The sequence below is a fragment of the Flavobacterium branchiarum genome (assembly GCF_030409845.1).
GTDB classification, from domain to species: Bacteria; Bacteroidota; Bacteroidia; order Flavobacteriales; family Flavobacteriaceae; genus Flavobacterium; species Flavobacterium branchiarum.
Genome location: NZ_JAUFQQ010000003.1, coordinates 115,344 through 173,014 on the forward strand (window position 1 = coordinate 115,344; position 57,671 = coordinate 173,014).

The 57,671-nt window shown below is 32.6% G+C and carries 52 protein-coding genes (2 of these 52 cut by a window edge); 22 read left to right on the forward strand and 30 right to left on the reverse strand.

Annotated features, from left to right (window positions below):
• A protein-coding gene (locus QWY99_RS00835) for a peptidylprolyl isomerase (protein ID WP_290259865.1) crosses the window boundary here: on the forward strand, window positions 1-856 show its final stretch. It extends 1,244 nt beyond the left edge of the window; the window shows 856 of its 2,100 coding nt (coding positions 1,245-2,100); its start codon lies off the left edge, out of view; it ends in the stop codon at window positions 854-856.
• Window positions 857-1,453: 597 nt separating this feature from the next.
• On the opposite strand, the gene QWY99_RS00840 is transcribed toward QWY99_RS00835, so the two are convergent.
• Entirely contained in the window at window positions 1,454-1,741 is a 288-nt protein-coding gene (locus tag QWY99_RS00840; protein ID WP_290259866.1) for a hypothetical protein, read from the reverse strand.
• Between the two features lie 170 nt (window positions 1,742-1,911).
• Here QWY99_RS00840 and QWY99_RS00845 point away from each other — a divergent pair, with 170 nt between their 5' ends.
• Both QWY99_RS00845 and QWY99_RS00850 read left to right on the forward strand, forming a co-directional pair.
• Window positions 1,912-2,295, forward strand: a complete 384-nt coding sequence (locus QWY99_RS00845; RefSeq protein WP_290259868.1) for a helix-turn-helix domain-containing protein — start codon at window positions 1,912-1,914, stop codon at window positions 2,293-2,295.
• Window positions 2,296-2,369: 74 nt separating this feature from the next.
• Entirely contained in the window at window positions 2,370-2,765 is a 396-nt protein-coding gene (locus QWY99_RS00850) for a helix-turn-helix domain-containing protein (RefSeq protein WP_290259870.1), read from the forward strand.
• A 67-nt stretch (window positions 2,766-2,832) separates the two neighbouring features.
• Here QWY99_RS00850 and QWY99_RS00855 read toward each other — a convergent pair whose 3' ends face one another.
• Both QWY99_RS00855 and QWY99_RS00860 read right to left on the reverse strand, forming a co-directional pair.
• Window positions 2,833-3,750, reverse strand: coding sequence for a GYDIA family GHMP kinase (locus QWY99_RS00855; RefSeq protein WP_290259872.1), 918 nt, complete (start codon window positions 3,748-3,750; stop codon window positions 2,833-2,835).
• A 91-nt stretch (window positions 3,751-3,841) separates the two neighbouring features.
• Entirely contained in the window at window positions 3,842-5,158 is a 1,317-nt protein-coding gene (locus tag QWY99_RS00860) for a hydroxymethylglutaryl-CoA reductase, degradative (RefSeq protein WP_290259874.1), read from the reverse strand.
• Between the two features lie 181 nt (window positions 5,159-5,339).
• Between QWY99_RS00860 and QWY99_RS00865 the strand changes: the two genes are divergently transcribed.
• The 6 genes from QWY99_RS00865 to QWY99_RS00890 all read left to right on the forward strand — a co-directional run bounded on the left by QWY99_RS00865 (window position 5,340) and on the right by QWY99_RS00890 (window position 13,991).
• Complete coding sequence (locus QWY99_RS00865; protein ID WP_290259879.1) at window positions 5,340-7,508, forward strand: S9 family peptidase; 2,169 nt, start codon at window positions 5,340-5,342, stop codon at window positions 7,506-7,508.
• 37 nt (window positions 7,509-7,545) lie between these two features.
• A complete protein-coding gene (locus QWY99_RS00870) occupies window positions 7,546-9,237 on the forward strand; it encodes a peptide MFS transporter (RefSeq protein WP_290259881.1) in 1,692 nt (563 codons plus the stop codon).
• Between the two features lie 76 nt (window positions 9,238-9,313).
• Window positions 9,314-10,972 carry a peptide MFS transporter gene (locus QWY99_RS00875; RefSeq protein WP_290259882.1) on the forward strand — a complete coding sequence of 553 codons (1,659 nt, stop codon included), beginning with the start codon at window positions 9,314-9,316 and terminating at the stop codon, window positions 10,970-10,972.
• A 13-nt stretch (window positions 10,973-10,985) separates the two neighbouring features.
• The gene (locus QWY99_RS00880) at window positions 10,986-12,788 is read left to right on the forward strand and encodes a peptide MFS transporter (RefSeq protein ID WP_290259886.1); all 1,803 of its coding nucleotides are present in this window, start codon (window positions 10,986-10,988) and stop codon (window positions 12,786-12,788) included.
• A 52-nt stretch (window positions 12,789-12,840) separates the two neighbouring features.
• A complete protein-coding gene (locus QWY99_RS00885) occupies window positions 12,841-13,308 on the forward strand; it encodes a thioredoxin family protein (RefSeq protein ID WP_290259888.1) in 468 nt (155 codons plus the stop codon).
• A 245-nt stretch (window positions 13,309-13,553) separates the two neighbouring features.
• On the forward strand, window positions 13,554-13,991 hold the full coding sequence (locus QWY99_RS00890; protein ID WP_290259889.1) for a thioredoxin family protein: 438 nt from the start codon (window positions 13,554-13,556) through the stop codon (window positions 13,989-13,991).
• An 81-nt stretch (window positions 13,992-14,072) separates the two neighbouring features.
• Here the strand turns inward: QWY99_RS00890 and QWY99_RS00895 are convergent, their stop codons facing one another.
• The 8 genes from QWY99_RS00895 to surE all read right to left on the reverse strand — a co-directional run bounded on the left by QWY99_RS00895 (window position 14,073) and on the right by surE (window position 21,503).
• Window positions 14,073-16,109, reverse strand: coding sequence for a ComEC/Rec2 family competence protein (locus tag QWY99_RS00895; RefSeq protein ID WP_290259891.1), 2,037 nt, complete (start codon window positions 16,107-16,109; stop codon window positions 14,073-14,075).
• 160 nt (window positions 16,110-16,269) lie between these two features.
• Entirely contained in the window at window positions 16,270-16,983 is a 714-nt protein-coding gene (locus QWY99_RS00900) for a DUF1266 domain-containing protein (RefSeq protein ID WP_290259893.1), read from the reverse strand.
• Window positions 16,984-16,987: 4 nt separating this feature from the next.
• Window positions 16,988-17,686 carry a Z-ring associated ZapG family protein gene (locus QWY99_RS00905; RefSeq protein ID WP_290259895.1) on the reverse strand — a complete coding sequence of 233 codons (699 nt, stop codon included), beginning with the start codon at window positions 17,684-17,686 and terminating at the stop codon, window positions 16,988-16,990.
• A gap of 13 nt (window positions 17,687-17,699) precedes the next feature.
• A complete protein-coding gene (locus tag QWY99_RS00910; protein WP_290259896.1) occupies window positions 17,700-18,152 on the reverse strand; it encodes a hypothetical protein in 453 nt (150 codons plus the stop codon).
• Between the two features lie 581 nt (window positions 18,153-18,733).
• A complete protein-coding gene (locus QWY99_RS00915) occupies window positions 18,734-19,216 on the reverse strand; it encodes a C40 family peptidase (protein ID WP_290259898.1) in 483 nt (160 codons plus the stop codon).
• A 28-nt stretch (window positions 19,217-19,244) separates the two neighbouring features.
• Window positions 19,245-20,357 carry a lipid-A-disaccharide synthase gene (lpxB, locus tag QWY99_RS00920; protein WP_290259900.1) on the reverse strand — a complete coding sequence of 371 codons (1,113 nt, stop codon included), beginning with the start codon at window positions 20,355-20,357 and terminating at the stop codon, window positions 19,245-19,247.
• A gap of 80 nt (window positions 20,358-20,437) precedes the next feature.
• The gene (locus tag QWY99_RS00925) at window positions 20,438-20,731 is read right to left on the reverse strand and encodes a hypothetical protein (RefSeq protein WP_290259902.1); all 294 of its coding nucleotides are present in this window, start codon (window positions 20,729-20,731) and stop codon (window positions 20,438-20,440) included.
• A complete protein-coding gene (gene surE, locus QWY99_RS00930) occupies window positions 20,724-21,503 on the reverse strand; it encodes a 5'/3'-nucleotidase SurE (protein ID WP_290259904.1) in 780 nt (259 codons plus the stop codon). The genes QWY99_RS00925 and surE overlap by 8 nt, the downstream gene beginning before the upstream one ends.
• Window positions 21,504-21,715: 212 nt before the next feature.
• Here surE and QWY99_RS00935 point away from each other — a divergent pair, with 212 nt between their 5' ends.
• On the forward strand, window positions 21,716-23,905 hold the full coding sequence (locus tag QWY99_RS00935) for a carboxy terminal-processing peptidase (protein WP_290259907.1): 2,190 nt from the start codon (window positions 21,716-21,718) through the stop codon (window positions 23,903-23,905).
• A 147-nt stretch (window positions 23,906-24,052) separates the two neighbouring features.
• Entirely contained in the window at window positions 24,053-24,877 is an 825-nt protein-coding gene (locus QWY99_RS00940; RefSeq protein ID WP_290265275.1) for a DNA/RNA non-specific endonuclease, read from the forward strand.
• 15 nt (window positions 24,878-24,892) lie between these two features.
• On the opposite strand, the gene rodA is transcribed toward QWY99_RS00940, so the two are convergent.
• The 6 genes from rodA to purH all read right to left on the reverse strand — a co-directional run bounded on the left by rodA (window position 24,893) and on the right by purH (window position 32,126).
• A complete protein-coding gene (gene rodA / locus QWY99_RS00945; protein ID WP_290259909.1) occupies window positions 24,893-26,128 on the reverse strand; it encodes a rod shape-determining protein RodA in 1,236 nt (411 codons plus the stop codon).
• 15 nt (window positions 26,129-26,143) lie between these two features.
• Window positions 26,144-28,093: a penicillin-binding protein 2 gene (gene mrdA / locus QWY99_RS00950; protein ID WP_290259912.1), complete on the reverse strand. Its 1,950-nt coding sequence runs from the start codon at window positions 28,091-28,093 to the stop codon at window positions 26,144-26,146.
• Entirely contained in the window at window positions 28,090-28,596 is a 507-nt protein-coding gene (locus tag QWY99_RS00955; RefSeq protein WP_290259914.1) for a rod shape-determining protein MreD, read from the reverse strand. The genes mrdA and QWY99_RS00955 overlap by 4 nt, the downstream gene beginning before the upstream one ends.
• A complete protein-coding gene (mreC, locus tag QWY99_RS00960) occupies window positions 28,589-29,413 on the reverse strand; it encodes a rod shape-determining protein MreC (protein WP_290259916.1) in 825 nt (274 codons plus the stop codon). The genes QWY99_RS00955 and mreC overlap by 8 nt, the downstream gene beginning before the upstream one ends.
• Window positions 29,414-29,516: 103 nt before the next feature.
• Window positions 29,517-30,545 (reverse strand): rod shape-determining protein, encoded by a 1,029-nt coding sequence (locus tag QWY99_RS00965; protein ID WP_290259919.1) that lies wholly within the window; start codon window positions 30,543-30,545, stop codon window positions 29,517-29,519.
• 54 nt (window positions 30,546-30,599) lie between these two features.
• Window positions 30,600-32,126 carry a bifunctional phosphoribosylaminoimidazolecarboxamide formyltransferase/IMP cyclohydrolase gene (purH, locus tag QWY99_RS00970; protein WP_290259921.1) on the reverse strand — a complete coding sequence of 509 codons (1,527 nt, stop codon included), beginning with the start codon at window positions 32,124-32,126 and terminating at the stop codon, window positions 30,600-30,602.
• Window positions 32,127-32,291: 165 nt separating this feature from the next.
• Between purH and QWY99_RS00975 the strand changes: the two genes are divergently transcribed.
• Complete coding sequence (locus QWY99_RS00975; protein ID WP_290259923.1) at window positions 32,292-33,542, forward strand: ABC transporter permease; 1,251 nt, start codon at window positions 32,292-32,294, stop codon at window positions 33,540-33,542.
• Window positions 33,543-33,651: 109 nt separating this feature from the next.
• On the opposite strand, the gene QWY99_RS00980 is transcribed toward QWY99_RS00975, so the two are convergent.
• The 4 genes from QWY99_RS00980 to tamL all read right to left on the reverse strand — a co-directional run bounded on the left by QWY99_RS00980 (window position 33,652) and on the right by tamL (window position 39,093).
• A complete protein-coding gene (locus QWY99_RS00980) occupies window positions 33,652-34,053 on the reverse strand; it encodes a helix-turn-helix domain-containing protein (RefSeq protein WP_290259925.1) in 402 nt (133 codons plus the stop codon).
• 385 nt (window positions 34,054-34,438) lie between these two features.
• Window positions 34,439-35,293: an acetyl-CoA carboxylase, carboxyltransferase subunit beta gene (accD, locus tag QWY99_RS00985; protein ID WP_290259927.1), complete on the reverse strand. Its 855-nt coding sequence runs from the start codon at window positions 35,291-35,293 to the stop codon at window positions 34,439-34,441.
• A gap of 117 nt (window positions 35,294-35,410) precedes the next feature.
• A complete protein-coding gene (fbaA, locus tag QWY99_RS00990) occupies window positions 35,411-36,478 on the reverse strand; it encodes a class II fructose-bisphosphate aldolase (RefSeq protein WP_129539929.1) in 1,068 nt (355 codons plus the stop codon).
• A gap of 59 nt (window positions 36,479-36,537) precedes the next feature.
• On the reverse strand, window positions 36,538-39,093 hold the full coding sequence (gene tamL / locus QWY99_RS00995) for a translocation and assembly module lipoprotein TamL (protein ID WP_290259932.1): 2,556 nt from the start codon (window positions 39,091-39,093) through the stop codon (window positions 36,538-36,540).
• 37 nt (window positions 39,094-39,130) lie between these two features.
• On the opposite strand from tamL, the gene QWY99_RS01000 reads away from it, so the two are divergent.
• On the forward strand, window positions 39,131-39,859 hold the full coding sequence (locus QWY99_RS01000) for an RNA methyltransferase (RefSeq protein WP_290259934.1): 729 nt from the start codon (window positions 39,131-39,133) through the stop codon (window positions 39,857-39,859).
• Window positions 39,860-39,870: 11 nt separating this feature from the next.
• Here the strand turns inward: QWY99_RS01000 and porT are convergent, their stop codons facing one another.
• From porT to QWY99_RS01040, 8 genes are all read right to left on the reverse strand, one after another.
• Window positions 39,871-40,581 (reverse strand): type IX secretion/gliding motility protein PorT/SprT, encoded by a 711-nt coding sequence (gene porT / locus QWY99_RS01005; RefSeq protein ID WP_290259936.1) that lies wholly within the window; start codon window positions 40,579-40,581, stop codon window positions 39,871-39,873.
• Between the two features lies 1 nt (window position 40,582).
• Window positions 40,583-41,314: a bifunctional demethylmenaquinone methyltransferase/2-methoxy-6-polyprenyl-1,4-benzoquinol methylase UbiE gene (gene ubiE, locus QWY99_RS01010; RefSeq protein ID WP_290259938.1), complete on the reverse strand. Its 732-nt coding sequence runs from the start codon at window positions 41,312-41,314 to the stop codon at window positions 40,583-40,585.
• A gap of 588 nt (window positions 41,315-41,902) precedes the next feature.
• Window positions 41,903-42,385: a dihydrofolate reductase gene (locus QWY99_RS01015; RefSeq protein ID WP_290259939.1), complete on the reverse strand. Its 483-nt coding sequence runs from the start codon at window positions 42,383-42,385 to the stop codon at window positions 41,903-41,905.
• Window positions 42,386-42,396: 11 nt separating this feature from the next.
• Window positions 42,397-42,735 (reverse strand): 2TM domain-containing protein, encoded by a 339-nt coding sequence (locus QWY99_RS01020; RefSeq protein WP_290259942.1) that lies wholly within the window; start codon window positions 42,733-42,735, stop codon window positions 42,397-42,399.
• Window positions 42,736-42,895: 160 nt separating this feature from the next.
• Window positions 42,896-43,747, reverse strand: a complete 852-nt coding sequence (locus QWY99_RS01025; RefSeq protein ID WP_290259944.1) for a thymidylate synthase — start codon at window positions 43,745-43,747, stop codon at window positions 42,896-42,898.
• A 12-nt stretch (window positions 43,748-43,759) separates the two neighbouring features.
• The gene (locus QWY99_RS01030) at window positions 43,760-44,389 is read right to left on the reverse strand and encodes a bifunctional nuclease family protein (RefSeq protein WP_290259946.1); all 630 of its coding nucleotides are present in this window, start codon (window positions 44,387-44,389) and stop codon (window positions 43,760-43,762) included.
• 164 nt (window positions 44,390-44,553) lie between these two features.
• The gene (locus QWY99_RS01035; protein ID WP_290259948.1) at window positions 44,554-45,522 is read right to left on the reverse strand and encodes an electron transfer flavoprotein subunit alpha/FixB family protein; all 969 of its coding nucleotides are present in this window, start codon (window positions 45,520-45,522) and stop codon (window positions 44,554-44,556) included.
• A 76-nt stretch (window positions 45,523-45,598) separates the two neighbouring features.
• Entirely contained in the window at window positions 45,599-46,345 is a 747-nt protein-coding gene (locus tag QWY99_RS01040) for an electron transfer flavoprotein subunit beta/FixA family protein (protein ID WP_129539918.1), read from the reverse strand.
• 473 nt (window positions 46,346-46,818) lie between these two features.
• Here QWY99_RS01040 and QWY99_RS01045 point away from each other — a divergent pair, with 473 nt between their 5' ends.
• The 7 genes from QWY99_RS01045 to QWY99_RS01075 all read left to right on the forward strand — a co-directional run bounded on the left by QWY99_RS01045 (window position 46,819) and on the right by QWY99_RS01075 (window position 55,410).
• Complete coding sequence (locus tag QWY99_RS01045; RefSeq protein ID WP_290259951.1) at window positions 46,819-47,799, forward strand: pyruvate dehydrogenase complex E1 component subunit beta; 981 nt, start codon at window positions 46,819-46,821, stop codon at window positions 47,797-47,799.
• Between the two features lie 62 nt (window positions 47,800-47,861).
• Complete coding sequence (locus QWY99_RS01050; protein WP_290259953.1) at window positions 47,862-50,363, forward strand: DUF5686 and carboxypeptidase-like regulatory domain-containing protein; 2,502 nt, start codon at window positions 47,862-47,864, stop codon at window positions 50,361-50,363.
• Between the two features lie 218 nt (window positions 50,364-50,581).
• Window positions 50,582-51,181 carry a DNA-3-methyladenine glycosylase family protein gene (locus QWY99_RS01055; protein WP_290259955.1) on the forward strand — a complete coding sequence of 200 codons (600 nt, stop codon included), beginning with the start codon at window positions 50,582-50,584 and terminating at the stop codon, window positions 51,179-51,181.
• 144 nt (window positions 51,182-51,325) lie between these two features.
• Window positions 51,326-51,463 carry a hypothetical protein gene (locus QWY99_RS01060; RefSeq protein WP_290259957.1) on the forward strand — a complete coding sequence of 46 codons (138 nt, stop codon included), beginning with the start codon at window positions 51,326-51,328 and terminating at the stop codon, window positions 51,461-51,463.
• A gap of 74 nt (window positions 51,464-51,537) precedes the next feature.
• On the forward strand, window positions 51,538-51,942 hold the full coding sequence (locus QWY99_RS01065) for a hypothetical protein (RefSeq protein ID WP_290259959.1): 405 nt from the start codon (window positions 51,538-51,540) through the stop codon (window positions 51,940-51,942).
• Between the two features lie 267 nt (window positions 51,943-52,209).
• A complete protein-coding gene (locus tag QWY99_RS01070; RefSeq protein ID WP_129539914.1) occupies window positions 52,210-52,740 on the forward strand; it encodes an inorganic diphosphatase in 531 nt (176 codons plus the stop codon).
• Between the two features lie 111 nt (window positions 52,741-52,851).
• Window positions 52,852-55,410 carry a sodium-translocating pyrophosphatase gene (locus tag QWY99_RS01075; protein ID WP_290259961.1) on the forward strand — a complete coding sequence of 853 codons (2,559 nt, stop codon included), beginning with the start codon at window positions 52,852-52,854 and terminating at the stop codon, window positions 55,408-55,410.
• A gap of 545 nt (window positions 55,411-55,955) precedes the next feature.
• Here the strand turns inward: QWY99_RS01075 and QWY99_RS01080 are convergent.
• Window positions 55,956-56,753 (reverse strand): S24 family peptidase, encoded by a 798-nt coding sequence (locus QWY99_RS01080; RefSeq protein ID WP_290259963.1) that lies wholly within the window; start codon window positions 56,751-56,753, stop codon window positions 55,956-55,958.
• A 116-nt stretch (window positions 56,754-56,869) separates the two neighbouring features.
• Between QWY99_RS01080 and QWY99_RS01085 the strand changes: the two genes are divergently transcribed.
• Both QWY99_RS01085 and QWY99_RS01090 read left to right on the forward strand, forming a co-directional pair.
• Complete coding sequence (locus QWY99_RS01085) at window positions 56,870-57,067, forward strand: hypothetical protein (protein WP_290259965.1); 198 nt, start codon at window positions 56,870-56,872, stop codon at window positions 57,065-57,067.
• Between the two features lie 24 nt (window positions 57,068-57,091).
• A protein-coding gene (locus QWY99_RS01090) for a hypothetical protein (RefSeq protein ID WP_290259967.1) crosses the window boundary here: on the forward strand, window positions 57,092-57,671 show its start. 1,415 nt of this gene lie beyond the right edge of the window; the window shows 580 of its 1,995 coding nt (coding positions 1-580); it begins with the start codon at window positions 57,092-57,094; its stop codon lies beyond the right edge, outside the window.

The following is a 57,671-nucleotide window of genomic DNA, read 5'->3' on the forward strand; positions in this document are numbered from 1 at the left end:
GGTAAAACCATTTAATGATTTTGTTTTCAATAATCCAATTGGAAAAGTAGGATTGGTAGAAACTCCATTCGGTTTTCATATTATCAAAATTACAGACAAACAAGACGGTATTCGTTTAGCTACAATAGCTCAAAAAATAGAAGCTTCAGAAGCAACTTCTGATAGAGTATTTACTCAAGCTACTAAGTTTGAAATGGAAGCAGCTGATAAAGATTTTAATAAACTTGCTGCTGAAATGAAATTAACAGTTTCTCCTGCAGTAACAGTTAAAGCAATGGATGAAAACTTTGGTCCATTAGGAAAACAAAGAACTATCGTAAGATGGGCTTTTGAAAAAGGTACAAACAAAGGAGATGTTAAACGTTTTGAGGTAGCTAATGTTGGTCACGTAATTGCACAACTTAAGAGCATTAACAAAACAGGATTAGTATCTGTAGATGTTGCAAGACCTTATGTTGAGCCAATTCTTAAAAACAAGAAAAAAGCTGAAATGCTTAAAGCTAAAATGAATGGTACAACTATCGAGGCAATTGCTAAAAGCGCTGGTGTAGCTGTACAACAAGCAACAGATGTTACTATGGTTAACCCAACTTTACCAGGTGGTGTTGGACAAGAGCCTAAAGTTGTTGGAAATGCATTTGCTTTAGCAACTGGAAAACTTTCTGCACCAATTGAAGGAAACACTGGAGTTTATGTTGTTAAAAACATAAGTACTGTAAAAGCACCAGCTTTGAAAAACCATGCTCCTTATGTTGAGAGAGTAAAAGCTCAAAGTGCACAGGATGTAAACAGAATACTTCCTACATTAAAAGACAATGCTAAGATCGTTGATAATAGAGCTCACTTTAGCTACTAGTTTATCAAGATTTAGATAAAACATAAATTTAGAAAATCCCGAAGTATTTATATTTCGGGATTTTTTTTTGTTCAATTGTTGCCCCAGTCTTGTTTTTTTGAGGAACGTGGAATCTCCTTATGTAATAACACAACGTAATTTTAGATTGTCGAGCTACTAGCGAAGTCTCTTCGTTCCTCAGAGTGATAAGTTTGTGATTGTTTGATGTATAAAATAAGTGCTGTTAAGAAACTAACACAAAGCTTTTTTTATACTCTATCCTTACCCTAGTCTTGTCTTTCTGAGGAACGAAGAGTCTCCGTAACTAATAACACAACGTGTCTTTAGATTGTCGAGCTACAAATGAAGTCTCTTCGTTCCTCAGAGTGACAAGTTTGTGTTTGTTTGATGTGTAAAATAAGTGCTGTTAAGAAACTAACACAAAGTGTTTTTTATGCTCTATCCTTACCCAGTGTTGTCTTTTTGAGGAACGAGGAATCTCCGCAAGAAACTAACGCAAAGTGTTTTAGATTATCGAGCTACAAGCGAAGTCTCTTCGTTCCTCAGAGTGACAAGTTTGCGGTTGTTTGATGCGTAAAATAGTAGGCTCTAAAAGCGCTATTCAATTTCGATGATTTCTGTGCAGGCTCTTTGAATTTGTTGGTCTGTGAATTGTTCTAATGCATTTGCTAACATCTTACTTGTTTTGATACAGCCTATCATTTTAGTTCGCATATCGAGGTCATCACCAATTTCTGTTTTGAGGATATCTTCAAATATTTCAGATAAATAATCGGGCTGGTCTCTATATTCTCCTTCTAAACAAAGAGCTGAAAGGAATTTGGCTGTAGCCAACATTACATTGGTCTGGTGTTGTGAATCATGATTTTCTTCTTGTGTTTTCATAATTTTGGTTTTTTATAGTTATTTGTGCGAAAAATTGTATTTTTGTTTAACATGTCGCAATTAAACAATAGATTACGTTATACCGAAAGATTTGAATTTGTAAAACACAAATACAAGCTTGTGTTTCACAACGGACGTAATTTCTCAAAATTTTTAAATATCTTTGAACTATGAACACAGCAACAAAGCCAAAACATATTGGAAGAAACATAAGCCGAATTAGAGAGCTTAGAGGGATGAAACAAGAAGCGCTTGCAATTGCAATTGGCACAACGCAACAATCTGTTTCAAATATTGAAGCAAGCGAGGTTGTAGATGATGAAAAACTACAAGCAATTGCTGAAGCATTGGGTGTATCTGCGGAAGCAATTAAAAACTATAGTGATGAAACTGTATTGAATGTTATTTCTAGTCACGATAGCTCAACAATCAATACAATCAACATTCAACCTAATTTTAATGCGCTTGATAAAGTAGTGGAACTTTACGAACGCTTGGTTTTGGCTGAAAAGGAAAAAGTTGAATATTTGGAAAAACTATTAAAAGGGAAGTGATTTTTTTTTGATTGAATTGAAGCTTGTTAATTACAAGGGTCGTCATTTCTCAAAATAAATAAATATTTTTAACTATGAATACAGCAACAAAGCCAAAACATATTGGAAGAAACATAAGCCGAATTAGAGAGCTTAGAGGAATGAAGCAAGAAGCGCTTGCAATTGCAATTGGTACAACGCAACAATCTGTTTCTAATATTGAAGCAAGCGAGGTTGTAGATGATGAAAAACTACAAACAATTGCTGAAGCTTTAGGTGTTTCTGCAGAAGCAATTAAAAACTACAGTGATGAAGCTGTGTTGAACGTTGTTAATAATAATTTTACTAGTCATGATAACTCAATTGTCAATACAATCAATACTCAGTCTAATTTTAACCCGCTTGATAAAGTAGTGGAACTTTACGAACGCTTGGTTTTGGCTGAAAAAGATAAAGTAGAATACTTGGAAAAACTTTTAAAAGGGAAGTAACCAAGAAAAGGAACACAAAAGACTATCATGAAAATGATAGTCTTTTGTTTTATAGTAACTTTTTTGATTAAGCCAAAATCATTTCGTTGTAAGGAATTATTGTTTTGTATCCTTTGGCTGTGAAATATTCGGTTGGATTGTCTTTTGATACTACCATTACAAAATCGCCTCCCCATGCACCAAGACTTTTAATTACGCCTTCAAAATCTGGAAAGAGTCTTTCTTTGATGGTTTGCATTTCTAGGATGTTGCTCATTTCGGCTTCGTGAATTGCTAATGCTTTGGCAAATTCTTTTCCTGTTTTGGCTTGTAAAACGGTTTGTGTTATTTTATCGTTATTAGCAATTATCTTCGAGAGATGACTGTTTTTGTTGTTGTAATATGCGCTTATTGCGGCTTTACTGCTTTGTTTTTTGTTTAAGTATACAAAGTGTAGGTTTTGGTTGAATTCGGGTTTAAAGTCTATTGTTTCTACAATTGGTAAATCTTGTTGTAGATGATACAATATAGGAGTGTTATTTTGAGCACAAGCAATATCGTAACCACTACCTCCAAAACTGTTTTTAAGAAGTATAAAAGCATCAACTTTTGCCCATTGAGCTATATTGTTTAATAAAGTTGATGATGTGCCTAAGCCCCAATTTTTAGGAAATGTAAGTTGTGTACTTACTAGATATCCTTCGGATTGGGATATAAATGCGGGATTTAATAAGTAAGCTTCGTGAAGAATATTTATTAATGTAGTTTTTACTGTTTCGGTTTCGGGTTCAGGATTGTCTATTATTTCGGTAAAAGTTATTGTGTCTTCAAACCAAACGCTAGTATCGGCATCATAACTTTTCCATTGTATTTCTTGGTTTTCTCCTTTGGAAACAACTAAGTTTTGTCCAAATTTTGTTGGTAATGCAAATGCTTTTGCGCCATCTAATACTAAATATTCTCCGGTTATTAAAAGTTTTCCGTTACTGTAAAAAGTTGTTTTCATGCATTTATTTTTAGCCCCGATGGAAGCGACATCCTTTGTGTTTTTTCTTTAAAAACATAAAGATATAGCGTACAGCGGGAATAGCTTCGTATTATTTTCTTAAGTTTTCGATAAATTCAACTACTGCACTATGCGATATTGTGTTGTTCTTAAAATGATTTTTGATTAAATGACGTTCGTCGTCGTTGGCGGCAAATTGATTAATGATGTTGTTGATGTGCATTTTCATGTGTCCTTCTTGGATTCCTGTTGTTGTTAAAGAACGCAATGCAGCAAAGTTTTGAGCTAAACCAGCAACAGCAACAATTTGCATTAACTCTCGAGCAGATGGATTCTCTAACATTTGTAGAGAAAATTTCACCAATGGATGTAAAGATGTTAGTCCGCCAACGGTTCCTAATGCAAGGGGCATATCTAACCAGAAAGTGAAAATTCCGTTTTCTATTTTGGCATGAGATAAACTTGAATATTGACCGTTTCTAGCAGCATAGGCATGAACTCCTGCTTCGACAGCACGGAAATCATTTCCTGTGGCAAGTATTACAGCATCGGATCCGTTCATGATTCCTTTGTTGTGTGTTACTGCACGAAATGGCTCTACTTCGGCAATTTGAACTGCTTGTACAAAGCGTTCGGCAAACTCTTGTGGATTTGGAATGTGTTTTTCGGCTAATTCATTTACTGGGCATGAAACTTCGGCTCTTACAACGCAGTTTGGTACATAGTTGGAGAGTATACTCATGATGACTTTTACTTCATCATTTGTATCTGTGAATAATTCGTATTCCTGAGAAGCTTCTTTTAATGTTTTTGCAAATTGTTCTAAACAAGAATTTATGAAATTTGCCCCCATGCTGTCTTTGGTTTCAAAGGTGGCATGCAGCTGAAAGTAATTTGGTATTAAATCGGTTTTGTCTTTTAGTACAATATCTAGAATTCCGCCACCACGCTGTTGCATGTTTTTGGTAATGCTTTCGGTATCGCTAAAGAATTTGCTTTTAGTTTGTGCGAAAAATAAGTTAAGTTTTGAAACGTCACCTGTAAAGGTAAAATGAACTTGACCTATTTTTTCGGTATTGATAACTGTTGCTTTAAAACCACCACGAGTAGACCAAAATTTAGCTGCTTTTGAAGCGGCTGCAACAACCGAACTCTCTTCGATTGCCATTGGTATCGTGGTATATTTGTCGTTTATGAGGAAGTTTGGAGCTACTCCAAGCGGAATATAAAAATTGGTTATTGTGTTTTCAATGAATTCATCATGTAATTTCTGTAGTTTTTCATCGGTATTCCAATAGCTTTTAAGTAAAAAAACTGCTTTATCTGGTGTCGAAAAGTATTTATTTGCAATCCAGTTTATTTTTTCTTCTTTGGATAATTTAGAAAATCCAGCAACGGCGTTGTTCATTCTCAATTGATTAAATGGTACTATAGTTGCAAAGATACCATTTTAAGGGTTTTGTTTGTAATGTAATTCTATGCTTTAGTTAATATGAAAAACCAATTTCTTAACATTTAACACTTGGAATGTATATTATGTGTATTTTTTTCACTAAAATTGGGCTCTTTTTTATATTTAAATCATTTCTATGAATACAAACAGACTTACCGTATTATTTTTATTTATTTGTTTTACTGTTTTTGGTCAACAAAAAATCACTGTAGATGACGTTTTTAGTGGAGTTTTTCGAACTAAGGAAATGTTTAGACTGCAATCTCTACAAAATGCAAATCAGTACACTGTTCTTAATTTTGATAAGGCGAGTAGAAGTATGCAAATAGATTTGTACGATTATGCTACGTTAAAAAAAGTGACAACTCTAATTGATACTAAAAATCATAAAGAGTTACCAATGATTAATAGTTATGCTTTTGATGCGGCTGAAAAAAATATTTTGATAGCTTGTAATTCTGCCAAAATTTTCCGCCATTCATTTACAGCAGATTATTATTTATATAATGTAGATACAAAAGAGTTAACTAAGCTGTTTGATTTTAAGGTTCAAGAGCCAACTTTTTCACCTGATGGTAAAAAAATAGCTTATGCAAAAGAGAATAATTTGTTTGTTTATGATTTAGCTTCTAAAAAATCGACTCAGATTACAACTGATGGAAAGAAAAATTCGATTATCAACGGTATTACTGACTGGGTTTATGAAGAAGAATTTGCTTTTGTTCGTGCTTTTGATTGGAGTAAGGACAGTAAGAAAGTAGCTTACATTCGTTTTGACGAAAGTATGGTTCCAGAATTCTCTATGTCTATGTATAAAACAGATTTATATCCTAGTGTTGAGACTTTTAAATATCCTAAAGCTGGAGAAAAAAATGCACTAGTTTCATTACATATATATGATGCCACAGCAAATGCTACTAAAGAAGTTAAGCTAGGTAATTATAACGATTTTTATATTGCAAGATTACAGTGGACTAATGATAATAATACTTTGTCTGCGCAGGTATTAAACCGTCACCAAAATAATTTAGATTTATTGTTTGTGGATGGTACTACAGGAACTTCAAAAGTGGTTCTTAATGAAAAAGATAAAGCTTATGTTGATGTTACTGATAACTTAACGTTCTTAAAAGATAATAGTTTTATCTGGACAAGCGAAAAAGATGGTTTTAATCATATCTATTTATATGATAAAGCAGGGAAACTTAAAAATCAAGTTACTAAAGGAAACTGGGAAGTAACTTCTTATTACGGATTTGACGAAAAAACGAAAACTGTTTTTTATCAGTCTACAGAAAATGGGTCAATCAATCGTGATATTTACCGAATTGCACTTGACGGAAAAAATAAAGTACGTTTGTCTAAAAACGTAGGTACTAGTAAGGCAACTTTTAGCCCGAATTTTCAATATTACATCAATACATTCTCAAGCGCTACGCAACCTACAACTTTTACGCTTAACGACGCTAAGGCTGGAAAGGAGCTACAAGTAATAGAAAATAATGAAGCTCTTGCGTCTAGTCTTAAAGCATATAATCTGGCTACTAAAGAATTTTTTGTTTTAAAAACGGCTAAAGGGAATGAATTAAATGCGTGGATCTTAAAACCAAAAGATTTTGATCCTGCAAAAAAATACCCTGTTTTTATGTTTCAATACTCAGGACCAGGTTCTCAGCAAGTTGCAAATCAATGGAACAACTCAAATGATTATTGGTTCGAAATGTTAACGCAACAAGGATATATCGTTGCTTGTGTTGACGGTAGAGGAACTGGATTTAAAGGTGCTGATTTTAAGAAAGTAACACAATTGCAATTAGGGAAATACGAAGTAGAAGATCAAATTGATGCTGCTAAAGTTATTGGTAATTATCCTTATGTTGATGCTTCGAGAATTGGAATTTTTGGATGGAGTTATGGTGGATTCATGGCTTCGAACTGCGTTTTTCAAGGAAACGATGTTTTCAAAATGGCAATAGCGGTTGCGCCTGTTACAAACTGGAGATTTTATGATTCGGTTTACACAGAAAGATACATGCAAACTCCTCAAGAGAATGCAAGTGGTTATGATAATAACTCTCCTATTAATCATGTTGATAAATTAAAAGGGAAATTCCTTTTGATTCACGGATCTGCTGATGATAATGTGCATGTGCAAAATACAATGCAAATGATGGAGGCTTTAATACAAGCTAATAAACAATTTGATTCGCAAATTTATCCAGATAAAGATCATGGTATTTATGGCGGAAAAACAAGAGTGCAGCTTTATACTAAAATGACTAACTTTATCAAGGAAAATCTTTAATTAAAATCTAATTAACCTAAATATAATAATAAACAACATGAAAGAAACAGAAGTAAAAACTGCGCATCCAAAAGGACTTTGGGTTTTGTTTGGAACAGAAATGTGGGAGCGGTTTAATTTTTACGGAATGCGAGCAATTCTTACCTTATTCCTGGTAAACTCATTATTAATGAAAGAATCAGATGCTGCATTAATTTATGGTGGCTTCTTGGGACTTTGTTATTTAACACCAATGTTAGGTGGATTTATTGCCGATCGTTTCTTTGGTAACAGAAATTGTATTTTATTAGGTGGACTTATGATGGCCATTGGTCAGCTTTTCTTGTTCTTTAGTGCTAGTATTTTTGGTTCTAATATGAGTTTGGCAAATATCTTAATGTGGTCTGCATTAGGAATTATCATTTTTGGAAATGGATTCTTTAAACCAAACATTTCGAGTATGGTTGGGAGTTTGTATCCAAAACAAGAAAAAACAAAATTAGATACTGCTTTTACGATTTTCTATATGGGAATCAACTTAGGTGCTTTCTTAGGGCAAACAATTTGTCCTTATTTAGGTGACGAAGTAGTAAGTGGTGTTCAGAATATACACGCTTTTAAATGGGGATTCTTAGCAGCATCGATTGCAATGTTAATCGGTACTGGTGTTTTCTTTGTATTGAAAAATAAATATGTGGTTACTCCTGAGGGAAAACCATTAGGAGGTTTGCCTTCTAAAAATGACGTTACAGATTATGAAGAAGGAGAAGCTCAAAAAGCAGTTTTCTCTACAAAAGCTTTAGTTGGTGCAGTAGTTGCTTTCGTGATTTTGTTTTTTGCTTTCCGTTACCTTTTAGATGGTGATAACTTCATTAAAACATTAATTTACCCAATTATTTATGCTAGTGGATTAACATTGGCTGGATTGATTATTTCTGATAGTTCATTAACTAAAATTGAAAGAGATAGAATTTTTGTTATCTATATTGTAGCATTCTTTATTATATTTTTCTGGGCAGCCTTTGAGCAAGCAGGATCTTCATTGACATTTATTGCAGCAAATCAAACAGATAGAACGTTTATGTTCGGATGGCAGATGCCAGCTTCAATGGTTCAGGTGTTTAATGGTATTTTCGTTTTCGCTTTTGCTTTGCCTTTTAGTATTTTATGGGACAAATTAAGAGAAAATGGTAAAGAGCCAATTTCTCCTATGAAACAAGCAATTGGTTTAGCATTAATCGCATTGAGTTATTTTATCATTGCTTACAATGTGAAAGATCTTGGTAACACTGGTCTTTTAGCGATCAAATGGTTAATCCTTTTATATTTAATTCAAACTTTTGCTGAGTTGTGTTTATCACCAATCGGATTATCATTGGTGGGTAAATTATCACCAAAACGTTTTTCATCATTACTTTTCGGAGTATTCTTCTTGTCTAATGCAGCAGGATACGCTTTATCAGGAACTTTGGGATCTATCATGCCTGCAACAGGTGAGAAGTTTGTAAAAGCTAAAGATTTGGGAATCGAGTTGCAACCTATTTTAGATAAAACTGTTGTTGCAACTCCTGAACAATTACAGATCTTAGAAGCAAATCAAATTAGTGCAACAAATCCAGTTTTTGCTGGTTTTGAAATTCATAATCTTTTTGAGTTTTTCATGGTTTTCGTAATCTTAACAGGAATCGCCGCAGTAATCTTATTTGCATTGACTCCTTTATTAAAGAAAATGATGCACGGTATTCGTTAATTAATAAAACCCTAATAGCTATTACCTATCCGATTTATTTGGGTAGGTAATTTTTTAATTTTGAACCTATTTTATTATGTGGAAAAATCACCCAAAAGCTTTACCTTTTTTATTTTTATCTGAAATGTGGGAACGTTTCGGTTATTATTTAATGATTGGAATTTTTACTTTATATCTAAAAGATGTAGAGGCAGGGTTTGCAATGACCGAGAAAGAAGCTTCTGATTTGTACGGAACTTTTATTGCACTTGTTTTTTTAACACCTTTTATTGGTGGTTTGATTGCAGATAGATATTTGGGTTATAAAAACTCAATTATCCTTGGTGGATTGATGATGGGTGTTGGTTATTTTATGATGGGAATTCATAGTTTAACAATGTTATATGTGGCGATGACGCTGGTTATTATTGGTAACGGTTTTTTTAAACCAAATATTTCTACGCTTCTTGGAAACTTCTATGATGAAGAGAAATACAAGGATAAGAAAGATGAAGGATACAATATTTTCTATATGGGAATTAACGTTGGTGCTTTCATTTGTAATTTCTTTGGAGCAGCTTTACAAATACTTCTAGGATGGCATTATGCTTTTATGGCGGCAGGATTAGGAATGTTTATTGGTGTGATTGTTTTTATGTTAGGTACTAAACATTATGGTAACAAAACAGAGAAAAAAGGAATTCAAGAAGGGGATATGCCATTTTCAAAAATTGTATTGTACATCCTTGTTCCTTCTATCGTATTTGGTGTTATAGGTTGGATGCTAAAAGGGGTACAGTCTGATCTGAATTTAGATAGCTCAATTTTTGGCTCAGATAGTACAGATGCCTTTATTTTTGCTTGTATTCCTGTAATCTATTTTTATGGAAGTTTGTATTTTAAAGCCAAAGCAGAAGATAAACGTCAAATAGGAGCGTTACTTTCTATTTTTGCTGTGGTAATTTTATTTTGGGCCGTTTTTAAATTAAATGGATCTGCACTGACTACTTGGGCAGACCGTTACACGGATAGAGAAATTACTGGAACGACACAAACTGTTTTCAATAAATTGAAATTGGCAAAAGAGGTTAAGTACGCAAAAGACTCAACCGAATTATACGATGCTAGTTTTAGACTTCAAAAAGAAAATGGGGAAGTTGTAAAAACGGTAGATCATCCTGTCTATTTCAGAAACGTAGCCGAGGATAAAAAACCAACTGAAGGATCAACTGTCTCTATTTGGGCGACCAATTTAAGTCAGTCAATAAATCCTGGTTGGGTAATTATTTTGACTCCTTTGGTGGTTGCATTTTTTACTTTTCTTCGTAGCAGAAAAAAAGAACCAAGTACGCCAACAAAAATTGCATTTGGATTATTGATTTCGGCATTATCTGTTTTGGTAATGATTGCAGCTGTTCATATAGGTGGCAATGGGGCCGAAAAAGTATCTGTTTGGTGGTTGGTTGCTAATTATGGAATTATTACAATAGGAGAACTATTTTTGAGTCCTATGGGATTGTCAATTGTATCCAAGCTATCTCCCAAAAATATTACCGCTTTAATGATGGGTGGTTGGTTCTTATCAACATCAATTGGAAATAAGTTAAGTGGCGTTTTGGCTAGTATGTGGGATCAATATGATAACAAAATGAATTTTTTCTGGGTGAACTTTGCTTTATTAATGTTTGCTACAATATTAATGTTCGCTTTGGTGAAAAATTTAAATAAAGTGATGAAAGATCACGGGATTAATTAATTATTACAAATAAATGGAGCAGAATATTAGTTTAGAACAGATACAAAACTTTAAAGGGAAATACCCTAAACAATTGTGGTATTTGTTTTTTAGCGAAATGTGGGAACGTTTTTGTTTCTACGGAATGAGAGGGATGTTGGTTGTATTTATGGTTGGCCAACTAGGAATGAATGAGAGAGTTGCTAATTTACAATACGGTGCTACACAAGCTTTTGTTTATGCATTTACTTTTATTGGAGGAATGTTTGCAGACAAAATATTAGGCTATCGAAAGTCTCTTTTTTGGGGAGGTTTATTGATGATAGTTGGAAGTGTAATTTTGGCTATTGATCCTAAACAGTTTTTCTTTTTTGGAATTAGTTTTACTATCATTGGAACTGGTTTTTTTAAGCCAAATATATCTACAATGGTTGGACAACTTTACAAAGAAGGAGATACGAGAGTAGATGCTGGATTTTCGCTGTTCTATGCAGGAGTTAATTTAGGAGCTTTAATTGGAGGATACATTTGTATTGCTGTTGCCAATGGGTCTCTGTGGGAGTCATTTGTTCCAGTTGCGTATCGTTGGAATTATGCCTTCGGTTTTGCTTCAATAGTTATGGTTATAAGTTTGTTAACTTTTACACAAACGCAAAAAAGTTTAGGAGAAATTGGACTTTCCCCTTTGCGACATTTAGAGAAGCCGAAAAGACGAATATTAGAGATTGTAACCTATGCTAGTTCATTGGTTGTAATTCCAATCATTATGAAGATGGTTTCTAATACTGAGTATACAGATGTATTCATGTTTATAATTGGACCATTTGCATTAATGTATTTGTTCTATGAAATGGCATCGTTAAGTAATAATGATGATTCGAATATGTTCTCTTTTAACGGAAAAATATCTAGAATTTATTATTTCTTATGTTTCAGTTGTATTGCTTTACCATTGTTTTTCTTAAGACATTATTTTGTAGATAACATTGTTTTTGTATTGTTAACACTTCCTTTATTATGGTTGTTGTTTTCTTTGGGAGCAAAAAGATGTAATGATATAGGAATAAGCAGATTTATTATTTTAATTCCTTTTTCAAGTATTTATTTTTTCTTCAAAAAAGGCACAGCTGATTTAGAAGGGGGTAAAAACCTAAAAAGTTCAGAGATAAAGAAACTGATAGCAGCTTTAGTATTTATATTGTTTTCTATTTTCTTCTGGGCTTTCTTTGAACAAAGCGGAGGCTCATTAAGTTTATTTGCTTTAAACAACTTAGATAATACTGTTTTAGGTGTTACACTTGATCCAAATGGCGTTAACAATTCAGCTAATTCACTTTTTGTAATTATTTTTGCAGCTTTGGTAGGTTTAGTTTGGTTATGGATGTCTAAACGTAAAATCGAACCGAATACAGTCATTAAATTTGGACTGGCATTTTTGTTTCTTGCTGGTGGTTTCTGGGTGTTTTATTATACTAAATTCTTCGCTGGACCTGATGGGAGAACCTCTTTAGGGTTGTTTACTTTTGGTTGGTTTATAATTACTTTTGGTGAACTTTGTTTATCTCCTATTGGTATGTCGGCAATGACTAAACTATCTCCTTTAAAAACCCAAGCTGTTATAATGGGAATGTGGTTTTTGGCTAGTGCTTATGGTCAGTATTTTGCTGGATTACTTGGTGCTAACATTGCAGAAGCTTCGGAAAATGCAACTAATCTAGAAAAACTAAATGTATACGCAGACGGATATAAACAGTTAGGTATTTACGCTTTGATTGCAGGAGTTGTTCTAATTCTGATTTCTCCACTTATTAAAAAATTAATGCAAGAAGTTAAATAGGAAATATTTCAGGTTTAATTTTATTAAATTTGCTGAATAAAATAAAAAGTAGATGAGAAAGATATTTATTACATTAATGCTAGTATTAGGCTCCTTTGCGGTACAAGCACAAGAACTTAAATGGTACACCGATGTAAATGAAGCTATAGCTGTAAGTAATAAGAATAAAAAACCGATGTTATTATTTTTTACAGGAAGTGATTGGTGCGGATGGTGTATTCGTTTACAAAGCGAAGTTTTAAAAACTGCTGAGTTTAATAAATGGGCAAAAGATAACGTTGTCTTAGTAGAACTTGATTTCCCTAGAAGAACAGCTCAAACACCAGAACTAAAAGCTCAAAATAATCAATTACAACAGGTTTTTGGTATCCAAGGCTTTCCAACAGTTTATTTTACTAATGCTGAGAGTAAGGACGGAAAGGTTAATTTTCAAGGATTGGGTACTACAGGTTATGTAGCAGGTGGTCCTTCGGCATGGCTTGCAGTTGCTAATGGGATTGTTAATCCAGTAAAAAAGTAATTAAATAGTTCGAGTAACTATTATAATAAATAAGTGAAGCTCTTTTCGGTTAATCCGAAAAGAGCTTTTTTTTATTACGATAATGTCTTCTGTTTCTTTCTAGTAGGGATTTAAATGTGTAAATAGTAATGTGTTGTTTATAATTTATGTTTAGTCTTAAATAAATTTGGATAATTGAAATTTAATGTTAATTTCGTTTAACCTAACTAACCATATCCAAATTTACTATGATTAAAAAATTACTTATGTTCGCATTCTTTTTAGGCTTTTTTACTGCTCAATCTCAAAATCTAGTTTGGAAAACTTCTATTGCTGATGGTATTGAAGCTAGTAATAAATTAAAAAAGCCGATGTTGATTTTATTTACAGCAGAAAATTATTCTCATAATTTAGAGAACGAAATAATGAAAACTTTAGATTTTGCGCTTTGGTCAAGAGATAATGTTGTTTTAGTAAAATTAGATTTATCCGACAATAATGCTTCTGATAGTGATAAAGAGCAAAATATTAAGTTGAAGAATGCTTTTGGAATTCAAGAGTATCCAGAAGTATGTTTTGCCAATGCTGTTATTAGAAAAACCAAAACTACATTTGGGTCATTGGGTAAGATGACTTATACGTCGGGAGGAGTAAAGGTTTGGATCTCTGAAGCAAATACACTTTTACATTCAAGCGAATTTTAACTTTGTGTAATTGAGATTTAACAACTTTATTTGATCTTTTATGAAAGCCACTTTATGTTTTATTTTAATTGTGTTATTTTATTAATTCAATTTATAGAATCCCTTTTCATTGGTAGAATGAAAAGGGATTTTTTCATTCCTGCATGTCTTCCTCCAGTATTCCTGTACTGATTTGTAGTTTGTACCGTCGGCAATAACCATTTTTGGTTGGATTGTTTTTAGTAATCTTTCAAAATTTATTTTAGGTGATTGTATAATTAATATGATATCTGGTTTTATTTTATTAGAATATATTCCGCTACTATCAATAATTAAGATTTTATTACCTTTAAAATAAGCTATGTTTTGTAGCTGTTCTATACTTGTTAGATTTCCAAAATTACCTACTAAATAGGATTTTAAGGCGTAATTATTATCAGTAGTATTCGTTGCGGTATCTGTTGTGAATAGCGTCACAGATCTCCCAGTTTTTTCTGTTATTTGAGAATTTTTAGTTAGATTGTAAATGATCCATTCTTTTTGTGTTTCAGTTTTTTTTTGATTTATAATACACGTAATTTGTAGTAATATTATTGAAGTTAGTGTTAGTATTAATTTTGTAAAATTGGGTTTCTTGAGCCAAATAACTCCGGTTATAATTAAGAGATAAGACGAAATTAGTAAGTAGGTATTAAATGGAATATCACGTATTACGAAACTTTCGAAGGAAGCAACGATGTTTATTATTTTATTTAAATAAAAGATACTTTTTTCTAGTAGTTGTACTAGTAATGAAGGTGCACTATTAAAAGCAGCTAAAATCATTACTATAATTCCTAAAATCATAATAACACTTAAAAAAGGCATAATTACGATATTGGCAACAAAAAACAGACCTGGAAACTGATGAAAATAATATAGGCATATCGGTAATGTGCCTATTTGTGCTGCAAAAGAGACTGTAAGTGCATTCCAAATTGTAGTCGTGAATTTGTGTTTTGGTGACCATATTTTTTTTAATATTGGCTGAAACCAAACAATAAAAAACAAGGCTAAGTAACTTAACTGAAATCCTACGTCAAATATAAAGGCAGGTTTAAATAGGAGTAGAAAGAATATCGAAACCAATAAGGTATGGTAAATGTTTACACTTCTTCTTAAATGCATTCCCAGTGCTACAAACGAAAACATTACTACTGATCGTAACACTGAAGGTGAAAATCCCGAAATTACTGCAAAAGCGAATAACAAAACAATGATGGAGATGAGCTTTATTAATGATCCTTTTTTGGTATTAGGAATTGGTTTGAAGACATAAGTTATGAAAATCAATATATAGCCTACATGAAGTCCCGAAACAGATAATATATGGGTGACACCAGCATATTGATAATCTTTTATTATTTCAGGAGTTATATCTTGTTGTTGGCCTAAAATAAGTGCAAGTGCCACATTCATTTCGGTCTTGTTGAAACCATTGTCCTCAAGATTAGCAATGATTTTTTTTCGTATACCAGCCGCGTAGTACCAAATGTTTTTCTCCGTTTTTGTGCTTAGAGCTATGTCACTTTTTTGGATATATAATTGGGCGTAGATATTTTTATTATTTAAGTAGTTACTGTAATCAAATTGATTTGGGTTTTTGAGAACGCTGTTTTTAGATAATTGTCCTTTAACCCTAATACAATTCCCTATATCTAAATTTAATTGAGTACTATCTTTTTTGATGTTCACTACAATTTTACCCGAAATTGGATTTCGATTGATTTGTTTTATTGTAGCTATGTATCGATCACTGTAATTATTGCTTTTTAATTTTTCATTAATAATAAAATCTATCAAATGAGGTTGGTCGTAGATGTCTTTATAATTAGTATAGTTGCTTTTTCTAAATGATTCGTTATGTAGCGTTTGAGTTAATAGTCCGATGCAAAAAGATAAGAGGTATGTTGTAATTGCAAAGTAAGTAACTCTATTTTTTTTATTAGTTGTGTAATAGTAAGAAGTATAAAATAGTACTACCGCAACAGCAAGGATTATTAATGTATAAACTACGGTAAGTTTCATGTAGTTGGTTAGTAAAATACCTAAGATAAAGTTCAATGTTATTCGAGCTAAAGGAAAATCTAATACTTTCATGTAGCAAAAATACTATTTTAATGTAAGAAATAACTCTAATTAAAATAAAAACCTGACAAGCTTTTACTTGTCAGGTTTTTATTTTAATCGGTAGAATGCTACTATTGCATGTATTTAATCTGGTAACTACTAAATTCTGAATTTGAACCAAAATAATTTTCTATAAGTACTTTTTATTTTTTAATGGACTTTTTTCATTGTTAAGCAAATCAGCTGCTATTTGAATCATTCCGCTGTTATTAGCGCCACCCCAAATTGCTCTACCAAAAATATAACTATTGGTATATTCTTGCCAAGTACTGCAATATTTTTTTAATTCTGCGTAGGATTTAGCAATGTATTCTTTAAGTTCTTTTTCTGAAAGATAACCTAATTCAAAACAGCAGCGGGATAAAAAAACACCTCTCCCATAGTTCCAAGCACTGTCCTTCGCTTTTTTAAGTTGCGAAAAATCAGTAATAAGATTTTGTTCTATAAGTTCAGGTACAATATTGTTCATCTTTCGATACAAATCTAAGTAATAATCAAAAGTAGCTTTGTCATTTGATAAACCTGACTTCAAAATTTCTACATAATTTTGTTTGTCTTCAACTGCTTTGTACACAATTTCGATGTAATCATCTTGATTTTTATAGTGTAAATCGTGTAGTACTTCTAAAGCATCTTTTTGGTTATAAATTCCCCAATAGGTTTCTATTAATTTCGTTATGTCAGATTTATTTAAACCCGTTTCATAAGAGTTTAAGTAGGCTGATTGTTGTTCTGCATACATGGAGCCCACGAGTAAAAAATCTAACTCCTGACCTGTTACAGGATTTTTATCATTTAATCGAATGCTTTTAAAAGTGTTTAGTAATTTTGAAAAAATTCCCATATCATTAAGCTACTTTTAAATTCGGAAATTTACTTTGCAAAACCGGAATAAATCTTTCGCCTACTACTTGGTATTTTGCTCTTGTTGTAAATTGTTTTTTTACATTCAAAAGATCTGTTGGATCCGGTGTGTAATTTAACCTATCGTGAATTTCAAGCGACAAAGGATTGCCATCTATATTAAATGTAATGATATGCGTTTTTGGTAGGTATTCTTCTGAAGCTTTTGAATAAACTGCAACTTCTGATTTTAGAATGCCTCCATATTTTAATTGTGCTTCCTCTATACGAAAATTATCAAATACAATATGTTCGTCTAATTCTCCAACAGTATCTGTGCTAAAAAAATGTAGATCATTTCCGCTCAAGACCCAAAAACAATCGGTTTCTATTGTTTTTAGTTTTACACCTATTGCAGATAAAGCAATGTTTTTTATACCATCAGTAGCAATTTCTTGAAGTTTATTAGATGTAGATTGTGGTACAGATGCCGAAGTATAGGCATCTATAGATTTTCCTTTCATCCATTGTTTTAATTGAGAGAAATCTTTAGCTAAAAGTTCTTGATTGTAAACGTCGTACTTATTTCTTTCTGCATCTAAGTCGATTTCTGATTTTACTGCTTTATGTTTTTTATTCATATAAATCATAAAACAGATACCAGCAATTACTATAACAACTGGAATTAAATATAATGTATTCATAAGGTCGACTAATTTAGATATTTGTTGGAGTTACTTGTTTTGCTTTATTTTTTGAAGGGATATATGTCCAAATGATTAAAGCGATTATAGCGAATAATACCAGTTTTCCTCCAATTTTCTTCCAGAATGTCAAAGGGCTTTCAGCTGTTTGGATGTCAAAATTATGTTTCTCTTTTAATATTTTTGCTAGTTGCTCATCAATTTCAATGTAAGTATTGTTAGAGATGTCACTAAGAACATATTTATTATCTGTATTCCAAACAGGCAACCAAAGCGCTCCATATTCATTATTAAGATAAGCTAGGTTTACTTTTTGACCTACTATTTTTTGAATTTCTGAATCTGTAGGTAATTCTTGAACTGTTTCTATTGTTTCACAAGGAAAACAAACTGGAATTTTTGCTTTTGCATTAGAACTAATTATTGCGCAAAAAGTAAAGATTAGGGATAAAATAATTTTAGACATTTAATTAAGGGGTTAGTTAGTTAATTTAATATTTATTTAAAAACAGGCGGTTTTGTGTCTAAAAGTAAGATAAGATCTTTGCGATAAAAAGATTGTAGCTTAAATTTTAACCAACTAATACTGCCTTTTTTTTAATTTGCTAAACTAGATAATTAAAATGAATATTTAATGTTATAAAATAATATATTTTTTATGACTTGTAAATGAGGTATTTATGGTTTTTTTTAAGAAATAGTGGTGTTTTTATTCCTTTTTAATTGAAATTATTGAAGAATAGTTTTGTGTATAGCAAAAAGGACAATGAATTTTTATCTTACAAAACTTAAAGTTGTTTGATAGTAAACAGTGTTGTTTTTAAAACAGGAATTATCTTTAATAATAGACACATTTAAACTTAATTACGTGAATAAAATGAAGAGGAAAGAAATGTGAAAATCTATTAATTTTTTTGTGTTACTGTTTTTAGAATTGATGAATTCTGAAGTGATTCAGAAGCTGAAAATGCTCTGACAACTATATTTTCCTTTCCTAAGAGTCAGTCTTGGAAAGGAATGATTTATAGCTTTTGATTAGGAAGTACTTTACTCAAGTATGCGGTTAACTTGAACGTAAGAATCACGATAATAAGGCTCTTTGGTAGAAGAAATTATTACCCCTTTTGAAGTAGAGGAATGTATGAACTTAATCTCCTCACTATTAATTTCTACAATTAATCCAACATGGTTTATTTGTGAGCTTCTGTTGGTTTTAAAAAATATTAAATCGCCTTTTTTTGCTTTATTTCGATTTATAACTTCACCGATTTTAGATTGTTCCAAAGAGGTTCTAGGCAATTTTATATTCTCAGAATTGAACGTTGTAAATACCAATCCAGAACAATCATAGCCTTTATTTGATGTACCACCAGCTTTATAACGAACACCAATACTCTCTGATGCTGTATAAATTAAATCTTTTACAATTGTTTTGGTGTTGTCTTCTTTCTTATTATTCGTAACAGACGATGCCGACTTGCATGACGCAAATAATAGGACTAAAGCGAGTATGGATAATATGTTTTTCAAGGCAATATTTTTCAAGGCTAAGGAATCTTTATTTTAAATCGGCTACAATTAATTTAGCAGTTTTTTCGCTCGCACCAATTCCGCCGAGTTTTTCTTCTAATACATCGTAGTTATGTAAAAGCGCTTTACGATAATTAGGTTCTAATAACTTAGTTAGTTCCTCTTTAATTCGCTTAGGAGAGCAATCATCTTGAATAAGTTCGGTAACCACTTCTTTGTCCATGATTAGATTTACTAACGAAATATACTTTAAGGTAATAATACGTTTTGCAATTTGGTATGACGCCCAACTACCTTTATAACAAACAACTTCTGGTACTTTAAAAAGAGCTGTTTCCAGTGTTGCTGTTCCTGATGTTACCAGAGCAGCTGTTGACGATTGCAATAAAGCATATGTTTTGTTTGATACAAATTTTATGTTTTCATTAGTCACGAAATGTTGATAAAAAGAATAGTCTTGGCTAGGAGCACCAGCAATTACAAATTGATATTCTTTAAAATCATTTACAACACTTAGCATAACCGAAAGCATTTTTGTGATTTCTTGTTTACGGCTTCCTGGTAAAATAGCAATAATAGGTTTCTCACTTAAATTGTTTTCTTTTCTAAATGTTGCTTCATCAAAAGTGGGTTGGTTATGAATGGCATCGATTAAAGGATGACCAACAAATTCTACTGGAAAATTATGCTTGTCTTCATAGAAACTTTTTTCGAAAGGTAAAATTACAAACATCTTATCAATATCATGTTTAATATCGGTAATTCGACTTTCTTTCCAAGCCCATATTTGTGGAGAAATATAATAGTGTGTTTTATAATTTAATGCTTTTGCCCATTTTGCAATACGCATGTTAAAACCAGGATAATCAATAAAGATTAATACATCTGGTTTAAATTGAGCGATGTCTTTTTTGCAAAAAGAGATATTGCTGAGAATGGTTTTTAAATTAAATATAACTTCTATAAATCCCATGAAGGCAAGCTCGCGGTAATGTTTTACTAATGTTCCGCCAGTTTGTTGCATTAAATCTCCTCCCCAAAAACGAATTTCGGCGTTAGGATCTTCTTTATATAAAGCTTTCATCAAATTTGAACCATGTAAATCGCCTGAGGCTTCTCCAGCAATAATGTAGTATTTCATGTTTTTGTTTTAGAGAATGGAAGTTATTTAAGCTATCGCTAAATCAAAAGCGACAACTTAGTTTTAAATGCAAAGATAAATTAAATAAATAAAGTGAGCAGTGCCAAAGTTATAACTGCTAACACAACACCTCTTGCTCTAAACTCTTTGTTTTGTTTTAAAAATACACCAAATGCAACTAATGCTAAAATAGATCCCAAAGTGATTATTTTTCCTAGATAGCCATAATTCTTAATTATTTTAATGCTTTGCATTCCATTAGAGACATCGAAATCGGTCAATAAAGTAACAAAGAGAAAACTTCCTAGTATTGAAGCCATTAATCCTATTACAAAACCAATAAGTAAATCTTTTCTATTTCTTGTATTATTCATTCCAATTCCAGTTGTTAATTTGTTGCATGGTATGGTGCGCTGTTAAGTCAAATTGTACAGGAACTACAGATATGTAACCATTTTCCAGTGCCCATTCGTCAGTATCTTCCCCTTTATCTTGGTTTACAAATTCGCCCGAAAGCCAATAGTAATCCTTTCCAGAAGGTGTTTTTCTTTTATCAAATTTCTCTACCCATTGTGCTTTCGCTTGACGACAAATTTTTATTCCCTTAATTTCATTTTCCTTTAATTTTGGAAAGTTTACATTTAAAACCACTCCTTCAGGTAATTTGTTCTGTAGCGTCTCAAGGGTGATTTTTTTGATGAAAGATTTAATACTTTCAAAATCTGCATTCCAATCAAAATCTAGTAATGAGAAACCTATTGCAGGAATTCCTTCAATACCCGCTTCGACAGCTGCACTCATAGTTCCTGAGTAAATTACGTTTATAGAAGAATTTGATCCATGGTTTACTCCCGAAACACATAAATCAGGCTTTCGTTTTAAGATCTCATTTACAGCAAGTTTTACACAATCGACAGGAGTGCCAGAACAACTGTATTCAGTTATTGGGTCACCATCTTTAGATAATTTGTTAAGATACAAAGTACTGTTTATGGTAATGGCATGTCCCATTGCGCTCTGAGGCTTGTCTGGTGCTACAACAACCACTTCACCAATTTGTGACATTACACTAATTAAAGCTCTAATTCCAGGTGCCGAAACACCATCATCATTGGTTACTAAGATCAAAGGTTTTTTTGAATTCATTTTTTAAATTATAGTGAAAAAATAGGGGTGTAGGGTTTTTATTAGCAAATGTAGTAACTGAATTTCTTAAAATTGTAACAAAAAGTCTTAAATTTACTAAGTTGGTACTTTTAATCAATTGAATGAAAAAGTATATTTATATCTTTAACAAAAAATTATGCGGTCCATATTTTGTTGGCATAGTTTTTACCGTAAATTAGATTAAAAAATTGATGAATGCTATTATTAAATTTATGAAACGAAATTATAAAATAATCCTAGCCGTTATTTGTTTATCTGCTACACTGTTTGCATTTAAAATTAATAGCGATAGAGGGATTGACCCAGACCCAAATAAAGATAAGATGCTTTTGGAATTACTTGCTTTTGTAATCGAAAAAGGTCATTATAGTCCGCCTCCAATGAATGATGAATTCTCAAAAGGAGTATATAAAGATTATATTGAAGCATTGGATCCATCTAAACGATTTTTCTTGCAATCAGATATCGATGAATTTTCGATATATGAACTGCAATTAGACGATCAATTTGTAAATAAAGATTTGACTTTCTTTAATCTTACTTATGCGCGTTTGATGAAAAGAATGGAAGAAGGTAAAAAGAGATATAAACTCATTTTAGCTAATCCGTTTAACTATAAAGTAGATGAAACTTTCAGTACAGATTATGAGAAATCACCTTATGCAAAAACTCCTGCTGAACTGGTTGAAAAATGGAGAAAACAAATCAAGTTATCTACATTATCTTCTTTAGTTACTAAAGAGAATATCGAAGCTGAAAAGAAAGTAAAAGATCCTGAGTATAAAGAGAAATCTTTTGATGTTTTAGAAAAGGAAACTAGAGAGAATTCATTAAAATCATTAGATGAGTATTTTGGATTTATTAAAGATTTAGAGAGAAGTGATTGGTTTTCAGTTTACGTAAACTCAATCATGGCTCGTTTTGATCCGCACACTAGCTATTTCGCACCAGAAGAGAAAGAACGTTTTGATGTTAATATCAGTGGAAAACTGGAAGGGATTGGAGCAAAACTGCAAAAGAAAAATGACTTTACAGAAATTTCAGAACTTATTTCAGGTGGACCAGCTTGGAGAGGTAAAGAATTGGAAGCAGGCGATTTAATTATAAAAGTAGGACAAGGAGCTGATGAGCCTGTTGATGTTGTAGGTATGCGTCTTGACGATGTTGTTAAGAAAATTAAAGGGCACAAAGGAACAGAAGTTCGTCTTACAGTTAAAAAAGTTGACGGAACGATAAAGGTGATATCTATTATTAGAGATATTGTTGAAATCGAAGAAACGTATGCTAAATCTAGTATTGTTGATAAAAACGGATTGAAATACGGGGTTATTTATTTGCCTAAATTTTATATCGATTTTGAAAACAAAGACGGTAGAGATGCTGGAAAAGATATTGCACTTGAAGTTGAAAGACTTAAAAAGGAGAAAGTAAACGGTATCATTTTAGATGTACGTGATGATGGTGGAGGTTCTTTATCTACTGTTGTTGATATTGCAGGTTTGTTTATCGAACAAGGTCCAATTGTGCAGATTAAATCTGCAGGAAGAAAAAAAGAAGTTCTTTATGATCGTGATAAAAAAATTGAGTGGGATGGTCCATTAGTGATCATGGTTAATGGTTTCTCTGCTTCGGCTTCAGAAATCCTTGCTGCTGCGATTCAAGATTATAAAAGAGGTGTTATTATTGGTAGTAAACAAACTTATGGTAAAGGAACAGTTCAAAATGTTATTGATTTAAATCAGTTTGTTCGTAGTAGTGATTTTGGAGACTTAGGAGCTCTGAAAATTACAACTCAAAAGTTCTATAGAATTAACGGTGGGTCTACGCAATTAGAAGGTGTACGTAGTGATATTGTTGCGCCAGATCGTTATGCCTATTTAAAAATGGGAGAACGTGATATTGATAACGCAATGCCATGGGATAAAATCGATCCAGCGGAATATAGTACTTGGAATCATAATTCTAATTTTGGACAAGCTATAGCAAATAGTAAAGCACGTATTGCGCTTAATCCGCAGTTTAAATTAATTGAAGAAAATGCAAAATGGATTGATACTAAAAGCAAAGAGAATAGTTATAGTTTGAATATAGCTGATTTCAAAAAAGCACAAACTGAAGTTGAAGCTGAAGCTAAAAAGTATAAACCAATTACTGATTATAAAAATAATCTACAGTTTAATTCTTTACCATATGAAATAGCTGAGATGGCAAAAGATCCAAGTTTGAAAGAAAAAAGAGAAAGCTGGCATCAAGCGTTAGCAAAAGATATTTATGTTGAAGAAGCTATAAATGTTTTAGATGATTTACAGTCACAATCGGGAAGTAGACAAAATTCAATTCCTGTTAAAACAAAAAAAGATAAACTAGCTTCTAAATTATAAGAGGTATAAAAGTAATTAGCTTTTAAATAATAAAAATGCTCCATTAATCGTCATGATTATTGGAGCATTTTTTTTGAACTCATTTAGTTAACTTTGATTTTTGTTTTAATGAAAATTAATTGTTTAAGATTTAAATAAGACTTTATGATGATTATAAAGAGAGGGGTATTGGTTGCTTTTTTTTTGATTTTTCTTTTTTCTTGTAAAAAGAACTCGGAAAGCAGCAGTGTTAATTCTGATTTAGAATTTAAAGACAGTTTGAAGACTGAAACCACGTTGTATAGTGAAGACAATGTAGATTTCGACTACTTGCCTAGTTCGACAACAAATCAAGTCGTAAAACATGATTATTATACGCTTTCTTATAATGAAAAATTTGAACAGGCAGAATGGGTTGCTTACGAATTAAAGAAAAGCTATATTAAAAATAATGATTTCAAGAGACCCTATTTTAATGAAGATCCCAAAGTAACTTCTGGGTCTGCGGATTGGCGTAATTATAAACAATCAGGATACGATAAAGGGCACCTTTGTCCAGCTGGAGATATGGAGTTTGATAAAAAAGCATATGAAGATACTTTCTTAACTTCAAATATATCTCCTCAGATGCGTGAATTTAATAATGGTATTTGGAATAGATTAGAGCAAAAAGTACGTTATTGGGCTGTTAAATACGATGGTATTTATGTAGTTACTGGTGGAGTGCTTACTGATTCAGATACTACAATTGGTAAAGAAAAAGTGCTAGTGCCTAACTATTTTTATAAAGTACTATTAGATGAATCTAATGGCAAATATAAGATGATTGCTTTTCTTGTGCCAAATGAAAAAAGCGAAAGACCTTTATATGAGTTTGTAGTTTCGGTAGATGCTATCGAAAAATTAACAGGCATAGATTTCTTTCCTCAATTAGATGATAAAATTGAGGATGCTTTAGAGAAAAACACAGATTATAAATCTTGGATTTTTTAGTTTAAAGGGCAGAAACTACCACTCGTTAACTTTATTGGCATCCATTTTAAGGAAAATAAAAAGCAAAATGGTGAATCCCCATAGTCCTGAACCTCCATATGAGAAGAAAGGAAGTGGGACTCCAATAGTAGGGAAAATACCAATTACCATTGCAATATTTACAAAAAAGTGAGTAAATAAAATACCCGCAACACAATAACCATAGACTCTACTAAATTTAGTCTTTTGTCTTTCGGCTAAATATATTATTCTTAAGAATAGTCCAACAAACAAACCTATAACTACAACAGATCCCGCAAATCCCCATTCTTCACCTACAGTAGTAAAGATGTAATCGGTATGTTGTTCAGGAACAAACCCCCCTTTAGTCTGAGTGCCTTCTAGAAAACCTTTTCCTATCCATCCACCAGATCCAATCGCAATTTCAGATTGATTGGTATTGTATCCAATCCCTTTCATGTCGACCGTTTTTCCTAGTAAAATATTAAAACGATCTCGGTGATGTTGCTTAAAAACATTATCAAAAACGTAATCAACAGATAGTACGAACCCAGATATTAGCGCTAATAATATACCGCTTAAAATTAGGTTTCGATCAACTGTCCTTCCTTTAAAATGTATAATCGCGAGTATAATTACGGATATAAGTATTACATATTCGGGTTCTAATACTAGCGTTAAAACAAACAATACGATAGCTATAAATCCTGTCCAGATGTACCAAGAAGGAAGTCCTTCACGATATAAAACAAGTAGAAATATACTGTATATTAAGGCACTTCCAGGGTCTGGTTGAGGCAGAATTAAGATTACAGGTAAAAACACAATAGCAAGCGCCTGTATTTGTCTGTTAACGTCTTTTAGGTTTACCTGTGTGTCGCTTAGATATTTTGCTAACGCAAGGGCTGTAGCTGCTTTAGTGAACTCAGAGGGTTGTAATGTAAAACTTCCTATTGCATACCAACAGCGTTGTCCGGCAATAGTTTTCCCAAAGAAAAATAATCCGACCAAGGACAGTAAGGCGACACCAAAAATGATGCTGGCATACTTTTCATAGAATTTACCATCAACAAATAGAACGATAAAAATTAGTGGAATCGTTAGTAAAATAAAAATGAACTGTTTCTCATAAGTACCATCTGTAGAGGATAGGGAAGAAGAATATATGTTTAACCATCCCATGATTACTAATGCGGTATAGATGATTATACTTATCCAGTCAATATTGCTTTTTACACTTTGATTTTTCATTTGAAATGAATCTCTTTATTGTTTCTTTTGAGTAGTGTCTACTTTTGTTGTTTTAATTTCCTTAGGTTTTATCATCTTCGCTTTCATAATTGAATCTCTAGGAGTGGTTTCAATTAAACTAGCTTCTGTCATTCCTCCTAATTTTGCGTATTGATCTCTTAAGCTTGTGTTTAAAACACGAATTTCTAGATCATTTCTTGTGATTTTTTTACGCAGATATTTTTCAATCATCAAACTCGCGATAGGACCTGCAATTGCAGCTCCAAATCCACCATTTTCAATCATTACTGCTATGGCAATCTTCGGATTGTCTTTTGGTGCAAATGCTACGAATATGGAGTGATCTTTAAGTTGTGTTCTCTTACCGTTAATTTTAGCAAAATTCTCGGCTGTACCTGTCTTTCCACAAATATCGATACCTTCAACGCGTAATCTACTAGCTGTTCCTCTGTTGTAAACATCAAATAATCCACTAATTATTGGTGGGAAATATTTTTTGTCGATAGTCGTTTCGTGCTTAACCTCAAATTTAGGGTCGATTTTTTCTCCTTCAATTTTTTTAATGATGTGAGGCGTGAAATAATGTCCTTGATTGGCAATTGTAGCCATCATATTTGCTAATTGAATTGGAGTCATTAAAACCTCTCCCTGTCCAATAGAGTTGGATACAATTGTTGTGCTTCTCCAGCCTCCATTAGGATAAATTTTCTTATATGTTTTAGAGGTTGGTATGTTCCCTTTTTTACCTGTTGGTAAATCATATCCCATGTACTGACCCAGACCAAAACTTTTTACGTGGTTACTCCATATATCAACTGCATAAGCAGGATTGTTGTATTTGTTTATAGTAAGCATGTAAGCTTGAGCAAAATAGGTATTACACGAATTGTAAATCGCATTGTGTAGCTGTTGTGCTGGTGGGTGACTATGACATTTCATAAATCGACCTCTACCATAGCTAAAACCATGATTACAAAAAAATGTCGTGTTTTCATTTATTACTTGTTCCTGTAAACCAATTAGTCCTGTTAGGATTTTAAATGGTGAGCCAGGAGGATATTCAGCAAGCAAACCACGGTCGTACAATGGTTTTGCAATTGAGTCACGATACAGTAAGGTGTAGTTTTTAGAACGTTGTCTTCCTACTAATATGCCAGGGTCATAAGATGGTGCAGTAACTAATGCTAAAATTTCACCAGTTTTTGGTTCTAAAGCAACAATTCCACCTCTTTTGTTAATCATTAATTGTTCTCCATACTTCTGAAGTTCGGCATCAATTGTTAAGTTGATGTCTTCTCCCTGTACGGCAACGGTATCATATTTTCCATCTTTATAGGAACCTATCTCTCTGTTGTATTTGTCTTTTTGAATGTATTTTACACCCTTGATTCCACGTAAAGTAACCTCGTAGCTTTCTTCAACACCTTGTTTCCCAATTAAATCACCACTGTTGTAATACGGATTACTAGCTACTAATTTTTCGTTTACTTGAGTAATACCTCCAAAAATATTAGCACCATAATCCACTTCGTAGTCACGTAAAGATCTTTTTTGAAAATAGAAACCTTCAAATTTTCTCATCTTTTCTTGAAAAGCAGCAAATTCGCTTTTGTTCAACTGAGCTAAGAATACAGATGGCAATCGAGGGCTATATATTTTAGCTTTCTCAATTTTTTTAATAAAGTCTTCTTTGGTAACATTTAAAAGTTGACAAAACTCTAAAGTATCAATGTTTTTTATCTCTCTAGGGATAACCATTATATCATAAGAAGCCTGATTGGCAACTAATAACTTACCGTATCTGTCATATATGTAGCCTCTTTCTGGATAGTCGTATTTTATCTTTATAGCGTTATTCTCAGATTTAAGTTTAAAAGAGTCGTCTATAATTTGTAAATAGAATATGCGAATTACTAGCAAAGTTGCTGCAATGATTATTAAAGAGGGCAGCAGAATTTTTCTCATCTTCTGTTGGGCTTAATAAGATATATTATTATGATACAAGTTAAAATAGTAAATATGGTACTAAACAAAGTTCGTAGTAAAACATCTAAAATGAAGTTAAACTGGAAAGCTTCAAGTGTAAATAGTATTATATGATGTAATAATACAGATACTAATATAAATGAAAATCGCTCAGGAGTTAAAGAGTCATTTAGTTTAATAGTTTGATATTCATAACTCAAACCAAATGTGAATTTAAATATGTATGGTCTGTAATAAGCTAGAATTATACAAGCCGTAGCATGTATTCCTCCTGAATTACAAAACATATCCATAAAAAGACCTAGTAAGAAACTTGAAGCTAATAGTCCAGATTTGTTTCCATTTACTGGATATAGAATTATATACAGTATATATGGGAAAGGACTTATATAGCCTAGGAAATTCATGTTATTAAAAATAATAATCTGAACTGCCAATAGCAGGATAAATCGAGAAACATTGATTAACAAAGCGCTATTCATCTTTTTCTCTTTTTTCTAGTTTAATAAGTTCCTCACGATCTCTACTCTTGATGATATATACATGTCCTAAATTCGTCATGTCATTAAATAATTTGACATCGATAGTGTAATAATTTGTCTTTTTTGAAGTGTATATTTTCTCAATAGTACCAATTCCTATGTTTTCAGGAAAAATAACAGACTGACCACCAGTTACAATTGTATCTCCTTTACGAACAGAAGCCAATCTAGGCACATCTATTAGTTGAACAAATCCAGTACTTTTTCCATCCCAAATTAGTGAACCAAAATGGTTTGATTTTTTAATCTTAGCATTGATCTGAGATTTAGTGTTAAGAATACTAACAACCGTTGCGTATCTAGGTGATGTGTTATCTACAATACCTATTATTCCTAAACTATTAATTACTCCCATATCAGGTTTGACCCCGTCATTTGAACCAGAGTTTATTGTAATGTAATTCTCGTGTACATTGTAAGAGTTGTGTATCACTTTGGATACAATAATATCAGCAGGTTTAACCCCTTTGATGCTATCTGGAAGTGGTAGTTTTACAGTATCTTCAGCATTGAATAATAGACTTTTTAGTCTAGCGTTTTCAAGTACTAATTCGTCGTTTTCTTTTTTTAGATTCAAATACTCATTTACAGTGTTTATTTTTTCATAAACACCACCGCTTAAGAAATTAGCAGAACTAATTACTCTGCTTTTGTGAAAAGAGTGTGATTGAATAGAGAGGCCTAACGAAATACCTAAAAGCAGCAAAAACAGTAGCCTATTACTGTTTCTTATAATAAAATTAAATATCTGCTGCATTTCTTGCTTGGTTATTTTGTTTCAGGATATGCTTAAAGTTTCAAAATTTCTTCAGAACTAAGTATTGATTAGTTCTGAAGAAATGTATATAATTAATTTGATCTTATTTGATTAAGATACTTTTGAATTTTGAAATGTTTTTCAATGCCATTCCAGTACCGCGAACTACAGCTCTTAATGGATCTTCAGCAATGTAAACAGGTAAATCTGTTTTTTGTGAAATTCTTTTATCAAGACCTCTTAACATAGATCCTCCACCTGCAAGATAGATACCTGTATTGTAGATATCAGCTGCTAATTCAGGAGGTGTTTGAGATAGTGTTTCCATTACAGCATCTTCAATTCGTTGTATTGATTTGTCTAATGCTTTAGCAATCTCACGGTAAGATACATCTACTTGTTTTGGTTTCCCAGTAAGTAAATCTCTACCTTGAACTGACATATCTTCTGGTGGTCCATCTAAATCTTCGATAGCGGCACCAATTTGAATTTTTATTTTTTCAGCAGTACTTTCTCCAACAAATAAGTTGTGTTGTGTACGCATGTAATAAACAATATCATTTGTAAATACGTCACCAGCAATTTTTACCGATTTGTCGCATACAATTCCGCCTAATGCGATTACTGCAATTTCAGTTGTTCCACCACCGATATCAACAATCATGTTACCTTTTGGTTGCATAATGTCAATTCCAATACCAATAGCTGCCGCCATCGGTTCGTGAATCAAATAAACTTCTTTACCATTTACTCTCTCACAAGATTCTTTTACAGCACGCATTTCCACTTCAGTAATTCCTGAAGGAATACATACTACCATACGTAATGCAGGAGTAAACATTCTTTTCTTCAATGCAGGAATACTCTTGATGAACATATTGATCATTTTTTCCGAAGCATCAAAGTCAGCGATAACACCGTCTTTAAGTGGCCTTATGGTCTTTATGTTTTCATGGGTTTTACCTTGCATCATATTGGCTTCCTTACCAACAGCAATGATTTTGCCTGATATTCTATCACGTGCCACGATTGAAGGACTGTCAATAACTACTTTATCATTATGTATGATTAAAGTGTTTGCGGTACCAAGGTCTATCGCAATATCCTCGGTCATGAAATCAAAAAATCCCATAAGTTTTTTAGGGGTTTAAAAGTTATAAATTAGTAACGCACAAAGTTAAACAAATTAATGTTTAAAATGACGCGTTCCTGTAAATACCATTGCAACTTTATTTTCATTGCAATAATTGATGCTTAATTCGTCTTTTATCGATCCACCCGGCTGAATTACAGCGGTAATTCCTGCTTTTTTGGCTAATTCTACACAATCCGGAAATGGGAAAAATGCATCACTTGCCATCGAAGCTCCGTTTAAATCAAATCCAAATGCTTTTGCTTTATCAATTGCTTGAACTAAAGCGTCTACGCGAGAGGTTTGTCCCGTTCCAGATGAAATTAAAGTTCCGTTTTTTGCAAATACGATTGTGTTCGATTTTGTATTCTTACAAATCTTTGAAGCGAATAATAAATCTTCAACTTCTTGTTCTGTAGGTGCTGTAATTGTAACGGTTTTTAAATGCTCTTTATTGTCAGTAACATTGTTTTTATCTTGAATTAAAAGTCCATTTAAGCAAGTTCTAACTTGTCTTGTAGGTAGCTCAACTTCGTTTTGAACTAAAATAATTCTGTTTTTCTTTTCTTGTAAAACTGCAATTGCCTCAGGATCAAAACTTGGAGCGATTACAACTTCGCAAAATAATTTATTTATTTCTTGAGCTGTAGCTAAATCAATGTTTGTGTTTGAAATTAAAACTCCACCAAATGCTGATGTAGGATCACAAGCCAAAGCTGCTAAATAAGCTTCGCTAATCGTTTTTCTTGTAGCTAAACCACATGCATTGTTGTGTTTTAAAATTGCAAACGTAGGTCCGTCAGTTTTAAATTCTGCAATTAAGTTCACGGCAGCATCTACATCAAGCAAGTTGTTGTATGATAATTCTTTTCCGTGAAGTTTTTGGAACATAGCATCAAAATCTCCAAAGAAGAATCCTTTTTGATGTGGGTTTTCGCCATATCGCAATACTTGTCCATCAGCAATGCTTTCTTTGTAGATCGTATCGTCAGTATTGAAGTAATTAAAAATTGCAGTATCGTAGTGAGACGAAACGTGAAAAGCTTTTGTTGCAAGTAATCTTCTGTTTTCAAGAGTTGTTGCTCCGTTTTGTTCCGTAATTAAATCCAATAATAAGCTGTACTCATTTACAGAAGCCACAATAACAGTGTCTTTAAAGTTTTTTGCAGCCGCACGAATTAATGAAATTCCACCAATATCAATTTTTTCGATAATATCAGTTTCGCTAGCTCCCGATGCAACAGTTTTTTCAAATGGGTATAAGTCAACAATCACTAAATCAATTTGAGGAATATCAAATTCCTTCATTTGTTGAACATCACTTTCGTTGTCTTGACGGTTTAAAATTCCACCAAAAATTTTCGGGTGTAGTGTTTTTACTCTTCCGCCTAAAATTTCAGGAAATGAAGTAATGTCTTCAACAGGAACTACAGGAATTCCTAAGTTTTTAATAAAATCTTCTGTTCCTCCAGTTGAGTAAAGAGTTACTTTTTGTTCGTGTAGTTTTCTTACAATTGGTTCGAGTCCATCTTTCGAAAAGACTGAAATTAATGCAGATTGAATAGTTTTAGTTGTGCTCATTGTGTAGTTATAATTATCAAGGTGCAAAAATAGTTTTTTTTTGATTATAAAAATCAACATTTTATGTAACATTATCTTAAAAATAACTACCTATGAGTAGGTGAAATTTTATTAGGTTTTTGACTAAAATTTATTGAATTTTACTTTAATGTAAATTTAAAATCTATGCTACTTTATTTTCGATTGTTAAAGGAAAGTTTTGGTTTTGCGATGAATGCTTTACGAAGTAACAAATTAAGAACTTTGTTGTCGTTGTTGGGGGTTACCATTGGTATTTTTTCGATTATTGCCGTACTTGCAGCAGTGGATTCATTGAATAGAAAAATCACCAAAGACCTAAGTAGTCTAGATAAGAACACTATTTATTTAATGCGATTTTCTTTTGGACCAACGGATATTCCACAATGGAAAAGGGAGCAGTTTCCCAATGTTAAATATGATGAATATACGTATCTTAAAAATAACCTTACAAATACAAATCAAGTAGGATACCAACTTTTTGTTAAACGCGAGAGTTTAAAATACGATTCAAAAACGGTGAGCGATGTAAATGTAGTTCCAGTTTCTAGTGAATTTATGGATATCGAAGGTTTGGATTTTGAAAAAGGGCGTTTTTATAATGAGGCAGAATCAAATTCTGGAGCGCCAGTTATAGTTTTAGGACACGATATTGCCGAAGGACTATTTGGAGATTCGGAGCCTCTAGGGAAAAATATTCGTTTGTACGGACAGCGTTTTACTGTTATTGGAGTAATAAAAAAACAAGGAGCTGGGATGTTTGGAGATAGTAATGATACATCGGCTTTTTTTCCAGCAAACTTTTTGCGTAGAATGTATGGAGATAACAATGACGGAATGACTCCTGTTATTGTTTTGAAGCCTGAAAAAGGAATTGATATGGATGCGTATAAAGCAGAAGTATCTCAGAAATTAAGAGCCTATCGTGGATTGAAGGCAGGACAAATTGATAATTTCTTTGTTAATGTGTTTTCTGGTTTTACTGATTTTATAGATGGTATTATAGGTCAAATGAATTTAATGGGCTGGGTGATAAGTGGATTCTCTCTTCTTGTTGGAGGTTTTGGAATTGCGAATATTATGTTTGTATCAGTTAAAGAACGAACAAATCTTATTGGAATTCAAAAGTCTTTAGGAGCAAAAAATAAATTTATCTTGTTTCAGTTTTTATTCGAAGCAATCATTCTTTCCGTTATAGGCGGGGCAATAGGATTAATTTTGGTTTGGATAATTTCTGTAATTCTTACCAAAGCTCTCGATTTTGAATTTGTTCTCGGAATGGGGAATATTCTTCTTGGAACTGGTCTAGCAGCATTAATCGGATTAATAGCTGGAATTCTTCCCGCAATATCTGCTTCTAAGTTAGATCCTGTTGAAGCAATTAGAACTGGGATGTAGGTTTTTTTTGAAGGTTCATAGCTTTTAAAGATTCCGAATTATAGGGTATAAAAAATCCCAAGAAGTAAATTTTCTTGGGATTTTTTGTTAGGTGTGTTTTTTGAAAATTTTATTTTTTGTTCAATAATTTTTCCAAATATTCAACTTTCTCTTTTTCAGCTAAAACTAAACGTTCGTAAAGTTCAACAACTTTATCTAGTGGGTTGAATGTACAGTGGCTAGGATTGAACATTCCGTTTATCCCATTGCTTACACTATTGTCGTAATAATTATTTAAATAACTTGTCATACTTTCGTCAGTAAAATTTTTTATGCCTTCAGCACTTACTCCAAGAGCTTTAGCTACTTCTTCAAGTTTTGTATCATCAATCGTTTCGCTGTTTTCCATTGTAGAAACAGCTTGTTGAGATGTTCCTAAAGCCTGCGCTAATGCTTCTTGTTTCATATCTCTAAGTTCGCGAATGCGACTTATTTTTCGTCCTATGTGATTTGGTTTTGTTATTGTGCTCATAGTTCAAATGTATTTATATTACTTTAGAAAAAAATGATTTCGGTAAAAAACAAGTTAGTTTCAGTATGATACATCTTTTAAAGGCTCAATTAGGGTGAAAGCTAACATTAGTTGTCTAAAACAAAAATACAATTTTTTAAACAAATAGTAATTCAGATTAAATTGTATTTATTTTTGGAGTTATGTGTTTGTTTTTTTTATGGAAGTTTAATTCTTTTTTTTACTACTTATCTATTTATGTTAAGGGTTTGATGAGATTTTGTCTCCTTGCAGATTTTTGCATTGATCCGTATTTTTTTTATGATATAGATTTTAAAATAAAGACATAAAAAAATCCCATTTTGCATTTACAAAATGGGATTTCCTATTTTTAGAAGCTTGAAAACTATCTAATATTGTTATTCTGAATCAAATCAATATACAAGTTGATCTTGTCTTTTAATTCTTTTCTTGGCGTGATAAAGTCTAAAAAGCCATGTTCTAAAAGGAATTCTGCAGTTTGGAAACCTTCTGGTAAATCTTTTCCTGTAGTATCTCTAACAACTCTAGGTCCAGCAAATCCAATTAAAGCGCCTGGTTCAGAAATATTAATATCTCCTAACATCGCGTAAGATGCAGTTGTTCCTCCTGTTGTTGGGTCAGTACATAAAGAAATGTAAGGTAATCCAGCTTCAGCAAGTTGAGCCAATTTTACAGATGTTTTAGCTAACTGCATTAAAGAGTAAGCGGCTTCCATCATACGAGCTCCACCTGATTTTGAAATCATTACAAAAGGCATTCTGTTTTTGATTGCATGGTCGATTCCTCTTGCGATTTTTTCACCCACAACAGCTCCCATAGAACCACCAATGAAGGCAAAGTCCATACAGCAGATAACAACGTCTTTCCCTTTTGATTTTCCAACTCCAGTACGCACTGCGTCTTTAAGTTGGGTTTTTTCCATTACATCTTTTAATCGATCTGCATATCTTTTTGTATCAACAAAATGCAAAGGATCTTTAGAAGTAAGATTTTTATCTAATTCAACAAATTCATTGTTGTCAAATAAAATTTCAAAATAGATTGCGCTTCCAATTCTAACATGGAAATCATCTTCTGGGCTTACAAATAAGTTACGAGCCAACTCATCAGCATCAATAATTTTTCCTGTTGGAGATTTATACCAAAGTCCTTTTGGGACATCCATTTTCTCTTCAGTAGGAGTAGTAATCCCTTTTTCTTGTCTTTTAAACCAAGCCATTTGTTTAGTTTTCTTTGTTCAGTAATCAATTTTTAGTGTTCAGTTTTAAAATAGTTTAGTTTCAAGTATTCGGTACGTTTTTTAACTGAATACTTGAAACTAAAAACTGATCACTTTTTATAAAGTATTTACGTTATTCAAATCAGCAAAAGCTTGTTCAAGTCTTGCGTTGAATGTTACTTCACTTTCACGTACCCATCTTCTTGGGTCGTAGTATTTTTTGTTAGGAACATCAGCACCTTCTGGGTTACCGATTTGAGTTTTTAAATAGTCAATATTTTTAACCATATAATCACGGATTCCTTCTGTATATGCGAACTGTAAATCAGTATCGATGTTCATTTTGATAACTCCGTATCCAATTGCTTCTCTAATTTCTTCAAGTGTAGAACCTGAACCTCCGTGGAAAACAAAATCTACTGGGTTATGACCAGTTTTGAATTTGTCTTGAACGAAATCTTGAGAGTTTTTTAGGATTTTTGGAGTCAATTTTACGTTTCCTGGTTTGTAAACACCGTGAACGTTACCAAAAGCTGCAGCAATAGTAAACTTAGGGCTTATTTTAGATAATTCTTCGTAAGCGTAAGCTACTTCTTCTGGTTGCGTGTATAATTTAGAGCTATCTACATCAGAGTTGTCAACACCATCTTCTTCGCCACCTGTAATTCCAAGTTCGATTTCAAGTGTCATTCCCATTTTGCTCATTCTAGCTAGGTATCCTTTGCAAATTTCGATGTTTTCTTCGATTGGCTCCTCAGATAAATCAATCATGTGAGAGCTGTATAATGGTTTTCCTGTTTCAGCAAAATGTTTTTCAGATGCATCTAACAAACCATCAATCCAAGGTAATAATTTTTTAGCACAGTGGTCAGTATGTAAAATTACTGTTGCACCGTAAGCTTCTGCTAAAGTATGAATGTGTTTTGCTCCAGCGATTCCACCTGCGATTGCTGCTTTTTCGTTAGCATTAGATAATCCTTTTCCAGCGTTAAATTGAGCTCCTCCGTTAGAAAATTGAATAATAACCGGTGCATTTAGTTTTGCTGCAGTTTCAAGAACACCATTGATTGTACTTGATCCAGTAACGTTTACTGCAGGAAGTGCAAATCCTTTTTCTTTTGCATAATTAAAAATCTCTTGAACCTGATCCCCTGTAGCGACTCCGGGTTTAATATTATGTGCCATTGTAATTTTTTTTAGTTGTTTTTTAGTTTTTAGTTTGCAAAAATAAGAATTAATTAGCATTAGAAAGGATAATTTATTCCAAAATTTAAAACGGAGTGTCCGAAGTTGTAATCTCTGAACCAACGTTTGCCTGTTTCGTAAGCAGGATTGTAGGTTTTAAATCCTAAGTCAAAACGGATTACGAAAAAACTTAAATCATAGCGAAACCCTATTCCTGTTCCTAGTGCAATGTCTTTAAGATCACCGAAATTTTTAAAAGTTGCTTTCTCATCTGTTACATTATCCAGTACATTCCAGATATTTCCTGCATCTGCAAAAATAGCTCCTTTTAATTTCCCTAATACTTTATATCTAAATTCGCCACTAATTGCAATTTTCATATTCGCTTCATTAAAATCGTTGACAGCTCCAGTACTTCCTGGTCCTAATGAGTAGGGTTGCCAAGCTCTGTTGTCATTTGATCCTCCAGAATAGTAACTTCTAGAGAAAGGAATATAATCTGAGTTACCAAAAGGAACTGCAATACCAAAAAATGTTCGTACAGCTACGACTTTTTCTTTTGATAAATCCCAGTGCTTAATGTATTCAAATTCTGTTTTTAAATATTCTGAGTATTCTAAATTGAAAATTTGGTAATTACCATTTGCATTTTTTTGCAAATTAGCCGCTTTAGAGATTAAGGATAGTAAGGATCCGGCTGTTTCAATTTTTGCTTTGAAGAGATAAAAAGTATTGTCTAATAAATCTTTCTTAGTCGTTTTGGTAAAAGTATAATTTGATGCCAATATGAAATCATTTTCTGTAAGTCGTACCCTTCTTTCTTCAATGCTTTCTACTGTTTGAAAATCACTTTGTGGGATTAGGATGTTTTTATTTAAGATATCATTAGTAAACCCGTTTGTTCCTTCTTCTATTTTTAAATCCCCCGTTTCTTGATCGATATATTCTGGTTTTGTATTGTATGTTGCAGCAAGATCATTCAGTGCATTATAAGATGAACGATACACTCTGTAATAATTTTGCGGATTTAAATTTCGCACATATTGCACGTTAAAAAGATCAATACGTGCAGTATTATTTCTTTTTGGTGTCCAATTATAGGTAAATGCACCCGTGAAATTTTCTTTGTCTAGACCAATATTTCTTTGTTTTGCAAAACCTGCTGTCATTATTGTTGACGGAATCATACTTTTAGGGATGATTTTCTCGGTTCCAAAAGGCATTAATATTCTAGGTACGTTTAGCTTAATATCCACACCATATTCTGATGCGTTAAAGAAAGTCCCATTTGGATTTGCTAAATCTTGTGAAGAACCAACATTAACACGTCCTGCAATTTCTAGTGTTTCGGCACCATTAAAGACATTACGAATCGTTTGCGAAAGACTAAAACCGATTCCGAAATCCTGAATGTTAGAATGGGTAACATCTAATGTGGTTCCGAAACTATATTTTTTTCTAGGCGTTAGGTATATTTTTGCAATTAAAGATTGCGCTGTTGAATCTCTTTTATCTACTTCGTAATGGATAGATGGATAATTAAAGATCTTTAAATTGTTTAAATATCGTGTTGTAAGAGTTGTTTTGAAATCAGCAAAAACAGTTCCTTTAGTAATAAAAATAGCATCAGTTATAGCATAGGGCTTGTACTTTAATTTTTTATAACTGAATAAATTAAAGTTTTTGTAAGTGGTACTATCTGTGATTTCTGATTTAGCATTCGCGGCCGAATAATCAGTATAGATATTAACGTCGCTAATTTTGTAAACTTTAAAAGGTACGGTTCTGCTAGAATCTTTATCCTGATAGTTGTAGTCTTTAATGATTAGATCTATGTTGGCTTTGTCTTTTTTATTTATAGTGTCAATGTTATAGGTTACATTATTAGATTGAAAATAATATACTCCGTGATTTCTGAAATAAGTAGTTATACGGTTTTTTTCTTCCTCCAAGTCACTAGTTTTGTATTGGTTTCCAGATTTTAATACCGTGTTTTCAATACTTTTGATATATAGCGAATCCACATCAGGTGATGATATGCTAGTCTTAATTGTGTCTAAAAGGTAGGGTTTTCCAGTTGTTATCGTATAACGGATTTTTGCTTTTTTGGTACCTACACTATCAATGGTATAAGCAGTTTTGGTGTTAAAATAGCCATTGTGGAAATAATGGTATTTTAAACGCATAGAGGATTTTCTTACTTTGCTAGTATCGATAATTACAGGAGGTTCTCCAGTAGTTTTAAAAAAATCATTTATTCCTTTATATAAAAACGACTGTCCGAGGCGATCAACCTGTTTTGCAGATAATAATTTTGATAGTCTGTTGTATCTTTTAGTGTTGTTTACATATTCTGCCTGAAAAGTAGAATCTGGATTTGGATTGGCTAAGTTGTATAAATTTAGACGTAGCTTGTACCCACCAATAAGTGTACTGTTTGGTTTTTGGTACAATTGGTTGAATATATTTTCATCCTTAATAGACTTGTCATTTACTATGATTTCGTTCTTAGTAAGTAGTTTTTTGCCATTAGGAATTCTTTTTACAGAATTACAAGCTGAAATAAATATTGCTATTAGAATAAATGCTACTATTTTTGTGGAAATCTTTCTCAAGTGTTCTAAAATATTTAATTCAAAAGTACATTATTTTATGGTTAGTAAAAACCAAATAAAGCTTATATCAGGTTTACTTCAAAAAAAACAACGTTTTGCAAATGGATTGTTTTTTGCAGAAGGAGTAAAAGTAATTCAAGAATTGTTACAATCCAATTTTGAATTAGAGCACCTGTATACTACTCAAAACGATTTTGAGACCGTTTTAGTCTCTAAGAAAACGTTAATTAATGCACAAGATTTAAAAAAAATAAGTGCATTGACAACTCCGAATTCTTGTTTGGCAGTTTTTAAAATTCCCACCGATAAAAAAATAATAGAATCTGGTTTAATCCTTGCCCTTGATGATATTCGTGACCCTGGAAATTTAGGGACTATTTTACGACTTTGTGATTGGTTCGGAATCAAACAATTGCTTTGTTCTAAAGAATCGGTTGATATCTACAATCCAAAAGTGGTTCAGGCTACAATGGGCTCCATTGCAAGGGTTAACGTAAGTTATATTGATTTAAAACCTTTTCTTGCTGAAACAACACTTCCTGTTTTTGGTACTTTTATGGATGGTTCTAATATCTATAAAACTGATTTGCCACAAGAAGGTATTATTATAATGGGTAATGAAGGAAATGGTATTTCTGATGAAATTGAAAAAACAATTCAAAACAGACTTACTATTCCTAGATTTGGTGATCTTCAAAAAACCGAAAGTTTAAATGTGGCTACTGCAACCGCAATTATACTTAGTGAGTTTAAGCGTAATAGTTAATTCTCTTATTCTTAATGAAAAGTAAAGTTAATTAAAATAGCTCTTGACTTCATAGATTCTATGTTACCTGTCCAAGGGCTATTTGGGTCTTTGTCACGAATTAATTCGTCGCTAAGACCAAATGACCCTCTAATAGAAGGAGAGAAAATGAAGTATTCTGAGAAAAAATCAACTCCAAAACCTAATTCGTAATTCATCGTCCAAGCCTTTACTCTAAAACGTTGCTCTAAATTGTCGTCAATAGATTTTGCATTACTAGATAGGTTTAAAGTAGTAGACATTCCTCCAACTAAATAAGGACGCACGTTTCCTGTTCTTAAAGCAGAGAACTTTAAAAGCAAAGGGAAATTGATGTAAGTACTATTTACTTCTCTTAGATAATCAGTCTTAGATGTTAGCTCTGGATTAGGATAGTATAAGTCTCTTTTTGTGTAATACAAACCTGGTTCAAAACGGAGGTTGATGTATTCCTGTAATCTTAAATCGGCCACAACCCCAACGTTAAACCCAGTTGATTTTTTTATCTGAATATCTGGTCCAACAGTTCTGTAGTCTATCTTAAAGTTGTAACTATTAAAACCTAAGTAATATCCGAAATAAAGGCGTTGTTTTTGCCAAGTTTCTAAATTGATAATAGGATCTTTACTAAACATACTTTTAGTAAATTGAGTATACCCCTTTGTAGAAAAGATAATTAGAATTAAGATTACAGTTTTTTTCATACTATTTTTTAGAAGCTGAATAAATAGTTGCTACTCCAAAAGTTTGTGGCATAGCTTTCACATCTATAAACCCTATTTTTCGTAAAATATTGTTTAAGTTTTCTCCATATGGGAAATTAGCTGCAGATTCTGACAGGTATCCATAAGCTGCGTCATCTTTAGAAAATATCTTTCCTATAAGTGGCAGTATGTTTTTAGTGTAAAAGCCATAACCTTGCTTATACGGTGTTTTATCTGGAACCGATGTTTCAAGAATTACAAAAACGCCATTAGGTTTTAAAACTCTTAAAATTTCAGATAAGCCTTTTTCTAGGGTCTCAAAATTTCTAACACCAAATGCGACAGTAATTGCATCAAAATGATTATCATCAAAAGGTAAGTTTTCTGAATCTCCTACAACCATTTCAATGGTTTGACTTAGGTTTTTAGCGGCAATTTTTTTCTTTCCTACTTCAAGCATTCCAGAAGAGATATCCAAACCAATGATTTTTTCAGCATTTGTTTGTGCCATTAATATGGCTAAATCACCAGTTCCAGTTGCGATATCTAAAATTATCTTTGGTTTCTTATCAGAAACTATTTTTAAAACTTTTTTACGCCATTTGATGTCAATACCAAATGAAATTACACGATTTAAATTATCGTAGTTTCCAGATATAGTGTCAAACATTTGTTCAACTTGTTCTTTCTTGCCTAAGGCTGAATTTTTATAAGGAGTTATTTTTTCTGACATTTTTTTTATTTGTACAAATATAATACAATCTGTATTAACTGTTATTCAGTTTCTTTAATAACAATATTAATTATTTCAATGCATTATTAGATTGATACCCACTTTTAATGATTTATTGAAATTACTAAAAATCACTAAAAGTGGGTATTGCGGAGATGTTATTTATTATAGACATTTACTTTGTAAAAATAATTATATTTTTTCAATGATTAATAGAGAACCAATGACCCAAATCAAATGGGTGCTACTTGCGCTTATCATCTCGTTTGTTCTAGTAAGTTGTTTTGAAAGTACTGTTTTTGAGAGCAGTATGTTTTTTAAAGCGCAAAATACGTTCTTAGGATTAAATTTGTTTTTGGAAATTTTAATTTTCTTTGTCTTTAGTACCTTCGTGGTATTTGGTATTAAAGGCTTTTTTGAGATGTACTCTCAAAAAATCTCAAATATTATAATATTCTTTTCTGGTGTATTTTTAATATTTGTAATTTTTATTTTATGTTATCAAATACTCTTTCTAGAGTAGGTCATTTCTCTAATCATTGTTTGCCAAAAAAAAAAGACTCACTTTATTGTGAGTCTTTTTTTTGCTTATAATCTAACGTATGTTTCGTAAGTGTAGTCGTAAAGATGTTTTTCGTCTCTTTTGTTTGGATCAGCTTCTATTAACTGCCATTCCTTTTTATTGATTTCAGGAAAAAAAGCATCAGCATCAAAACTATGGTGAACTCTTGTGATTTCTAGAACATCGGCAAAAGGCATCCCTAAATTGTATATTTCGCCACCGCCAATTATAAATGAATCATCATCTTTAGGGCATTTTGCAATAGCCTCTTCTATACTTTTTACAACGATACATCCTTCGGGTTGATAGTTATCTTGACGTGTTATTACAATATGAGTTCTGTTTGGTAACGGTTTGGGAAAACTTTCAAATGTTTTTCGCCCCATTATAATATGATGTCCGGTCGTGAGCGCTTTAAATCTTTTGAAGTCATTTGATAAATGCCAAATCATTTCATTGTTTTTTCCGAGTGCATTGTTTTCGGCAACAGCCGCAATCATTATAATCATTTTATTTTAAACTAAGATTTGTTTTCAGTATTGTCATTTAAGCTAGAGTCCAGCTGTGCTATTCTTTTTTGCTGTAAGGCAACAAGTCGGTCGATTTGTTCTCTTTCCCAATTTTTGTTCAAAAAACGGTCAGTGATATATACTTTTACAAAATGTAAAATAAAAATAAAAAACCAGACTGTAATTATCCATAAGTACCAGTTTTGTCCATAGGAGATATTTAAAAATCGATCAGTGACAAATAAAAATAAACTTCCTAAAAGAAATAAAACGAAGTGAAAATAAAGCATTTTTTTTTGTCTTATTCTCCTTCTTGCGTATTCATACTGCTCGTGTAATTCCTTTTCCATGAGATAAATATTAGATTATAAAGATAAAATTTATTTTGAAATAGGACTATTCTGCAGGTTGAATATTTGTGTTTAAAAGGGTTTTGTGCTTTAAATGTGTGGTTTATGTTTCGTTTTAGAGTAAAAAAAATCCGCTTATCTAAAGCGGATTTTTATGTTTTTATACAGCAACACTTCCTTTGATACCTGCATGAGGTTCGTAATCTAAAAGGGTGAAGTCATTGTAATCAAAATCGAATATGTTTTTTATATCAGGATTTAAAACCATTTTTGGTAATGGTTTTGGATCGCGTTTTAGTTGTAATTCTAATTGTTCAAAATGATTGTTGTAGATATGTGCGTCTCCAAAAGTGTGGATGAATTCTCCTGCTTCAAGATCACAAACTTGTGCAATCATCATAGTTAATAAAGCGTATGATGCGATGTTAAAAGGAACGCCCAAAAATATATCAGCACTTCTTTGATACAATTGACAAGATAGTTTTCCTTTTGTTTCTCCTTTCTCTAAGTCAGGACTAGAAACGTAAAATTGGAAAAAGGCATGGCAAGGAGGTAAAGCAGCTTTATTATTGGCTACATTTTCTTCAAATGTTTTTTTTGTATCAGGTAAAACCGATGGATTCCAAGCCGAAACTAACATTCGTCGGCTGTTTGGATTTGTTTTTAGTTCCGTAATTAATTCTGAAATCTGATCGATTTCTTCACTGTTCCAATTGCGCCATTGGTGTCCATAAACAGGACCTAAATCACCGTTGCTATCTGCCCAAGCATCCCATATTTTAACTCCGTTTTCTTGAAGATATTTAATGTTTGTATCTCCTTTTAAAAACCAAAGCAATTCATATATGATGGACTTTAAGTGTAGTTTTTTTGTGGTAACCATTGGGAAACCTTCACTTAAATCAAAACGCATTTGGTAACCAAACACACTTTTTGTTCCAGTTCCAGTTCTATCTCCTTTTTGACAACCATTCTCAAGAACATGTTGCACTAAGTCTAAGTATTGTTTCATTTTGATTGTGCTTTATACTTCTCTTTTCGAAATTTCATCACGAATTTTAGCAGCTTTTTCATAATCTTCTTGAAGAACAGCTTGTTCTAATAATTCGTTAAGCTCCGAAGTCGTGTGTTTAGAATAGGTTTCGCCAGATTGGTTGCTCTCTTCTTCGCGACCAAAAGTTTCAGGATTAGAAAGAACGTCATCAATTTCTTGAGAGTCCTTGTCGCTTTCCATAGAATTGGACTTTAAATAAATACCTGCCTTGTCCAAAATGTTTTTATAAGTAAATATCGGAGCATTGAAACGTAATGCTAATGCGATTGCATCAGAAGTTCTTGCATCGATAATTTCTTCAATTTTATCTCTTTCGCAAATTAGGCTAGAGTAGAAAACTCCATCAACTAATTTATGAATGATTACTTGCTTTACAACAATATCAAATCGTTCTGCAAAGTTTTTGAATAAATCATGAGTTAATGGGCGAGGTGGTTTTATCTCTTTTTCTAAAGCAATAGCAATTGATTGTGCTTCAAAAGCCCCAATTACAATTGGTAACTTTCGTTCGCCATCAACTTCATTCAAAATCAAAGCATAAGCGCCATTTTGAGTTTGACTGTATGAAATTCCTTTTATCGATAATTTAACTAAGCTCATAAGTTGCAGACGTATAAGGTATTACTACCTCGTTTAATGATAATTTAATGTAAAAAATAAAAGTGCAATTTTAATCAAAAAATATGGAACAAAAAAGCCACCTAAAGCAAAGATACGATTATCTTATTTTTAGGCAGCAATATTTTAGTGTAGAATTTTTAAATCTATGAATGTTGTGCTTTAAAAGCTTTTAATTTTTCGATTAATTTAGGTACAATTTCAAAAGCATCACCTACAACTCCATAATCGGCTACTTTAAAGAAAGGAGCTTCTGGATCGTTGTTGATTACTAATTTTACTTTTGATGAGTTTATACCTGCAATGTGTTGGATTGCTCCAGAGATACCAATTGCGATGTATAAATTTGTAGCAACAGGTTTTCCTGTTTGTCCTACGTGTTCGCTATGAGGTCTCCATCCTAAATCTGAAACTGGTTTAGAACAAGCAGTTGCAGCACCAAGTACGGCAGCTAAGTCTTCTACCAATCCCCAGTTTTCAGGTCCTTTTAATCCACGACCGCCAGATACCACAACATCTGCATCAGCGATAGATACTTTTCCAGTAACTTTTTCAACAGATTCCAATTTTACTCCAAAATCATTGTCTCCAATTGTTGGGTTAAAATCTTCTTCAGATGCTGAACCGGCACTTTCGTAAATACCGTATGAGTTCTTAGCTAAAGCAAGTACTTTTACATCAGTATTGATTTCAGTGATATTGAAAGCTTTGTTTGAAAAAGCATTTCTCTTTACTTGAAAAGGAGATGTGCTTACAGGTAAGCCTACAACATTTGAAGCAAATCCAGCTTCTAAAGCTACTGCAACCAATGATGAAAGGTAAATACTGTCTGTACTAGAAGATAATAAAACCACTTTAGTTCCTTCTTTTTGCGCAGCTTGTTTAATAACATCAGCATAAGCTTTAGCAGTAAATCCTGCTAATTTATCGTTAGTTACCTTAAGAACTTTATCAACTCCGTATTTAGATAATTCGCTTACGTCGTTAGTGTTTATTGTTAGAGCAGTAACAGTTGTTCCTAGAGTTTCGGCAATTTTTTTAGCGTATGAAGCCAACTCAAAAGCTACCTTTTTAAATTTTCCTTCTGCAGATTCTGCATATATTAATATTGACATATTATTTTTGTTTAGAAGTTTAAAGTTTCAGGTTTCAGGTTTATGCAAACTGAAAACTGCGACTGAAAACGGATTACTAGATTACTTTTGCTTCGTTGTGTAATAAATTGATTAACTCATCTAAATTATCTGGAGAAACTAATTTCACAGCAGATTTTGGTGCTGGTTTTTCAAATTTCACCGCTTTAGTATTTACAGGAGCGTCAACTGGCTCAACAATTGCTAAAGCTTTTGTTCTTGCAGTCATGATTCCTCTCATGTTAGGAATACGTAGATCTTTTTCTTCAACCAATCCTTTTTGACCACCGATAATTAATGGTAAAGTAGTGCTTACAGTTTCTTTTCCACCATCAATTTCACGAACAGCTTTTACATTAGTACCATCTACGGTAATGTTTGTGCATGAGTTTAAAAAGTTATATCCTAAAATTCCAGAAATCATACCAGGAACCATTCCGCCATTATAATCTAGAGATTCTTTTCCTGCAATTACTAAATCATAACCGCCGTTTTTAATAACTTCTGCTAATTGTTTTGCTACAAAAAAACCATCAGTTGGATTTGCATTTACACGAATAGCTTCGTTTGCGCCAATTGCTAAAGCTTTACGTAGAGTTGGTTCAGTATCAGGACCTCCAACATTTACTACAGTAACCGTAGCACCTTGTTGCTCCTGAAACCAAATAGCACGTGTTAAGCCAAATTCGTCGTTAGGATTAATTACATATTGTACGCCATTAGTATCAAATTCTGAATCACCGTTGGTAAAGTTAATTTTTGAAGTAGTATCAGGTACATGACTGATGCAAACTAATATTTTCATAAGTATATATTTTTAATATTTCTAAATACGTTTCCACAAATTTAGAAATATAATCCGAATAATTTACTATGCACGCATAATAATTCTGAAAACTATTACGATTTCGTAGAATAAGGATTGATTTTTGAAGAATGTTGCCTTTTATGGCTGAAAAAGTGGTTTTTAGACAAAGTTTAGAGCTAAAATAATTATTAATAATTGATGAAATTGGGAAATATCAAGTTCTTTTTTATTGCGTTTTATTTCTATAAACTAGCTTTTCTAACAAAATAAAAATTAAAGAAAAGCTGTGTAGTTGTTTTCGGGTCTGTTATATCGATTTCGTAAGCCGTAAGTTTCGAAGAAAAAAGTTTATATGCTATTAAAACATCGATAGATACGCGACTTCTTGTTTTTTAAACTAAATTTATGCTCTTAAGTAATTTAAAATAATTATTTTTGCTTTTCAGAAAATTACAACAACAATAAAAAATATGAGAACAATACAATTTAGAGAGGCCATTTGTGAAGCTATGAGCGAAGAAATGCGTCACGATGAATCCATATATTTAATGGGCGAGGAAGTTGCGGAATATAATGGTGCATATAAAGCGTCAAAAGGTATGCTTGCTGAGTTTGGTGCAAAAAGAGTAATTGATACTCCAATTGCGGAACTTGGATTTACAGGAATTGCAGTTGGATCTGCAATGAATGGATGTCGTCCAATTGTCGAGTATATGACTTTCAACTTTTGTTTAGTTGGTATTGATCAAATTATAAATAACGCAGCTAAAATGCGTCAGATGACAGGAGGACAATTTAATGTGCCTATCGTTTTTCGTGGACCAACTGCATCTGCAGGTCAATTAGGAGCAACTCACTCTCAAGCTTTAGAAAACTGGTTTGCAAATACACCAGGACTTAAAGTTGTGGTTCCATCTACACCTTACGATGCAAAAGGACTTTTAAAAGCTGCAATTCGTGATAATGACCCTGTAATCTTTATGGAGTCTGAGCAAATGTATGGTGATAAAGGTGAAGTGCCAGACGGAGAATATACAATTCCTTTAGGAGTTGCAGATGTTAAACGTGAAGGAACAGATGTTACTATCGTATCTTTTGGAAAAATTATAAAAGAAGCATTTATCGCAGCAGATGAATTGGCTAAAGAAGGTATTTCTTGTGAAATTATCGATTTAAGAACAGTTCGTCCAATGGACAAAGATGCTATCTTGGCTTCTGTTAAGAAAACAAATCGTTTAGTAGTACTTGAAGAGGCTTGGCCTTTTGCAAGTATATCTTCTGAGATTACTTATATCGTACAAGAACAAGCTTTCGATTTTCTTGATGCGCCAATACAGCGTATTACAACTGCAGATACTCCTGCTCCTTACTCTCCAGTATTGCTTAAAGACTGGTTGCCAAATGCTGGTGACGTTATAAAAGCAGTAAAGAAAGTAATGTATAAAAAATAAGAAAATTAACAATACTAATAAAACTTCATCATTTTCTTAATTGATGAAGTTTTTTTTGGATTATGAAAAGAATAATTATACTCAGTCTGTTTTTTTTATTCGCTCTAGCGAATAGCATTTTTGCACAAACTAAAGTGAGTGGAGTGGTCTTAGATAAATCCAATCAGCCAATTCCATTTGCAAGTGTGGTTTTTAAAGGAAGCAATGTTGGAATTGTTTCTAATGAAGATGGACGTTTTTACTTAGAATCACCAAACACATATACAGCTATTATTGTTGCTTCGGCTGGCTTTTCAGAAAAAGAAATTACACTAGAAAAAGCCGTTAGTTACAATTTTAAAGTTATCCTGAACGAAGCCGAATATTTAAATGAGGTTGTAATTTTTACTGGTAAGACTTCCAAAAAAAATAATCCAGCGTTAGATATTCTTAGAAAAATATGGGAAAGAAAACGTAAAAACGGATTGTATCAGTTTAAACAATACCAAATGGAGAAGTACGAGAAAGTGGAATTCGATATGAATACCATTGATAGTGCTTTCATGAAGAACAAGATTTTTAAAGGAATGGAGTTCATCTTTAAACAAGTAGATACTTCTAAAGTTACAGGAAAAACATATTTGCCAATTTTTATAAACGAATCTTTGTATGATGTATATGGAGATAATAACTTAAAGAAGGTAAAAGAGATTATAAAAGGAAGCAAAACTTCTGGATTCAATAATAATCAGCAAATATTAGCTTTTGTAAAAGACCTGTATTCTGATTATAATATTTATGATAATCACCTAACCTTTTTTGATAAAAGCTTTACAAGTCCGTTGTCAAGAACCGGAATTGATGTCTACAACTATGTTTTAAAAGACAGTACATTTATAGATAAGAAATGGTGTTATAATATTGTCTTTTATCCAAGACGTAAAAACGAATTGACTTTTAAAGGAGATTTTTGGGTAAATGATACCACATTTGCTATCAAGAAAATTAATATGGCAGTTACAAAAAGTGCAAATATTAACTGGGTAAAAGATATATATATCGAGCAAGAATTTGACGTAGTAAGTGATTCTATTTTTCTACTTACGAGAGATTATATGATGTCGGATTTTGCTTTAAATAAAAAAGAAAACTCTAAAGGGGTTTATGGAAAGCGAACTTCATCTTACAGAGATCATAAGTTTAATATACCAAAACCAGCGCCTTTTTATAAAGAAGAAGTTAATTATATAGACAACGAAGTGTATAATAGACCCGATGAATATTGGGAGGAAAACCGATTCGAAAAACTGACCAAAGACGAACAAGGTGTTTATAAAATGCTTGATACCTTGCAGACAGTCAAAAAGTTTAAGCAACTCTATAGTTTGGTTTCTATACTTGGTAGTGGCTATATAGAGTTCCCTAAATTTGATTACGGACCTATATTCTCAACATTTGGATATAATGAAGTAGAAGGAGTTCGTGTGCGAGTAGGAGGAAGAACCTATTTTGGACCAAATGATCCTTGGCGTTTACAAGCCTATACCGCGTATGGATTTGATGATAACAAATTTAAATACGGACTTTCAGGAAAATGGATGATCGATAAAAAGAATCGTCTTATTATTTCGGGAGGAAATAGGAGAGATGTAGAGCAAATTGGGGCAAGTTTAACAACAACCAATGATGTCTTAGGACGAAGCTTTGCCTCATCGGCTTTATTTACAACAGGAAGTAATGGGAAATTAACCAATATTAATTTAACCAATGTTGCTGCTGAAATTGAGCCTGTCAAAAATCTAACATTTCAAGTAGGGTTATCCTATCGTACATTAGAATCTGCATCAGATACATTTAGTTTAGATTATTATACAACTATGCCTTCCGCAACAAATCCGGGAGGAGTTATAGCAAACGGAGTAAAACAATCAGAAGCAAATATTCAGATTGAATACATGCCTAATCGTAAAACAATAGGTTTTGGAGTTGAAAGAAATAACGTAGATAGTCCATTTAGTAGATTCTTTATTAATTATAGCCATGGATTTAAAGGAGTATTAGATAGTGATTTCAAATACGAAAAAATTCAGTTGTATTACAAGCAACCTATAATTATAGGGCCTCTAGGACGTACGAATCTGATCTTGGAAACGGGGAAAACATTCGGAACAATACCGTTAGGATTAATGAGTGTGATACCAGGAAATCAGACTTATTTTACAATCGAGAATACATTTAGTAACTTGAATTTCTACGAGTTTGTAACCGATCAATATGCGACGCTACAGTGGGATCATAATTTTGGAGGACGTCTTTTTGCCAGAATCCCTTTTATGCGTAAGCTCAACTGGAGAGAGATTATTGGAGCTAAGGCAGTATACGGAACCATATCCGATGCTAATAGAGCTATTAACGCTTCGGGATTAGAGTATATTGCGCCCGAAAATATCTATTGGGAATACAGTGCTGGAATAGGGAATATCTTCAAAGTATTCCGTATCGATTTCTCTTGGAGAGGTAGTTACTTAAATACGCCCGATGCAAGTAAATTTGCAGTAAAAGGATCTTTCGGATTCTATTTCTAGTAAGTAAATCCAATATAACATAGCAAACACAGATGCCAAGTCGCTGAATTTAAATTTAGCAACTTGGCATTTTTATATTCTATCTTTACGCACTATTTATCATTTCTACAAATCAATAATATTGTTTATTTTTAGAAGCTAATCCTGCTATCCGCTATATCTTTATGTTTGAAAAAAAACATAAAGGATGTCGCTTCTATCAGGGCTAAACTCAGATTATGCAAGAAGCAATCGATTATCTTTCAACTAAGAGTCCAATTTTTCAGGCAATCATTCAAGAATATGGATTGCCTCCAATACCGAAACGACCACAAGGTTTCGAAACATTGGTTTTGCTTATTTTAGAACAGCAAGTATCTATCGATTCAGCTAGAGCTACATTTTTAAAAATCAAAGGGTATACAATTTGTAGTCCCGAAGTATTAGTAATCTTGTCAGATGAAACTTTTCGAGCTTTGGGTGTAAGCCGACAAAAGACAACTTACATTAAGGCTTTAGCATCAGCTATATTAACTGATGAAATCAATATTGAGAGCTTAGCAACCAAATCAGCTAAACAAGTTCGAGAGGAGCTTATAAAACTAAAAGGAATCGGGAATTGGACTATCGATATTTACCTAATGTTTTGCCTTCAAGAACCCGATTTAATGCCACTAGGAGATATAGCTGTAGTAAATACAATCAAAGAATTACTGGATATTCACGATAAAAAAGAGATGGAAACTCATACCTTACAATGGAGTCCGTATCGTTCCTATGCTACCTATTTGCTTTGGCATTATTATCTAAAAAAAAGAAAAAGAACAATTACCTATTAATTGCTTGTTAATTTGAGCTTAATGGTGATATAACTGTGTTTTTTATTATTTGTATTGGTATTAGTTATAATAGGTGGTGCTTATATAGATATATATGATGAATAAAAGACGGTGTTTGATTAGTTAGCTGATATATTTGCATTTATGAAAACTTCTACTACACATATTACAAAGCCTTCGAGTAATCTTTTACAATTAGTTCGTAAAATACAAGCTGATAAAGAAGTGCGTCAAGAAGATTTAAAAGCTAATTGGAGTAAATTTTTCCCAAAAAAGGAATAATTTAAATTAATGGTAGTGATACGTATGTTCCTTATACTTCAAATGAGGGTATTGATTATTTAATACGATTTACTGTGTTTACAGAAGGTGCAGTTCCTGAGGGAATTAAAATACCAATAGTTGATATTGTTATTGAAACAGATGCTAGTGTCGAAATCATTAATAATAGTGCTTCTTCTTTATTTCAGATTTCAAAAATAATTCTTGAATATGCAACTAAGCATGATGCTATTTATTATTGCTATTGTAGTGAAAAACCAATCAAAAAGTCTAAAAAAAGATTACATTTAAAACACCAACATTATAGAAGTTTATTATTTTGTAAGATGTTTGATAAATGTAGTGATTTGAATTTTTTTAACAAGACTATCATTATTGATGATCCAACTGGAGATCATTATATACATTTAATGGCGAGATTAGAAAATGAAAATTTTGTAAATTTTATTTCTGAAAAATTATCGACTTTAGATAAGTAAAATTTTTTCAAATAAATATTTAGTGTTTAAATTCTAATTTTTACTAATTATTGAGATGAAATAATTGCTTGATTTTTGTAAAAAATAATTACCTATACTACCTATTTGCTCTGGCATTATTATCTAAAAAAAAGAAAAAGAACAATTACCTATTAATTGCTTGTTAATTAAAACTTAATCTCGATATAACAGTGTTTTTTTTATTGTAAAAAGGGATAGTTTAACTACTTTTGCAATCGAAATTAAGAAAAATAATAAACAAGAACAATGACCGCAGACAAACTAACAACTTTCGATGTTTTAATCGAAATACCAAGAGGAAGCAGAAATAAATACGAGTACGATTTTGAAATTAAAAGAATGCGTTTTGATAGAATGTTATTCTCTTCAATGATGTACCCAGCTGATTATGGTTTTATTCCTGAAACTTTAGCTCTTGATGGAGATCCATTAGATGTATTGGTTTTGGTAAACGAGCCAACTTTTCCTGGATGTGTTATGGAAGTAAAACCAATTGGTGTTTTCCATATGGCAGATGATAAAGGACCAGATGAAAAAATCATTTGTGTACCAGTTTCTGATCCAATCTGGAATTCATTAACTGATTTATCAGATATGAATCCTCACTTAGTAAAAGAAATCGAACATTTCTTCCAAGTTTATAAAGATTTGGAAAACAAAAAAGTTGATGTTGGTGGATGGGGAGATGTAAACGAAGCATACGCTATTATTGCAGAATGTACTAAACGTTTTGACGATATCGAAAACAAGCCAGAAGGGTTATTTAGTATTAAATAATTTTCGCATTCATATTTTATAAAAAAAGCAATACTCTGTTAAGAGTATTGCTTTTTTGTTTAAATTCGTTTTGTTAGTTTATTGACTATTAACCAAAACCATTAAAATATTATGAATGCATTTATGATTTACTTGCCAATTGTTATGGCAATTATAGGATTACTTTTCATGGCAATAAAAAGGACTTGGGTATTACAGCAAGATCCTGGTGATGGAAAGATGAAGGCTATTTCAGACCATATTTATGAAGGAGCATTAGCTTTCCTGAAAGCCGAATATCGATTACTCACCTTCTTTGTAATTGGAGCAAGTATTGTTTTAGCGGGAATTTCATTTATAGTACCCACTACGCATATATTAATAGTTGTAGCTTTTATTTTTGGAGCATTTTTTTCTGCATTAGCAGGAAATATGGGAATGAAAATAGCAACAAAAACTAATGTTAGAACTACGCAAGCGGCAAGAACTAGTTTGCCACAAGCATTAAAAGTATCTTTTGGAGGTGGAACCGTTATGGGATTAGGAGTTGCCGGATTAGCTGTTTTAGGGTTAACCGGTTTTTTTATTGTGTTTTTTCAAGTATTTATGAATGGAGTTTGGACTTCATCAGAAGATATGACTAAGGTTCTTGAAACATTAGCAGGATTTTCACTAGGTGCAGAATCGATTGCATTGTTTGCTAGAGTAGGTGGGGGTATTTATACTAAAGCAGCCGATGTGGGTGCCGATTTAGTTGGTAAAGTTGAAGCTGGAATTCCAGAAGATGATCCACGTAACCCTGCTACAATTGCTGACAACGTTGGGGATAATGTTGGTGACGTTGCGGGAATGGGAGCCGATTTGTTTGGATCATATGTAGCGACAGTTTTGGCTGCAATGGTACTTGGTAACTATGTAATAAAAGATATGGGTGGCAACATTCAAGATGCTTTTGGAGGAATAGGCCCTATTTTGTTACCAATGGCAATTGCAGGTTTCGGAATCTTATTTTCTATTATAGGGACAACATTGGTAAAAATATCTGATGATAATGCAAAGGAAGCACAAGTACAAAAAGCATTGAATATAGGAAACTGGGTTTCGATTGTGTTAACAGCAATTGCTTGTTTCTTTTTAGTAAAATATATGCTTCCAGAAGTGATGACGATGAGTTTCTTTGGAGAAGGATCTAAAGATATTTCTTCAATTAGAGTATTTTATGCTACTATTGTTGGATTGGTTGTTGGAGGAGCAATTTCTTCGGTTACCGAATATTATACAGGATTAGGTACAAAGCCCGTATTAGCAATAGTTCAAAAATCGAGTACAGGTGCAGGAACCAATGTAATTGCAGGATTGGCAACAGGAATGATTTCTACATTTCCTACCGTTTTATTATTTGCTGCTGCAATTTGGGCTTCTTATGCATTGGCTGGCTTTTATGGAGTTGCATTGGCAGCATCTGCAATGATGGCTACAACTGCAATGCAATTGGCAATTGATGCTTTTGGACCAATATCAGACAATGCAGGTGGAATCGCAGAAATGAGCGAATTACCAAAAGAAGTACGTACAAGAACAGATATTTTAGATTCAGTAGGAAATACTACAGCAGCTACAGGAAAAGGATTTGCAATTGCTTCGGCAGCATTAACCTCTTTAGCATTATTTGCTGCCTATGTAACTTTTACAGGAATTGATGGGATTAATATTTTTAAAGCACCCGTTTTGGCAATGCTTTTTGTTGGGGGGATGATTCCAGTTGTTTTCTCAGCTTTGGCTATGAATTCAGTAGGGAAAGCTGCAATGGATATGGTTTACGAAGTACGCCGTCAGTTTAGAGAGATACCTGGAATAATGGAAGGAACAGGGAAACCAGAATATGCAAAATGTGTAGATATATCTACCAAAGCCGCTTTGCGCGAAATGATGTTACCTGGGATTTTGACTATAGGCTTTCCTATAGCAATTGTCTTATTGGGGAAATTAGTTTACGGAAGCAACAATCAATTAATTGCTGAAATGTTGGGGGGTTACATGGCAGGGGTTACAGTTTCGGGAGTTCTTTGGGCAGTATTTCAGAATAATGCAGGAGGAGCTTGGGATAATGCAAAAAAATCTTTTGAGGCAGGAGTGCTTATTAATGGAGAAATGACCTATAAAGGATCCGATGCACATAAAGCAGCAGTAACAGGAGACACAGTTGGTGATCCATTTAAAGATACGTCGGGACCATCAATGAATATCTTAATAAAGCTAACTTGTTTAATTGGATTGGTAATTGCTCCGATATTAGGTGAAGGACATGCTACTTCAGGGATGGCTTCTAGTAGTTCTTGCTGTGCAAAAACAGAAATGCATGGAACAGGACATTCAAAGTGTGATAGCGCTAAAATGGCAACGATGACACGAGAAGAATGTGCACAAATGTGTAAAGAAAAAGGATGCACACCAGAAGAGACCGCAAAATGTTTAGCTAATTATGATGCAGATGGAAAATATTTGCATAAAAAAACAGATTGCTTTGACACAACAAAATATACTAAAACAGACGCGGTTCGTGTGGAAATTGTAAATATTAATGGTCAAGTTGTTGGAACAGTTATAACCACAGTAAATGGTAAAGTTGATAAAAAGATATTTAAAGGAACAGAAGCAGAAGTTAATGCTCAAATTGAAGCTTTGAAATAAGGGCTATATAATAAAATGTACATAAGTAACTAATATAAAAAAGGTCGAAAACACCAATAAAATAAGGTACTAACAACAAAAAAGGTCTAAAATGATACAAAAATAAAAGGTGCATTTATATACCGTTTACTACCATTGAGCTACCATCACCAGTACCATTTTTAAACGCTTTAAACGTCGTACTACCATTAACCCGAACAAATATAGCTAAAAGCCCCATTTTATTAGTAAATGGGGCTTATTTTTTACTGTTTAAACACTTTTTAAATGCTTTAAAAGGATCGTTTAAACACTTTGCAATTGGATTAGATCAATAATTTATAAAAATACGATTTATAAGATTGCGGTTACAGTTGCGGTTACAGTTGCGGTTACAAATATTTGTCAATGGGTATCAATTGAAATATATTTAAAACCTAAATAATCAAAAAAAAGTATCAAAAAACGTTTTAAAGACATACTTAATACCTTGTGTAAATATTAATAAAACCAAAAAAATCACTGATTGTCAGTGATTTAATAGGTTATTCCGGTTTAATATGTGCTTATTTTTTTATTTTCCTTTCTAAAAACATGATTTTAGCCTCCAAATCGTTCACTCTTTCGTACAAATCAGATGGATTTGAAAGCTCAAAGGCAAGGTGCATTTTATACTCCCAGACTTCAATTATATCTTTTGGATTAATTTGAAAGTTAGGGTATTCCCTCCTGTTATCACTCTTACAATAAAGACTGCCGTATTTTTCAATTCTATTTAAAACCCTTTTAACCACTATTCCATCACTTTTTGAAATAATAACATACACGCGATCATCCTTTATGTCATTTGCCCAATTTTCAACCCACTGGCCAACAACATAAGATTTATCATGTAGTGTTGGGTACATACTATGCCCGGATATTTGAAACATCCTATAAGTTCCATTTTTGAGATTTGGAAAATTGTATGAAGGCAATTTTTGTATAAACTTAGGATCACCGTACCCAGTTAAATACCCGGCGGCCGCTTTAACTGGTACCAAAACGATATTGTCATTTCCTGTTTTGTCTACAGTAACAACTATAGGCATTACGTCATTATTAGGTTCAGATACAATCAAAGGAACATTTGAGCCTTCTTTATAACTTGATTTAAGTTTCTCCCCTTTATTAAGTAAAAGCCAATCGAAGTTTATTTCGAGTTTATCTGACAATTTAACTATGAAATCAATTTTAGGCAACGTTCCAGTACGGTAATTCCTAATATTAGCCTCATTTGTCCCCATCTCCTTGGCAAACTTCGAGTTATTGTCGAAAAAATATTCGATAGCTATCTCGTTGATTTTTACATTAATATCACTCATAAATATTGAAAACAATAAAATTACTCGAAAAAAGTTTCGATTTTTGTTTTTTAATTCGAAACTTGTTTCGATATTTGCATTAACAAATTGAAATAACCATTTGTAAAATCAAAGATATGAAAAATATTCTCCTACACCCGAAACACAAAAAGAAAATTGCTGAGGAATTCGGAGTTAGTAAACAAACAGTGGACATGAGCCTAAGTTATGTTTTCAATTCCGATAACGCAAAGAAAATCAGATTAAGAGCAAAAGAGTTATTGATGGAAGAGGTGAAGAAAATTGACGATAACGAGAATGATATAGATAAATAGATCTGTTTTTAAAAACTCGAAACTATGTTCGAATACACCCACAATAACATCCTATGCGTACAAGCTTCTTGGATTGTAGAAAACGAAATAATTAGCGAGTCTAACTACAAGCAACTATGTTCCAGAGGTCATCTAAAAAAACTCACTACAGGCGGTAACGGCCGAAAAGCATTAATACAATTCGATACCATGAGATCAGATATAAAAAATAAAGTAATTGAACTAGCTGGCGACCCTTACGCAAAGGTCACTACTATCACATTTACTGATTATATCGAAGACGATCAAAAAGCCTATGAGTTTTTTAGAAATTTCACGCTGGACAACGGCGAAGCATTGCCAGAGAAAAACATTAAAGAATATTGTGCCAATGCCAATATTACTAATGCCATCAACACGATTGTAAATTCAAAATTGGCACAACGTAAAGCGTTGGCAGGTTCAAAAATCAATGTTTGGGACAGAATTACAGAGGTAGTTTCAGAGCTTCCAAAACACACCTATCCGCACTCACTTCCTGCTAACAGTCGTAGGCTTAAAGACAGAGTTAAACAGTACTTAAACGATGGTTACGGTGTATTTATACACAAATCGTTTGGTTCTA

Excerpts from the sequence above, each read along its gene's own strand:
- accD (WP_290259927.1), bottom strand. The coding sequence starts at position 35,293 with ATGGCTTGGTTTAAAAGACAAGAAAAAGGGATTACTACTCCTACTGAA.
- rodA (WP_290259909.1), bottom strand. The coding sequence starts at position 26,128 with ATGAAAAATCAAAGTGTAAAAAGCAATATTGACTGGATAAGTATAATC.
- QWY99_RS00855 (WP_290259872.1), bottom strand. The coding sequence starts at position 3,750 with ATGAAAACAACTTTTTACAGTAACGGAAAACTTTTAATAACCGGAGAA.
- QWY99_RS00845 (WP_290259868.1), top strand. The coding sequence starts at position 1,912 with ATGAACACAGCAACAAAGCCAAAACATATTGGAAGAAACATAAGCCGA.
- lpxB (WP_290259900.1), bottom strand. The coding sequence starts at position 20,357 with ATGAAATACTACATTATTGCTGGAGAAGCCTCAGGCGATTTACATGGT.
- QWY99_RS00955 (WP_290259914.1), bottom strand. The coding sequence starts at position 28,596 with ATGAATAGCGCTTTGTTAATCAATGTTTCTCGATTTATCCTGCTATTG.
- QWY99_RS00880 (WP_290259886.1), top strand. The coding sequence starts at position 10,986 with ATGGAGCAGAATATTAGTTTAGAACAGATACAAAACTTTAAAGGGAAA.
- QWY99_RS01045 (WP_290259951.1), top strand. The coding sequence starts at position 46,819 with ATGAGAACAATACAATTTAGAGAGGCCATTTGTGAAGCTATGAGCGAA.
- QWY99_RS01085 (WP_290259965.1), top strand. The coding sequence starts at position 56,870 with ATGAAAAATATTCTCCTACACCCGAAACACAAAAAGAAAATTGCTGAG.
- QWY99_RS01080 (WP_290259963.1), bottom strand. The coding sequence starts at position 56,753 with ATGAGTGATATTAATGTAAAAATCAACGAGATAGCTATCGAATATTTT.
- QWY99_RS01025 (WP_290259944.1), bottom strand. The coding sequence starts at position 43,747 with ATGAAACAATACTTAGACTTAGTGCAACATGTTCTTGAGAATGGTTGT.
- purH (WP_290259921.1), bottom strand. The coding sequence starts at position 32,126 with ATGAGCACAACTAAAACTATTCAATCTGCATTAATTTCAGTCTTTTCG.
- QWY99_RS00905 (WP_290259895.1), bottom strand. The coding sequence starts at position 17,686 with ATGAATACATTATATTTAATTCCAGTTGTTATAGTAATTGCTGGTATC.
- QWY99_RS01040 (WP_129539918.1), bottom strand. The coding sequence starts at position 46,345 with ATGAAAATATTAGTTTGCATCAGTCATGTACCTGATACTACTTCAAAA.
- QWY99_RS00890 (WP_290259889.1), top strand. The coding sequence starts at position 13,554 with ATGTTCGCATTCTTTTTAGGCTTTTTTACTGCTCAATCTCAAAATCTA.
- mreC (WP_290259916.1), bottom strand. The coding sequence starts at position 29,413 with ATGCAGCAGATATTTAATTTTATTATAAGAAACAGTAATAGGCTACTG.
- QWY99_RS00975 (WP_290259923.1), top strand. The coding sequence starts at position 32,292 with ATGCTACTTTATTTTCGATTGTTAAAGGAAAGTTTTGGTTTTGCGATG.
- QWY99_RS00865 (WP_290259879.1), top strand. The coding sequence starts at position 5,340 with ATGAATACAAACAGACTTACCGTATTATTTTTATTTATTTGTTTTACT.
- QWY99_RS00895 (WP_290259891.1), bottom strand. The coding sequence starts at position 16,109 with ATGAAAGTATTAGATTTTCCTTTAGCTCGAATAACATTGAACTTTATC.
- mrdA (WP_290259912.1), bottom strand. The coding sequence starts at position 28,093 with ATGAGAAAAATTCTGCTGCCCTCTTTAATAATCATTGCAGCAACTTTG.
- QWY99_RS01055 (WP_290259955.1), top strand. The coding sequence starts at position 50,582 with ATGCAAGAAGCAATCGATTATCTTTCAACTAAGAGTCCAATTTTTCAG.
- QWY99_RS00875 (WP_290259882.1), top strand. The coding sequence starts at position 9,314 with ATGTGGAAAAATCACCCAAAAGCTTTACCTTTTTTATTTTTATCTGAA.
- QWY99_RS00910 (WP_290259896.1), bottom strand. The coding sequence starts at position 18,152 with ATGTCTAAAATTATTTTATCCCTAATCTTTACTTTTTGCGCAATAATT.
- QWY99_RS00840 (WP_290259866.1), bottom strand. The coding sequence starts at position 1,741 with ATGAAAACACAAGAAGAAAATCATGATTCACAACACCAGACCAATGTA.
- QWY99_RS01030 (WP_290259946.1), bottom strand. The coding sequence starts at position 44,389 with ATGAGCTTAGTTAAATTATCGATAAAAGGAATTTCATACAGTCAAACT.
- QWY99_RS00925 (WP_290259902.1), bottom strand. The coding sequence starts at position 20,731 with ATGAATAATACAAGAAATAGAAAAGATTTACTTATTGGTTTTGTAATA.
- QWY99_RS01060 (WP_290259957.1), top strand. The coding sequence starts at position 51,326 with ATGAAAACTTCTACTACACATATTACAAAGCCTTCGAGTAATCTTTTA.
- QWY99_RS01015 (WP_290259939.1), bottom strand. The coding sequence starts at position 42,385 with ATGATTATAATGATTGCGGCTGTTGCCGAAAACAATGCACTCGGAAAA.
- QWY99_RS00860 (WP_290259874.1), bottom strand. The coding sequence starts at position 5,158 with ATGAACAACGCCGTTGCTGGATTTTCTAAATTATCCAAAGAAGAAAAA.
- surE (WP_290259904.1), bottom strand. The coding sequence starts at position 21,503 with ATGAATTCAAAAAAACCTTTGATCTTAGTAACCAATGATGATGGTGTT.
- ubiE (WP_290259938.1), bottom strand. The coding sequence starts at position 41,314 with ATGTCAGAAAAAATAACTCCTTATAAAAATTCAGCCTTAGGCAAGAAA.
- QWY99_RS00965 (WP_290259919.1), bottom strand. The coding sequence starts at position 30,545 with ATGGGATTTTTTGATTTCATGACCGAGGATATTGCGATAGACCTTGGT.
- QWY99_RS00935 (WP_290259907.1), top strand. The coding sequence starts at position 21,716 with ATGAATGCTATTATTAAATTTATGAAACGAAATTATAAAATAATCCTA.
- QWY99_RS01000 (WP_290259934.1), top strand. The coding sequence starts at position 39,131 with ATGGTTAGTAAAAACCAAATAAAGCTTATATCAGGTTTACTTCAAAAA.
- QWY99_RS01070 (WP_129539914.1), top strand. The coding sequence starts at position 52,210 with ATGACCGCAGACAAACTAACAACTTTCGATGTTTTAATCGAAATACCA.
- QWY99_RS00885 (WP_290259888.1), top strand. The coding sequence starts at position 12,841 with ATGAGAAAGATATTTATTACATTAATGCTAGTATTAGGCTCCTTTGCG.
- QWY99_RS00980 (WP_290259925.1), bottom strand. The coding sequence starts at position 34,053 with ATGAGCACAATAACAAAACCAAATCACATAGGACGAAAAATAAGTCGC.
- QWY99_RS01075 (WP_290259961.1), top strand. The coding sequence starts at position 52,852 with ATGAATGCATTTATGATTTACTTGCCAATTGTTATGGCAATTATAGGA.
- QWY99_RS00900 (WP_290259893.1), bottom strand. The coding sequence starts at position 16,983 with ATGGGAATTTTTTCAAAATTACTAAACACTTTTAAAAGCATTCGATTA.
- QWY99_RS01020 (WP_290259942.1), bottom strand. The coding sequence starts at position 42,735 with ATGGAAAAGGAATTACACGAGCAGTATGAATACGCAAGAAGGAGAATA.
- QWY99_RS01050 (WP_290259953.1), top strand. The coding sequence starts at position 47,862 with ATGAAAAGAATAATTATACTCAGTCTGTTTTTTTTATTCGCTCTAGCG.
- QWY99_RS00850 (WP_290259870.1), top strand. The coding sequence starts at position 2,370 with ATGAATACAGCAACAAAGCCAAAACATATTGGAAGAAACATAAGCCGA.
- porT (WP_290259936.1), bottom strand. The coding sequence starts at position 40,581 with ATGAAAAAAACTGTAATCTTAATTCTAATTATCTTTTCTACAAAGGGG.
- fbaA (WP_129539929.1), bottom strand. The coding sequence starts at position 36,478 with ATGGCACATAATATTAAACCCGGAGTCGCTACAGGGGATCAGGTTCAA.
- QWY99_RS01035 (WP_290259948.1), bottom strand. The coding sequence starts at position 45,522 with ATGTCAATATTAATATATGCAGAATCTGCAGAAGGAAAATTTAAAAAG.
- QWY99_RS00940 (WP_290265275.1), top strand. The coding sequence starts at position 24,053 with ATGATTATAAAGAGAGGGGTATTGGTTGCTTTTTTTTTGATTTTTCTT.
- QWY99_RS00870 (WP_290259881.1), top strand. The coding sequence starts at position 7,546 with ATGAAAGAAACAGAAGTAAAAACTGCGCATCCAAAAGGACTTTGGGTT.